The sequence below is a fragment of the Pseudomonas sp. FW507-12TSA genome (genome assembly GCF_058781435.1).
Genome location: NZ_JBYSWT010000005.1, coordinates 109707 through 165134 on the forward strand (window position 1 = coordinate 109707; position 55428 = coordinate 165134).

The window sequence follows — 55428 nt, forward strand, 5'->3', positions numbered from 1 at the left end:
ATTTAACGTTCGCTGCCCATGCAATGAAGTTGCATGGACAGCGAACCTACTACTGGCCTCTTCCATAACTTTCTCCAACATTTTCATTAACTTTAAGGCGATAGGGTGCCGACAAGTTCCTATATAAGGAATTCGTCTTTGAATAACGAAAGTTATTGGCGCCTGGAACTTAGGTGCGAGCCCCGAGATACAGGCCAAGGATCAAGGCGGCCTGGGTGAAGAGCCAGGCCGCGCCCCGACTCTGCGGGTCCTGGCTGTCGTCGAAGCTCCAGCGTTGTTGCAGTTGGCCGCTGGTGGGGCAGACACGCCAGTTGGCCCGCAAGTGCGTGGCGCAGGCAGCTGTGGTGCGAGAGAAAGGCGAGCGGGCCTGGGCCTTGGGCTCAGGGCGCAGCTTGACCCGCATGGTCGCGGCAAAGGCGCGAACACCGGGCATTACAGAGGAAGTGAAGGTCATAACAGTTGCCTCGCGACCGGACTGGCTCCGGAGGAGGCAAGTTACGTAGGAGCGTCAAGCTCTAGCGCAGCTCACCCGACCGTGGAGTCGAGTCCCGTCTTGTTCAGGGTTAAGTGCCTGGCGGTGCCCGAGGGCCGCGACCAGACAGCGTCTAGATACTGTGTCCATTGGCTTCTTTGGTGAGTTGGAAAAAAGGCCGGTTTGATCGGCCCGCGCAATTTACTCAGGGCGCTGCGGTGAGTCAAGTTCAAATTGCCCGATAATCAATGTTCGATGATGTTATTTTCAGCTTAGGTTCAGGCGCGGGATAAGTAACTTGTGAACTTGAAGATATGAAGTAGGTGGATAATAAAAAGTGCCCATGATCGAAAAGCATCATGGGCACTCAATAGTCACGAAGTTTCCAGGACCTCAATGGAGCAGGTGCTGGGAAATGTCCTTGTAGGTGGCGCTGTCAGTGGCGGCCATCAATTGCCGGCCATCCTTGAAGGTGCCGATGAAGGTCACCTCGTTTTCCGTGCCCGCGATCAGGTAGCCGGCCAGGGCCCCCACCGGACCCAACAACATGGCGCCGGCCAGGCCGTAGCCCAGGGCGTCGCGGTTGGCCACGGGACTTTCGCTGGCGATTTCCAGGGACTTGAACGCCGATGCCTTGACGTCGACCCCGGCACTGTTGAACACCGTCTTGAGCCTGAAGGTACCGTGCCGGTACTCACCGGTGCCTTGCAGGAAATCACCCGATAAAACCTCGATCTTTGCCATGTTGAATCATCCTTATCCAAGCATAACCAGACAGGCCATTGGGCTCGCCGTCATGGCGAGCGTCAACGGAGTTGCGATGAAGGGCACTACCACCAGTCAGCAGCCCTCGTGCATCCAGCCTCGGCCAGTGCTCCGCTGGCGATGCTGATCCAAGTCAGGGCTGTGAATGTTTGTAGCAGCCAGCCGACCAGTGCCCCGGGGCTTCCGACCAGCGGTGCGGCCAGCGCTGGCAGAAGGGGACGAGCGGTATGAAGAGCCAGTGGCCGGCCATTACCTTGCGGTGATTCGTGACGGTTGTATTACCCTGCGCCACTGATTGTCGTCCGCTCTCGGGTCCCTGGAGTCGCCATGCCTCGCTTCGCCGCCAACCTCAGCATGCTCTACCCGCAACACGCCTTTCTCGATCGCTTCGCCGCAGCTGCCGCCGATGGCTTTGCCGGCGTGGAATATCTGTTTCCCTATGAGCATCGCCCTGAGGAACTCAGGCAGCGCCTGGACGACCACGGCCTGCAGCAGGTGCTGTTCAACGCACCACCGGGGGACTGGGCGGCGGGGGAGCGCGGCACGGCCTCGCTGCCCGGACGCGAGCAGGAGTTTCGCGCAGGGTTCGCCCGGGCCCTGGAGTACGCCGCGGTGCTGGGTAATGCACGCATCCATGTGATGGCCGGATTGCTGGCCGACGAAGGCGAGCGGGCCCGGCACCATGGGGTCTACCTGGAGAACCTGGCCCATGCCTGCGCCCGGGCCGCCGAGGTGGGTATCACGGTACTGGTGGAGCCGATCAACACCCGGGACATGCCGGGGTTCTTCCTCACCCGCCAGGACCAGGCCCAGGCCATCTGCCGCGAAGTAGGGGCCGACAACCTCAAGGTGCAGTTCGACTGCTACCACTGCCAGATCGTCGAGGGTGACGTGGCCACCAAGCTGCGCCGCGACCTGGCGGGCATCGGCCATATCCAGGTCGCCGGGGTGCCGGAGCGCCATGAACCGGATCAGGGCGAATTGCATTACCCCTACCTGTTCCAGTGGCTGGATGAGCTGGGTTACGCCGGCTGGGTCGGTTGCGAGTACCGGCCCCGGGGCGACACCAGCGCCGGCCTGCAATGGCTGCGGGATTGGCAGGCGCGTTGATGCATTAGCCCGGGCTAGAGGCAGAAGGGGCAGTACAGGTTGTCCAGGAAGTCATCGCTGTGGATGTTCGCGTCCAGGACCTGCACCACCACCGGGCCGTGGCGCGGGCACTCCAGCACTTGCCCGGCGCCGCTGCGGGCGGGCTGTTCTGCGCTGAACTCGTTGCAGCCGCACCAGGGGCACTTTTGCAGGGGCTGTTCGTACTGCCCGAGGATCGCCAGTGTCCAGCCGCAGCCGGTGCAGCTCAGGCGGTGAAGGGCGCGGGCAGGGGTGAAGGTGGGCATCGATGGTTCCTCGGTAGGACGCTCCGGGCAGTGGCTTGAGCAAATGGGTCAATGGCTCCCGGGCCTGGCGGCTGTTGAACCGCAAAGAGCCGTGCCGCAAGAAGTGTTGGTGGGGCATGGGGCGATATTGATAGGGGCCGGTCATGCTCGGTTCAATCGGTCGATGTGCGTGGGCGGTCGATCTTCCAGCGCTGCTTGAGCCGTTGCAAGCTGCCATCGCGCTCCATCGCCTCCAGGGCCTGCTGCCAGCGGGCGACCTGGGCCGGGTCGACCTTGGGCGAGAAGGCGATATAGGCATCCTGGTGCATCAGCGGGATCTGGTAGCGCAGTTGTTCCAGCCTCATGCCTTGCTCGGCGGCGAAGGTGCCGACGCTCATGGTGTCGGCGACCACGTACTGCACGCGGCCGACCTGCAGCAGGCGCATCATGATTTCCGGGCTGTCCACGCCCCACAGGTTGGTCAGGCCCTGTTGCCGGAGGAAGCTGTAGACCAGCCACTTGCGCGGTACGGCGATCTGGCCCTGGGTCTGTTGCAGGTCGGTCACTGGCGTGGTGTCGTTGCTGCCGCTGTAGAGCGCAGTCTCGGTCTGCATCAAGGGCCCGACCCACTGGTAGCGGGTTTCGCGCTCGGCGGTGCGCAGGATGGTGAACACGGCGGTGTCGGCTTCCTCGCTGGCATCGCGCAGGGCCCGCAGCATCGGCCGTTGCTGGATCTGGACAGGGTCGCCACTGCGTTGCGCCAGGGCCTGCACCACATCGACGGCGAAACCTGCCATGTGCTCGCCCTGCTGGAAGTGCAGCGGTGGGTGGTTGTCGGTCAGCATGCGCAGCTCGCCAGCGTGGGCCGCAAGGCTCAATAGCGGCAACAGTGCCTGCAGCATCCATTTCATGCAGTGCCCTTGGAGTTTCAAAACGAAGAGCTTAGTACGACTGGTTGCCGCCTGTCGCGATAAACGCTGCCGGCCCTGGGCCTGGCTTCAGAGGGCGATGCCCGGGGCTTTTTTCGTCGGGATATCGCTGAAAACACGCCACTGCAGTTATTCTTGCGCCGCCTTTTCAGAATGGAATCGACCCATGTTCGCTCCCCTTGTTCGTCCCTTGCGAGCCTCTGGCTTGCTGTTCGCCGTCCTGGCCTGTTCCCAGGGCGTGCAAGCCAGCAGTTTCGATTGCGCCAAGGCCGCCAGCGCCAGTGAAAAGGCCATCTGCGCCGACGCTTACACCGCCAAGCTGGACAGCCGGCTGGGCAAGGCCTGGACGGCGACCCTGGGCGAGGCCAAGGACCCCAAGGCGCTGCGCCTGGGCCAGCGGGAATGGCTCAAGCAGCGCGACCAGTGTCAGGCCGACCTGGGCTGCCTGCGCAGCCAGTACCTGAGCCGCCTGATGGTACTGCGCTATGTGAATATTCCGTTCAATTGGCAGGGCACCTGGCAGCGGGTCTCGGTCAGCCCGTTCTACGGCGGTGAGCTGGTGATCCGCCGCGCCGGCGAAGACCGTCTGAGCTTCGACCTGTCGGCCATGGGTGGCGCCAATTCCGGTGCGCTTGCAGGCACGCTGCAGCTCAAGGACGGTGAAGCGCGCTACGGCGTCGAGGGCTGCACGTTGCGCTTCACCCCACGCAACGGCCTGTTGCAAGTGACCCAGGAGGGCGACCCCTATGCCTGCGGTGCCGGTTCGGGGGTGTATTACGACGGGCTCTACGTGGCCTCCCAGCAGATCCTGGAGAATCAGTACGATTTGCTGTCCACCGCGCTGGTGCGTACCGAGGAGGAGGACCAGCGAGCCCGGAAACTGCTGCAAAAGGACTACCAGACCCTGCTCGACAGCGGCTCGGTGTTCTCCCAGGACACCTCGGCCGAGCTCAAGGGCGCCGAGGTTACCGATATGTGGCTGCAGGGGCTGGCCAATACCAATGCGGCGATTTTCGTGCGCGGAGCTCAGGGACAACTGTGGGTCGCGCTGCTGGCGGTGGTGGGGCCCAAGGATGAGGTACGGGTGCGTTACTACACCACCGAGCCTGAGTGGAAGCACAGCCTGCCGGACGTGGTGCAGGCGTGGTACGAAGAGCGCACCAAGGGCAAGCGCCTGGCGCTGGACATGATGCCCTGACCCGGCGCCCTGGAATTTACGCGCGGGGATGCTGAAGCCTGCTCGCGCAGCTGCTAGAGTCTCGCCCCTGGCAGGCGGGACACCCGGTCCTGGCGGACAAATTCCAGCGGTTGGTGACGCGAAGCCCGCGAGAGCGTCTACGACTTGTGCAAGTGACACTGCCGCCGCCGTCATCGGCGCCTGGCACATTTGAAATTGGGAGAATCTGTATGGTCATCAAACCCCGCGTTCGCGGCTTTATCTGTGTGACGACCCACCCGGTCGGCTGTGAGGCCAACGTCAAGCAACAGATCGATTACGTCACCCAGCAGGGCGCCATCGACGCAGGGCCGAAGAACGTACTGGTCCTCGGCGCTTCCACCGGCTACGGCCTGGCTGCGCGGATCACTGCAGCCTTCGGCTGTGGCGCCAATACCCTGGGCGTGTTCTTCGAGCGCGGCAGCGTCGACGGCAAGCTGGGCACCGCCGGCTGGTACAACAGCGCGGCGTTCCACAAGTTCGCCGAAGAAAAGGGCCTGTACGCCAAGAGCATCAACGGCGACGCCTTCTCCGATGCGGTCAAGGCCGAAACCATCGAGACCATCAAGCGCGACCTGGGCAAGATCGACCTGGTGGTCTACAGCCTGGCCGCCCCGCGCCGCACCCACCCCAAGACCGGTGAAGTGCTGAGCTCGACCCTCAAGCCCTTGGGCAAGTCCGTGACCCTGCGCGGTGTCGACACCGACAAGGAAATCGTCAAGGAAACCACCCTGCAACCTGCGACCCAGGAAGAGATCGACGGCACCGTGGCGGTCATGGGTGGCGAAGACTGGCAGATGTGGATCGATGCCCTGCACGAGGCCGGCGTCCTGGCCGAAGGCGCCAAGACCACCGCCTTCACCTACCTGGGCGAGAAGCTGACCCACGACATCTACTGGAACGGCTCCATTGGCGAGGCCAAGAAGGACCTGGACCAGAAGGTCATCGGCATTCGCAAGGAACTCTCGGACCTGGGTGGCGATGCCCGGGTATCGGTGCTCAAGGCCGTGGTGACCCAGGCCAGCTCGGCGATCCCGATCATGCCGCTGTACCTGTCGCTGCTGTTCAAGGTGATGAAGGAGCAGGGCAGCCACGAAGGTTGCATCGAGCAGGTCTACGGCCTGTACAAGGACAGCCTGTACAACCCGAACCCGATCATCGACGAAGAAGGCCGCCTGCGCGCCGACTACAAGGAGCTGCAACCTGAGGTCCAGGACCGCGTGAAGCAGCTGTGGGACGAAGTCACCAGCGACAACCTGTACCAGCTGACCGACTTCGCCGGCTACAAGCAGGAGTTCCTGCGCCTGTTCGGTTTCGAGATCGACGGTGTCGACTACGAAGCCGATGTCGATCCGGACGTGAAGATCGACAAGCTGGTCCAGCTGTAACCGCACTGCCCGCGTGACCCAACGCCCCTCCATCGTGAGGGGCGTTGTCGTTCATGGCTCAGGCCAGCTTCACGTTCATGGTGATCTGCGCGGTGAACACCGCTTGCTCCTGGTCATCGAAGGCCGTCACCGCCACCACCTTGTCCCCGGCGCTGGACCAGTCCACCGCGCTGCCGTCGGCCACTGCCCGGATATCGCCCTTGGCCTTGGCCAGGTAGGCCACGGTCATGCCCTTGGGAATCCACCGCGCACCGGCGGGAATCGACACATCGGTCATGACCCCGGCCGCCAGTTCGGCGGCATTGCACAGGGCGATGGCGTGCACCGTACCCAGGTGGTTGGTGATTTCCCGGCGAAACGGCACCCGCACCTGGCAGTGGCCAGCCTGCAACTCATCGATCAAGGGCGTGATGCTGGAGAAGTAGGGCGCCATCTGGCAGGCCATCTGGGTGAATTTTTCCGCCCCGGCGGCGTTGAACATGCTGAGAACCTGGCTCATGGAAATGCCTCGCTGTGGTAGGGAAACAGGTTTACAGAATAATATTCTGTAAAAGAACAATATTCGGTAAAAAGAAAACCTGTCAAGCTATGGGCCTTGGCAGGCCGTTGAAAAACGTCGGCGAGGCAGTCAGCGCAAGGCAAAAACAGGCGAAAAAGCGCAATTTACGAGTGGTAAATGAGCACTTTGACCGGGCTGGCGCACCAGCTTGTTTTCAACGCAGCGAGGGCGACGCAGGTAGTTTTGAAACGGCCTGTTAGGCTCATGCCTGCCCCATCCATTGACCCTGCAAGGAGCCAGATCCTACATGCCGGATACCGATCTGCTGGAACGCTGCTACCCGGGCCGTCGCGCCGAACTCAAGCGCAACATCCTCCAGCAGGCCCTGGGCTGCTTCAACCGACTGGGCCTGGAGGCCACCACCATCGAGATGATTCGTGCCGAATGCGAGACCAGCGTCGGCGCCATCTATCACCATTTCACTAACAAGGAAGGCCTGGTCGCCGCGTTGTTCTTCACCGCCCTGGACGACCAGGCGCAATTGCGCGACAGCTACCTGGCCCAGGCGCAGACCCTGGAGCAGGGCGTCCAGGCCCTGGTGCACAGCTATGTGGATTGGGTCGACGCCCAGCCGGAGTGGGCGCGGTTCCAGTTCCATGCACGCTTTGCCGTGACCCGCGGGCCCTTCAGCCAGGAGTTGGCCGAGCGCAACCGCACGCGCAACCGCAGCTTGCTGGAGTGGCTCAAGGCCCGCTCAGCGTCGGACGCTTTGCCGACCATCCCGGCCGAACTGCTACCGTCCTTGATCATCGGCCAGGCCGAGAGCTATTGCCGGGCCTGGTTGTCCGGGCGGGTCCAGGGGCGTCCCCGTGAGTACCGCGAGCACTTGGCCGCTGCGGCCTGGCGCTCCATCGCCGGCCTGTAGCAGGCGCAAGTGCGCAAGATTGTTCAAGCCAGGACCGGCAGCGGCTGGCACAGTCCGGGTCCATCATTTGCGTGCGGGGTTCCATGTCCAGCGTTCTTCTACCGCGCGCCGCCTTCATCCGCGGCGCCATCGCCATCGTGCCCCTGTCCCTGGCCACCGCGCCCTGGGGCTTGCTGGCCGGCTCCATGGCCATCGAGGCCAATCTTTCGCCGTTGCAGGCCCAGGGCCTGTCGGGCATCGTGTTCGCCGGTGCCGCGCAGCTGGTGGCCATCGGCATGCTCAAGGGCGGGGCGGGGATCTTCTCGATCCTGCTGACCACCTTGCTGCTCACCTCCCAGCACCTGCTGTATGGCATGAGCATGCGGTCGGTGATCGCGCCGTTGCCGGGGCGCTGGCGCCTGGGCCTGGGCTTTCTGCTCACCGACGAGCTGTTCGCCCTCACCAGCGCCCACGACAAGCAGCAGTTCGACCGCTGGTATGCCCTGGGCGTGGGCCTGACCTTCTACGTGGCCTGGAACCTGTTCACCCTGCTGGGCATCGTGCTCGGCAAGAGCATTCCGGGGCTTGAACACCTGGGGCTGGACTTCTCCATCGCCGCCACCTTCATCGCCTTGATCACCCCCCTGGTGCGCAATGTGCCGACCGTGGTCTGCGTCGCGGTGTCGTTGTTCTGCTCGGTGCTGTTGAGCTACTGGCAGTGGGGTTCGGCCCTGGTGATCTCGGGCCTGGCGGGCATGACCGCGGGTTTTGTCTGCAACAAGCTGTATCGGGGGCGCGCATGATGGTCTGGGCAGTGATTTTCGGCATGGGCCTGCTGGTCTTCCTCAACCGCTACGTGTTCCTCGAACCGCGCCTGCCGCTGCGTTTGAGCAGCAATGCGCGGCAGTTCCTCGGTTTCGCGGTGCCGGGCATGCTCACCGCGATCTGCGGGCCGATCGTGTTCATGCCCGAGCACCAGTTGAACCTGCGGCTGGACAACCCCTACCTGCCGAGCTCCCTGGTGGCCATCGTGCTGGTGATCTACACCCGCAACACCTTGCTCAGCATGCTGTTGAGCATGGGCTTCTTTTTTCTCCTGCGCTGGTGGCTGTAGCGACCGATTGCGGTAGCCTGGGCACCTTTGGGCCCAGGCGGCCCGCCAACCGCAACGGAAGCACCGGATGAGCGAATTTCCCCATGACATCGACCTGGACCAGTTCTGGGGCCAGGATGATCCCGCCAAGCGCCTGCCACCTCCCAGCGACCAGCTGATCGCCGAACTGCAAGAGGAACTGGGCTACCGCTTCCCCGATTCCTATGTGGCCTTCATGCGCCTGCGCAATGGCGGGCGGCCCGAGCTCACCTGTTTCCCGGTGGAGCAGGGCACCTCCTGGGCCGAGGATCATTGTGCGATCGACTCGTTCCTGGCCATCTCCCGCGAGGGCGGCGACAGCCTGGGCGGACCCTCCGGCAGCCGTTTCATGATCGAGGACTGGGGCTATCCGGACCTGGGGATCTACATCTGCGACTGCCCGTCCGCCGGGCACGACATGGTGGCCCTGGACTACAGCGAGTGCGGGCCGCAGGGTGAGCCGCGGGTGGTGCACGTGGACCAGGAGGGCGACTACGAGGTGACCGTCCTGGCCCCGGACTTCGAGACCTTCGTCCGTGGCCTGGTGTCCTGGGAGGTCTACGACACCTCCGAGCAGGACTACCTGGATGACCTGGACAAGGTGGCCAACGCCGAGTTCTCGCCGATGCTGGCCGAGCTGCTGGAGCACTTCGTCCAGGTGCCGGACCTGGGCCCGCGCATCCGCCACATCGCCCTGGGCATCGTCCAGGACAAGCGCTACTTCGCCCTGCATGCCGACCCGTTGTCGCAACTGCTGTACGACTTGCAGTTCTGGCTGTACCAGGAACGCCACGGGGTCATCGGCAAGCAGCAGTACCTGCAGGACTACCGCGAGATGATCGCCTTCGCCAAGGGCTTCGGCAGCGGTGGCTACGCCCCTGACTTCATCAACGACTGGTGGCGGGCACGGATGGCCGGTGGCCAGTTGCTCCAGGTCGGTGGCGGTTTTGCCTTCAGCGCCGAATACCGCCAGCACCTGCTCGATCAATTGGCTGGCTTTCCCGCCACCCCACTGGTACTCCAGGAGCAGCCATGAGCGAGGCCTCGATCCGCATCACCGGCGAGCAGACCCTCTCCGACAATTGGTATGTGCTGAAGAAATACAGCTTCGAGCTGCGCCGCCGTGACGGCAGTTGGCAGGCCCAGACCCGCGAGGTCTATGACCGTGGCAACGGCGCCACCATCTTGCTGTACAACCTGGAGCGGCGCACGGTGCTGCTGACCCGGCAGTTCCGCATGCCGGCCTATGTCAACGATCACGACGGCTACTTGATCGAGACCGCCGCCGGGCTGCTGGACAACGCCAGCCCCGAGGTGCGCATCCGCCAGGAAGCCGAGGAGGAAACCGGCTACCGGGTCGGCGAGGTGCAGAAGGTCTTCGACGCCTTCATGAGCCCCGGCTCGGTGACCGAGCGCGTGCATTTCTTCATCGCCCGCTACCAGGCCGAGGACCGGATCGACGACGGCGGCGGCCTGGAACACGAAGGCGAGGATATCGAGGTCCTGGAACTGGATATCGACCAGGCCCTGGGCATGATCCACAGCGGGGAAATCGCCGACGGCAAGACCATCATGCTCCTGCAGTACTTGCAGTTGCATGTGCTCAAGCCCCGCAGCCTGATGGTGCTGGTGGCCGGCCCTTACCGTTCCGGCACCGGTGACGACCCGGCGCTGCTGGCGCGCAACGTCGAGGCCATGGAGCAGTGTGCGGCGCAGGTGCTGGCCGCTGGGCATTTTCCGCTGCTGGGGGAATGGGTGGCCCTGCCCATGACGCGCCTGGCCGGCTCCACGGCAGTGGGCGATGAGATCTACCAGGCGCGGTTCCATGCCTACGCCGAACGCCTGTTGCAGCGCTGCGACGCGGTATTGCGGATCGGCGGGCCATCGACCGGCTGCGACGCCATGCTCGAGCAGGCCCGACGCCAGGGCCTGGCCATCTACCACGGGGTCGAACAGTTGCCGGTGCTCGGCGTCGAGCGCAACTGAGCCACCCCGGCGGCCCCTCCATCGCGCCAGCGACGCCCGGGTTCGCCCGGGCGTGCCGCCGGGTTCTGCCCATTCGTGTAACGCCAGGTGCGCGGCGCCTGCCAGCCCCGCGGAAAAATACTGTCTATCGTCTATAGGCAAGCGGGAGCTTCGTCGAACGCCGCGCGGGAGCCGCAGGGACGCGCCGGTCGATCTGTCGTCATGGCACCTGGAGCACTATGGAAAACCACGGTCCTGTTCTGCCCCAAGGGTTCAGCCCCTCCAACCAGGCGTTGACCCGGGTCACCTTGCTCAGCTGCTGCGGGTTGTTGCTGGCGCTGTTCCTGTTCACCACGGCGCTCCTGGTGTTCATCGCCCTGGAGCAGAACCGCAGCGCCGAGCAGCACAACCGCCAGGATATCGACAGGGCCCTGCAAACCCTGGCCAGTAACACCCGCACCACCATCAAGGACTACGCGTTGTGGGGCGATGCCTACCGGAACCTGCACCTGACGGTGGATATCGACTGGGCCTTCACCCGGCAGAACTTCGGCTCCAGCCTGTATCGCGACCTGGGCTTCGACGGCGTCTTCGTGATCGGTCCTGCCGGCACCACCCGCTATGCCCTGGTGGCCGGCCAGCTGGCCGCGATGGACGCCGGCGACTGGCTGGGGACGCAACTCGCGCCGTTGGTGGCCCAGGCGCGCCAGACCCCGGCCGGGCATCCGGTCAGCCGCTATCTGTCCATCGGCGGCACGCCGGCCCTGGTGGCCGCCGATGTGCTGGGCACCGGCGGCGATCCCCAGGTTCGCGCCGACAACGGGCCGCAGTCGGTGCTGGTGTTCGTTGCCCGGCTCAACCCACCGCGCTTGTTGGCCATGGGCCATGGGCTGGAAATCGAGCAACTGCGGGTGGCCGGCGCCACGCTCCCTGGGAACCAGCCCCGGCTGGCCTTGCCCGACGCTGCGGGGTTCTTGCAGTGGCAGCCGGCCCGCCCCGGCCATCAGTTGCTGGTGGTGGTGATGCCGCTGTTGTTGCTGGTCGGGCTGCTGGTGGGATTGCTGGCGGTGTTCCTGCTGCGCCGGACCGCCCTGGCAGCCCAAGTCACGGACCGGCAGATGCACGAGCTGCAGGCCGGTCGCGCGGCCCTGGCGGCCAGCGAGGCGCGCTTTCGCGATGTGGCCGAGGCGGCCTCCGACTGGATCTGGGAAGTCGATGGGCAACTACGCCTGACCTACCTGTCCGAGCGTTTCCAGACGGTCACCGGGTTGTCCCGCGATGCGACCCTGGGCCAACCCCTGGATACCTTGCTCAGCAGCGAGCAGGGGTCGCTGTCGCAATGGCTGGCGGCACCCGGACAGTCCGCGCGGACGGTGCTGCAATGCACCTACCTGGACGGGGGGCGGCAGCCGCGGATCTGCCGCCTGTCGTTGCGCGCCTTGGCCGAAGGCGGGTTTCGCGGCACCGCCAGCGACATCACCGAGGAAGTCGCGGCCCGCCGGCGCATCGAATACCTGTCCCAGCACGACACCCTCACCGGGCTGGCCAACCGGGCGCGGATGCAAGAATTCCTCGAGGGCAAGCTGTTGGTGTCGCCATCCTTGCAGGAACCGCTGCTGATGCTCAGTGTCGACCTCGATCGCTTCAAGCCGGTGAACGACCTGCTGGGCCATGGCGCCGGCGACCAGGTGCTGCACGAGGTGTCCCGGCGCCTGAGCCGTTGCCTGCGCAGCGAGGACCTGGTGGCCCGGGTCGGTGGCGACGAGTTCGTGCTGGTGGTGCCGGGGCATGTGGCCCAGGTGGAGATCGAGGGCCTGTGCCGGCGGGTGATCGAGCATATCGAGGCGCCGTTCTACGTGGCCGGCCACGAGGTGTTCATCAGCGCCAGCATCGGCATCGCCCGAGCCCCGGCGGATGCGACCCAGGCCGATGAATTGCTGCGCCTGGCCGATATCGCCCTCTACGAGGCCAAGGCCGCCGGGCGCAGCACCTGGCGTTTCTATGCGGCGCAGATGAACGCGCGGATCATCGAGCGCCGGCGCCTGGAGCAGGACTTGCGCCAGGCCATCGACCAGGGCCAGTTGCAGCTGCAGTTCCTGCCGCGCTACCGCCTGGCGGACCATCGGCTGGTGGGCGCCGAGGCATCGGTGCGCTGGGCCCATCCCCGGCACGGGCTGCTGGGGCCGGAAGTGTTCGTACCCATCGCCGAAGACAGCGGGCTGATCCTGCCGCTGAGCAATTGGGTGCTGCAGGCGGCCTGCCAGGCGGCCCTGGACTGGCCGCAAGAGCTGCCGGTGGCGGTCAAGGTGTCGTCCGCGGACTTCCAGCGGGCCAGGCTGGTGGCGCGGGTCAAGGCGGCGCTGGAGCACAGCGGCCTGGCTGCGGGGCGCCTGGAACTGGAACTGAGCGACAAGCTCCTGCTGGACGACCGGCGCCAGGTGCTGGACATCATGCATGGGCTCAAGACCTTGGGCGTGGGCCTGTTGATGGATGATTTCGGCACCGGCTACTGGGCCTTGCAGCATCTGCAGAGCCTGCCCCTGGATGGCTTGAAGATCGACCGCAGCTTCGTCGCGGGCCTGGCCGGCAACGCTGCCGGGCGTTCGATCGTCCAGGCGATCGTCGACCTGGGCCACGCCTTGTCGTTGCGGGTGGTCGCCGAAGGCGTGCAGGACCAGCAACAGTTCCAGGCCCTGCGTGATATCGGCTGCGATGAAGCCCAGGGGCTCTACCTGGCCGGGCCGTTGACGGTGGACGCCCTGGCGCGCCAGCTCGCCGTGGAGCCGGACCAGTCGCAGTCGATGCATTGAGGCCAGTCAGCGGGGAACCTGGGTGCGATCAGGCCGGATCGGCGGCAGCGCCCTGGTGCACCGGCAGTTCCACGCGGAAGGTGCTGCCGCGGCCCAGCTGGCTTTGGACGGTGATCCGCCCCCCGTGTTTCTTGATGATGCCGTAGGACAGCGATAGCCCCAGGCCGGTGCCCTGGCCGATGGGCTTGGTGGTGAAGAAGGGATCGAAGATCTTCTGCAAATGTCGCTCGTCGATGCCGGACCCACTGTCGCTCACCTCCAGCCAGACCCACTGGCCCTCGACTCCGGTGCGCAGGGTGATGGTTCCGCGTTCCGGACCGATGGCCTGGGCGGCGTTGACCACCAGGTTCATCACCACCTGGTTGAGCTGCGAGGGCAGGCACTCGATGTCCGGCAACGGGTGGTATTGCTTGATCACATCGGCCTTGTATTTGATCTCGTTGGCGACGATGTTCAATGTCGAGTCTATGCCTTGTTGCAGGTTCGCCAGCTGCCACTGCTGGTCGGTGTCGACCCGGGAGAAGTTCTTCAGGTCCTTGACGATCTGCTCCACCCGGCCGATGCCTTCCTTGGACTCCTTGATCAGCAGCGGGATGTCCTGGCGAAGGAAATCCAGTTCGATGCTATCGCGCAGGCTGCCCAGGCGCTGGCGCAAGGCCGCGTCGACGATGGCTTCTTCGCTTTGCCGGTAGGCGTCGAGCATCTGGTCGATCTGTTCGAGGTATCCGGCCAGGCTGCCCAGGTTGGATGAAACGAAGCCGATGGGGTTGTTGATTTCGTGGGCGACTCCAGCGGCGAGCTGGCCCAGGGACGCCAGCTTCTCGGATTGCACCAGTTGGTTTTCCAGCTGCTTGCGTTCGTCGATCTCCTGGCGCAGGGCCGCTCCGGCCCGTTCCAGGTCTTCGGTGCGCTGCTGTACCAGATGTTCCAGATGATCCATTTGCAACTGTGCCCGGGCAGTCATTTCCCACTTGCGGGTGAGGGTGCTGGCCAGTTGCTGGACCTCGATATTGTCGAATGGCTTCTTCAGGATCAGTAGCCGATCGTAGCCTTGCAGGCGCTCCAGCAGTTCTTCCCAGGAGTAGTCGGAATAGGCGGTGCAGACCACCACTTGCAGGCGCTGGTCGCGCAGCCAGAGCTGCTCGATGGTCTGGGCCCCGTCCCAGCCCTGGGGCATGCGCATGTCGACGAAGGCCAGGGCATAGGGCCGCTGCTGTTCCATGGCTCGGCAAAGCTTGTCCAGCCCCTCCTGGCCACCATAGGCCGATTCCAGTTCGAAGGCCTGCTGGCGGCTCTTGCCCTGGCTGCCGAACAACTGGCTTTCGAGGTCGTCCAGGGCGTCGTTCGTAGCCGGCGCGGGAGCGAGGATCTTGCGAAAGTCTTCATGGATCGACGGGGTATCGTCGATGAGCAGGATACGGCGGTTGGTCAAGTCGTCCATCATCGGCCCTCGGCACTGATCAGGGGAATATCCAGGGTGAAGGTGGCGCCGGTCCCCGGTCCATCGCTGTGTACGCTCAGTTGCCCATTCATCTCTACCGCGGCCAGGGCGCAGCTGTGCAGGCCGAAGCCGTGGCCTTCCGTGCGGGTAGTGAAGCCGTGGACGAAGATCTTGGTCAGGTTCTGCGCGGTGATGCCTTCGCCTTCATCCTTGACCCGGATACGCAAAGTCCGCTCATCAACCACATGGGCGCTCAGGGTCAGTTTGCGCGAGTGCTCGTCCAGGCTGGACATGGCGTACTTCGCATTGCTGATCAGGTTGATCAGGATGAGCAACAGGCGATGCTTGTCGCCCATGATCGGCGGCACATCGGCATAGTCGCGGATCACCGTGACCTGGTGGCGAGTCAGGGCGCCGGAGTTCATCCGCAGGGCGTCATCCATCAGGTCGGCCACCCGCAGGGGCTCGACCAGGCGCGAGGCTCCGGCATAGGACTGCTGGGTGGCGACGATTTCCTTGATGTGGTCGACACTGCGGCCGAGTTGGGCCAGTTCCTCGCCCATGCTTTGCTGTTCGTCGGCAATGGCTACCACCAACTGGTTGAGATAGCCGGGAAGCATCTTGCCTTTTTCGTCTTCGCAGAGGAAATGCCCCAGGTCGTCGCTGTGCTGGTTGATCAGTTGCATGGCCTTGCCCAGGCCCAGGGCCTTGCTGCTACGCAGCTTGCGGCTGAGGATCTCGCTGGAGATATTCACGCTGTTGAGCACGTTGCCAACGTTATGCAGCACATTGGTAGCAATTTCCGCCATGCCGGCCTGGCGTGCGGTATCCAGCAGTTCGCTCTGGGTTTCCTTGAGCTCTCGGGTACGTTCCTCGACCCGCTGCTCCAGATGTTCGTTGGCGCTTTGCAAGTCGGTGTTGACCCTGCGGATCACGGCATAGCTGCGTATCAGGCGCAGCGCCAGGTACAGGATCAACAACACCAGAAGCACCGAAAACACCAGCAGGTATTGATGGGTCCGCTGGTCCTGTATATCCGCCTGCAACTGGTCGCTGTTGAGCAGCACGGTGATGTCATCCAGGCGCTCGGCTACCGGGATCGAGGTGATCCGATCCAGCAAGTCGTTGACGATCGGCTGTTCCCGCAGAATCACCGAGACGTGGTTGCTGAGGATTTCCACCGGATCGTGCATCGCCTCGGGCAGGCGTTCCTTGTTCACCGCCAGCTTGTTCAGGCCCACCAGGATGTCCGCCGCCTTGTCGTCGCTGGAGACCTGGGCGAACTCGAGGCTGCTGAGCAGCAAGTCGTAGGTGTCGATCGCGATGTTCTGCTGAGACATCCGTTGCTGGTCATCGAGGTCGGACAATTGACGCTGGATGTCATCCTCGGCACTGGGCAAGAAGGCCAGGGAGTTGCGCAATATCGAATTGTGCGACTTGAAGCGCTCCACCAGTGCGGCCTTTTCCCGGAAGGCCTGGAGAAACGCCTCTTGGCTGGTTCTCCAGGCTTGCGGGTTGCTGTGCGGCTGCCTGGAGACTTGATCGAACTGGATCCAGATCTGGTTGATCTGCTGCACCGGAGACACCAGTGGATCGTAATTGTGGGTGATGGCGATCCGCGCCTTGAGCACCTCGGTTTCCCATTGCGCGTTCAATTGCTTGATGTGCCCGACCAGGTCCCGGGACAAGGCGTAGTTGGTCGATGGGCCTGTCACCATCTTCAGGTAGAAGAAGCCGAGCGCCATGATCAGAGCCCCGGCCAGCAGGATCAGCAGTGTAGTGGGCAGGCGGCGAGACGGTTTCATAGGGGCTTGCCATCCCATTCGCCGGTCAGGGTCTTGAGAAACTTGACGATCAGGCTGGTATCCAGGGGGTTGGGCGGACGGCCAAGCTGGTACTTGAACATCACGTCCACCGCCTGCTCCAGGGTTTGGGCCGAGCCGTCGTGGAAATACGGCGCGGTGATCGCCACGTTGCGCAGGCTGGGAACCTTGAAGACATTGCGGTCCTGCTCGTCGCCGGTGATCAGGAAACGCCCCAGGTCTGCTTCGGTGGGGGAGCCGCGGGCGGCGAAGTAGTCGCCCATCACGCCGAACTTCTGGAACATGTTGCCGCCTATATTGACCCCCTGATGGCAAGCGATGCAGCCATAGTCCTTGAAGCGTTGGTAGCCATATTTCTCCTCCAGGCTGAGGATGTCGGTATTGCCCAGCAGGTACTGGTCGAAGCGTGAATTGCCGCTCAGCAAGGTCCTCTCGTAAGTGACCAGGGCGTTGCGCACATTGGCCGCGGTCAGCGCATCCGGGTAGAGCTTGGCGAAGGCCTGGCGATATTGCGGGTCCTGTTCCAGGGTCTGGAGCAGGCTTTCCCAGTTATTGCCCATCTCGATGGGGCTTTGCAGCACGCCGTCGACCTGCTCCTCGAGGGTTTCGGCGCGGCCATCCCAGAACTGGCGAAAATTCAAGGCGGCGTTGAACACGCTTGGAGCGTTGACCCGGGTGACCTGGCCTTTGATGCCTGGTGACCTGTGCTGTGCGTCGGCGCCACCCAAGTCCAGGCGATGGCAGCTGGCGCAGGAGCGGCTGTTATCCACGGACAGGCGCGGATCGTTGAACAACCGGCGTCCCAGTTCGACCCGCTGGGGATCCAGGGCAGGAGGCGGGGGCAGGGGCTTGAGAGGTTCATCCAGGGGCGCTGCCAGCGCAAGCTGGCTGCCCCAGGCCAGCAGCAGGCCCAGCACGACGTGGGCGAAGTACCGGCGGCTGGCCGGCAGGCATTCACTGGGCATGACCGTTCATCCATGGGCGCAATGCCCGGTTGTCGTGCAGGCGGGCAACGTCTTCGGCCGGCAGGGCCCTGCTGAAATAGTAGCCTTGGCCTTCCTCGCAGCCTTGTTGCTGTAGGTAGGTCAGCTGCTGCGCGGTTTCCACCCCCTCGGCGATGACGCTCAGGGTCGCGTCGCGGGGGCCGTGGCTCAAGCCCTGGACGAAGGATTGATCGATCTTGAGCACATCCACTGGAAACTTGCGCAGGTAGCCCAGGCTTGAATAACCGGTGCCGAAATCATCGACGGCCAGGCCTATGCCCATGGTCTTGAATCCATTTCAAAGCCCCCCGCGGACCTGTTGTCCGATGGGCCGAACAGCAGGGCCTCGGTTGCGTCCAGGGGGCCTTGCGCAGTGCTGCACAGGATCTTGGCGAAGTCGTCGTGGATCGACCAGGTATCGTCGACGATGAGTATCCGGCGATTGATCCGTGTACATGGCGTCTTCATGCGGCGACGCTCGCCAGTCCACATCCACATCCGCTGCCAAACGGGCTCATCCTTCTCCCCTCATCCTGGGCCTGTGCGCCGGACATCCAAAACGCGGCGTATGGAGCATAGTTAGCTCGCCGTCATTTCGCCTGTGGCCGGCATGGCCGTTGGGGAAAAATCATCTAGCCTTGAGTCGAATGCGGGCCACAGAGGGCGGCCCGTCCAAGGGTTCGCATCCACTCCTTCGTTCGAGGCAAGCCATGGAAGAACAACCAGCCCTGACTCCGGCCGAGCGGCCAAGGGTGCTCTTGGTCGACGATGAAGAACCGATTCTCAACAGCCTGCGTCGCTTGTTGCGCGGCCAGCCTTACGAGGTACTGCTGGCCAACAGTGGCGCCCAGGCTCTGGACATTCTGGCGCAGCAGCCGGTGGACCTGGTGATGAGCGATGCGCGCATGCCAGGCATGGACGGCGCCACGCTCCTGGCGAAGGTTCGCGAGGGCTACCCGGCCGCCCGGCGCATCCTGCTGACTGGGTATGCCGACTTGGACACCATCGTCAAGGCCGTCAACGACGGACAAATCCATCAATACCTGAACAAACCCTGGAATGATCAGGAGCTGTTGCTGGTGTTGCGCCAGAACCTCCAGTACCAGCAGGCCGAGCGGGAGCTCAAGCGCTTGCAGCAGCGGGTGCTGGAGCAGAACCGCGAGCTGAAGGCCAGCAACGCTACCCTGGAACAACGGGTGGCCGCGCGGACCGCGGAGTTGCAACAGACTGCGGACATGCTGGACCTGGCCTACGAAGAGCTCAAGCACAGCTATGTGACCGCAACCGAGGTGTTTTCCTTGTTGGCCAATCTGCGCCTCCCGGCGGACAAGCAGACCAACCGCAAGATCATCGAATTGGTCAGGGCCTGCTGCAAGGATCGTGGCCTGGACGAAGCCTCGAGCCGCGACCTGACCATGGCCGCCGCTCTCTACAACATCGCCAAGCTGGGCTGGAGCGATGCCATGCTGACCGCACCGGCGGACCTGCTACGGCATTCCGAGCAGGAGCGCTACCGGGCCTATCCTGGACAGAGCGAATCACTGTTGATGGCCCTGGAACCGATGCAGGATGCCGCCCGGCTGATCCTGCATCACCAGGAGCGCTGGGACGGCAGCGGTTTTCCCCAGCATCTCAAGGGCGAGGCCATTCCCTTGGGGGCGCGACTGCTGAAGCTGGCCGTGGATTTCATCGAACTGCAGTCCGGCCTGGTCCTGGAGCGCCACTTGAACAGCGACGAAGCCTTGTTGTTCATCCGCAAATATTCCGGCCGCCTGTATGACCCGAACCTGGTGGAGGATTTCGTCCGAGTGTGCGCGGCCTATCTCGACGACGTGACGGTCGATGACCCGACGGTCAAGGTTCTGGGAACCCGTGAGTTGAAGGGCGGCATGATCCTGCGACGCAACCTGAATGCCGACAATGGCATGTTGCTGCTCAATGCCGGCAAGGTGCTGAGCGAACCTCTGGTACAAAAACTGATCGCCTTCGAGGCCATGGAGGGCGCGCGGTACAGCGTTTTCGTCGGGGAGCCGGATCCACCGGCGAACGCGAAGAACCTCTCTCCCTAGCCGCGGATCTTGCGCTTAACGCTGGGTTACGGTCCTGCTTTCGTCCGGGATCGCTGGTATCTTGGCGCGCCGGTGCTGGCCGGCTATCCGGGGGCGCCTTGGCGTTCCTGTCATGTTCCTGCAATGCCTGCATGCCAATAAGGATCCGCTATGTTTGATCTGCGCCGCCTCGAGACCGAGGCCGGAACGCGTCCGTTTTCCAAGGAGAGGTCACGATGAGAAAGCTTTTCACCCTGCTGGCAGCCCTGGTGCTGACCCTGGGGATGGTAGGGATCAGCGACGCGCGTTCGTCCAAGCAACAACGCGACTCGGTGGCCGGGAGCTTCGACTATTACTTGTTGAGCCTGTCCTGGTCGCCGACCTTCTGCCTGATGCATCCGGACAACGAGCAGTGCTCGGGCAAGGGCTACGGCTTCGTCCTGCACGGCTTGTGGCCGCAATACAGCCGGGGCGGCTGGCCGCAGTCGTGCCCACCCTTGACCCAGCTCAACCGCGAGGAAATCGCCAAGGGCCTGACCCTGTTCCCCACCGAGAAGCTGCTCAAGCATGAGTGGAGCAAGCACGGTACCTGCAGTGGCCTGGGCGCCATGGGTTACCTGGACAAGGCCGACCAGGCCCTGGGCAAGGTGAAGATTCCAGAAACCCTGCAACCCTCCACCAGCGTGCGTTACTACGAGGCGGCGCAAATCGCCCAGCAGTTGCGCCAGAGCAACCCGGGGATCACCGAAAATGGCGTGGCAGTCCTGTGCAGCGGGCCGGAGCTGTCCGAAGTGCGGGTGTGCCTGGGCAAGGACCTGGAGTTCGCCGACTGCGGCAAGGGCGTGAAGACCCAGTGCCGCTCCGGGCAGATCCGCATTCCTCCGGTGCGCTGAACGAGCTGCCGGCTCCTGCCGCGAGGGCTGGAGCCGGTTTGCGGGCTACAGGGCGGCCAGCAGGCGCTGCAGGCGCTCGGCGGTTGCTGCGCTGCAATCCTCCATCGGGGCCCGCAACTGCGCTTCGAGCAATCCCTGATGGGCCAGCAAGGCCTTGACCGGCGCCGGATTGGGCTCGCTGAACAAGCCCTGGATCAACGGCGCCAGGCGCATGAAGGTGGCGCGGGCGGCGTCCAGCTGCTGATCCGCAACCTGGCGCTGCAGCTGCACGAACAACTCGGGGCGGATATGCGCCGAGGCGGCGATCGCGCCGCTGGCGCCCAGGCAGAGCGCGTTGAACAGTTGCAGGTCCTCGCCGCACAGCACCTGCGCGTCGCCGCTGGCCAGCACTGCCAGGGTCTTTTCCAGATTGCCACCACAGTCCTTGACCGCCGCGACCTGCGGGTGGCGGACGATCGCCAGCAAAGTCTGCTGGTTCAGGGTCACGCCGGTGCGATACGGGATGTCGTAGATGATCAGCGGCACGCTGGACGCATCGGCGACGCAGCCGAAGAAGCTTTCAAGGGCAGCCTGGGACGGGCGGATGTAGTAGGGCGCCGGCACCAGCAGGCCGGCCACCGGACGTTCCAGGATGCGCTGTTGCAGGTCCAGCAGGGCCGGCAGGTTGTTGCCAGCCAGCCCCATGAGCACTTTCCCGGGGGGCGCCAGCTCCACCAGTGCGTCGAGCACCGCCAGTTGCTCGTCCTTGTCCAGGGCGGCGGCTTCACCGGTGGTGCCGCAGGCTACCAGCCCGGCCACGCCGCTCTCCAGCAGGTGGGCGGCGAGGCGGCGCAGGGCGGCGAAATCGATGGCGCCGTGGCGAAAGGGAGTGACGATGGGGACCCAGATACCGTGAAACGATGACATGCATATTCTCCTGGTGCTTGACCGTCGGGTCGTCGTCAGAAGAGTAGAAGGGCGGTCGGCAAGGGGGTGTTCCGTAGCGAGGTCCTGTCAGCTCATCTGACGGGACACAGCGCCCCGGTCACATGAGTGGCTGTTTCTTCGATTTGCGGCTGCAGGCCATCCACGCCGGGGCCTGGGCAACTTGGCCAATGGCGCGCGGAACGTGGAAGGTGGCGTGGGGCATGGTGGTGGCCGGCTCGCAAACAAGGCGCCCAGTTTCAGGAACCGTCCGGCGTTTTGTCAATCCTCCCCGGGTGCGGCGCAGGGTCCCGGGGCCAGGCTTGTGCTACACCATCACGAAGCTTTCTCTGAAAGGTTTTCAGTTGCCAGGCTACGTATTGATCCATGTCAAGAATCTTGCAGATTGTTGCCGGATCGTTCCTGTCCACACCGCACATTCGATAGCGCTCGCCAAGGCGCTATCTACACTCGACTCCACCGGCGCCGACTGCCGGGGAAGTCTTGCCGGGGGCAGGAGTAGTCTTCGAGTCATCGCAGGATGCGCAGTTGCGGTTCGATCATGACGGGCAATCAACAGACTTCCTGCGAGGTTTTTTCAAGGTGAAGAACAATCTCCCAGTGACCCAGCGCGAGCGGGTGTTCCCCGCCGAGCAGCGGCTCATCTCCGCCACCGACTCCCACGGCAAGCTGACCTACTGCAACGACGAGTTCGTCGAGGTCAGCGGTTTCACCCGCGAACAACTGATCGGCAGCCCGCACAATATCGTGCGCCATCCGGACATGCCGCCGGCGGTATTCGCCCATATGTGGTCCTACCTCAAGGACGGCAAGAGCTGGATGGGCATCGTCAAGAATCGCTGCCAGAACGGCGACCACTACTGGGTCAATGCCTATGTCACGCCGATTTTCAGCGCAGGTGTGATCACCGGCTACGAGTCGGTGCGGGTCAAGCCCGAGCGCGAGCAGGTCGAACGGGCCGCGGCCCTCTACCAGCGCATGCGCGGCGCCGACATGGCCATGCCCTGGAGCCAGCGGCTGCTGGTGGCTGGCGAGATCCTGCTACCGCCGCTGCTCGCCCTGGCAGCCATTGCCCTGGCCAGCTGGCTGGGTGGACCCTGGGCCGGATTGGCTTGCGCCGTGGCCGGGCTGTTCGCCGTGCAGGCCCACGGCGCCTATCGCACCCGGCGGCTGCTGGCGCGCATCAGCGCGGTGTCCCTGGGCAGCTTCGATAGCGAACTGATCGCCCGCACCTATACCGATGAGCGTGGGCCGGTGGCGCGCCTGCAGATGATCCTGATCAGCGAGGCGGCGAAGATCCGTACCGCCCTGAGCCGTCTAGGGGACTATGCCAACCAGGCCGCGGAGCTGGCTTCCACCAGCCAGAACCTGTCGCGCCAGGCGGAGTCGGCCCTGGGCAAGCAGCGTGACGAGGCGGATATGGCGGCCACGGCGATGAACCAGATGGCGGCGTCCATCGCCCAGGTCTCGGTGCATGTGCAGGACACCGCCTCGGCGGCCGACCGGGTCAACGAGCTGACCCATGTCGGTTCCGAGGAAGCCCGGCGGACCCGGGTCATGATCGAGAAGCTGGCCGCTACCGTGGACACGGTCAGCCAGTCGGTCCAGGGCCTGGCCGACGAGACCCAGTCGATCCAGCTGGCGGCGAACATGATCCATTCCATCGCCGAGCAGACCAACCTCTTGGCGCTCAATGCCGCCATCGAGGCTGCCCGCGCCGGGGAGCAGGGTCGTGGCTTCGCCGTGGTGGCCGATGAGGTAAGGGCCCTGGCATCCAAGACCCGGGAGTCGACCCAGAGCATCCAGCAGATCATCGCCACCTTGCAGGAGGTGGCCAGCCAGGCGGTGGATGTGGCGCGCCAGGGCAGTGTCGAGGCGCGCTCCGGGGTGGCCCAGGTGATCAGCACCGAACAGGCCCTGGATGGCATCAATACGGCGATGGAGCGTATCCAGCAGATGAGCCAGCAGATGGCCGCCGCTTCCGAGCAGCAGGCCCATGTGGCCGAGGAGATTTCCGGGCAGATCACCAATATCGCCCGGGTCTCGGACCAGAACGCCGATATCGCCGTGCACTCCTGCAGCATCGGCGGCGACCTCGAGTCCACGGCCCATGAGCTCAATGCCCTGGTCACGCGTTTCAATAGCTGAACGACGATTGCAGGGTTGTTTTCTTCAATACGTGATGTTGCTCGCTTCGTAACCTGTGGGCGGTCGATTCGACCCGGACAAGAGAGGCGAGAGATGAGCGTAGTGTTTTCCATGGCGGCCTTTGCCCTGGCCGCGTCCATTACCCCCGGGCCGGTGAATATCCTGGCCCTGGGCAGCGGGGCCCGTTTCGGCTTCAAGGCCAGCCTGAGCCACGTCGCTGGCGCGACCCTGGGCTTTACCTTGCTGCTGGTACTGACGGGCCTGGGGTTGAACGAACTGTTGCGCCAGTGGCCGGCGCTGACCCAGGGCATCCGCCTGTTTGGCGTGGCGTTCCTGCTGTACATGGCCTGGAAGCTGGTCCGGGATGACGGTCGAGTGGCTACCGACGGCCAGGTCCGCGCACCTTCGGCCTGGTACGGTGCCCTGATGCAGTGGCTCAATCCCAAGGCCTGGCTGGCCTGCGTGGCCGGCATCGGGGCGTTTGCCGCCGACGGCGATACGCGGCTGGTCTGGCTGTTCGCCGCGGTGTATCTGGTTATCTGCTACCTGTCGATTGCCTGCTGGGCCTATGCCGGTAGTTTCCTGCGCCACTACCTGGACAATCCTGCGGGCATGCGCCTGTTCAATCGCAGCATGGCTGCGTTGCTGGCGGTCAGCGCGGCGTACCTGTTTACCTGAGGCCTTGCTGGTACTGCCCGGGCGTCGCGGCCAAGTGCTGCTTGAACGCCCGCTGGAAGTGTGCCTGGTCGGCAAAGCCGGCCTCCAGGGCCACCTCGGCGATCGATGCACCGCTGCGCAGGCGAGCCTGGGCGAACTGCACCCGCTGGTTGACCAGGTAGGCATGGGGCGGCATGCCGAACCGCTGGCCAAAGGCGCGGGTCAGGTAGGAGGCCGAGAGTTGGGCGGCCTGGCAGATATCTTCCAGGACCAGGGGCTCGGTGCAGTGCTGGCGGATGTAGCGGGCGGCGCGCTCGAGCTTTTCGTTGCTGTCCCGGGAGAGGCTGTCGGCCGGGTTCAGGCGCTGGTGCAGGTCACTGAAGAACGCCACGGCACAGTTGTGCTTGTGCAGGGTATCGCCGTGTTCGTCCACCAGGACCTGATATAGCGTCTGGAGCTCGGCAAACAATTGCGGATCGTCGCTGTGGGTGGCACTGAAAGGACGAAAACCCGAAGCCGCATCGAAGCCCAGCTCACGCTGCAAGGCGGTCAGCCAGGGGGTGTCGACGTAGAGCATGCGATAAGACCAGGGCTGGTCGTCGATGGGGTTGCAGGCATGCACCACGCCGGGGTTCATCAACACCACGGTGCCGGTTCCGACCCGCCACTGTTCGCCTTCGCTGAGGTAGGTGCTCTGGCCCGCGGTGATGCAACCGATGGAGAACTGCTCATGGGCATGGCGGTTGTAGCAGACCTTGTGTCCATCGGCGATGGACCGGGCCTCGATGAAGGGCAGGGCCGGGTCGCGCCAGAAACGCGGGGCGATGTCAGGGTGCAGGGCGCTCTTCATCAGGGCCGTCCATTGTCCAGGGTGTCGGCGATTGTAGAGGGGATGGCTCAGGATTTGCCATCGAAGGCGCGTTGCAGGCGCTGGATATCCAGCTTCTTCATGCCCAGCAGGGCTTGCATCACTCGTTGTGAGCGGCTCGGGTCGGGGTCGCACATCATCTGTGCCAGGACCTGCGGCACGATCTGCCAGGACAGGCCGAAGCGGTCCTTGAGCCAGCCGCATTGCTGGGCCTGTGGCGGGCCGCCAAAACCCAGGGCGTTCCAGTAGTGGTCCAGCTCGGCCTGGGTCCGGCAATGCACCTGCAGCGATATGGCTTCGTTGAAGGTGAAGGCCGGGCCGCCGTTGAGCGCGGTGAAGGCCTGGCCGTCGAGTTCGAACACCACGCTCATCACCGAGCCTTCGGGCCGGCCATGGAACTCGAAGCCGGCCTTGCCGTAGTGGCTGACGTGAGTGATGCGCGAGCGCTCGAAGATCGAGCAGTAGAACTGCGCGGCCTCCTGGGCCTGGTGGTCGAACCACAGGCAGGGCGTGATGGTCTGGATACGCTGCATGGCTCCGGCCCTCCAGCGCGAACACCTGCTACAAGCTTAGCCAATCCGGTGACTGACGGCAGTGATGCCTGGCGCCAATGAGAGCTTGCTGGCAGGGGGTTCTTCGGTGGTATCTTCGCGATCAGCTGCTGGTCGCGACAAAGTGCTGCAATGCCGGCTCGGAGCTAGGCAGGAAGCGCCTGCTGGTATCACCAGGTAATGATTGCAAAGGGGGAAGAAGCTGATGCGCGGACCGCGATTCAAGCTGTTTTTCACCCATCGCCTGGCGCTCCTGGCGGGTGCCGAATCCCTGCGTTCGATCCGCGAAGGCCTGCTCTGGCTATTGCCCTGCCTGCTGCTCTCGGCCTTGCTGCTGATCCTTGCGCAATGTGCCCAGGTCCTGGAGGCACCCAGGGAACTGGTGCAACTGCTGGCCGGCCTGCACGAGCGCATCAATTCGATCATTCCTCTGTTGGTGGCAGCGTCCATCGGCTACATGCTGGCGCTCCAGTACCGCCTGCCGCAGCTGCCGGTGGCTTTCCTGTGCCTGTCCTACGTGGTGATCGCCATCTACATGCTGCACGACTACCCGCTGGCGGCGGCGAGCTTCGTGCTGTTCATCGCCATCGCCTCGCCGCTGGTCAACGTGCCCATCATGGCCAGGCTGCACCGCCAGCGCTGGACCAGGCTGCTGGACGAGGACCTGGTGGGGCACAACCTCAAGGGCACCATCAACATGGTGTTGCCGGGGATCTTCACCTCGTTGTTGCTGGTGGCGGTCTTGCAGTCGCTGCTGCAGATCCAGGACTTCGCCTACATCCAGCAGCCGCTGGACCTCAAGGACCTGGGCAATCCCTACCTCAACGGCGTGGCGCTGACCCTGGGCAATTCGCTGTTGTGGTTCTTCGGCATCCACGGCACCCACGCCCTGCAACCCTTCATGGAGGTGATGGACCAGGCGGTAGCGCTCAATGCCGCGGACCAGGCCGCCGGCCAACCGCTGCGTTACGCCCTCAACAGCGGCCTGCTGGGGTGTTTCGCCTTCATTGGCGGTTCCGGCGGCTCCCTCGCGCTGGTGCTGGCTATCCTCGGGTTCTCCAGCATCCGCTCCCTGCGCCTGCTGGCCTTGGCGAGCCTGGCGCTGTCGCTGTTCAACGTCAACGAGCTGCTGTTGTTCGGCCTGCCGATCATCCTCAACCCGAGGCTGCTGGTGCCTTTCATGCTGGTACCCATGGTCAACGTCAGCCTGGCACTGCTGGTGGTGCAGCTGGGCTGGGTGAGCCCGGCGCTGGTGGAAGTGCCCTTCACCTCGCCGGTGCTGCTCAACGCTTACCTCAGCACCCAGGGCGACTGGGGCGCGGTGCTCCTGCAACTGGCGCTGCTGGGTGTCGGCACCCTGATCTACATCCCCTATATCCGCAGTCTTGACCATCAGGGCGAGGCTGGCGAGCAGGTCTACCTGAAGACTTTCGACACCACGTTCCGTGGCCTCGAGGAACGCAGCCGGCTGTTCGAACTGGACCCGATGGTCGCGTCCTACAAGGAAACCGCCCGGCAGTCCCTGCAACTGGCGCGGATCCAGCAATTGAGCGAGTACGACTTCCACCTGGAGTACCAGCCCCAGGTGTCCAAGGACACGGGCCGCTGCACCGGTTGCGAGGCGCTGATGCGCGCGCGTGACGGCGATGGCCAGGTGCGCCTGCCCTGGGAGTTGCTGCAGTGGCTGGGCCAGGCCGGGCTGATGCCCGAGGTGGATTTCTGGGTCGCCTCCCAGGCGGTGCGCCAGCACTTGCTCTGGCGCCGCAATGGCTTGGAGTTGCCGATCACCATCAATGTCTCCAGCGCCACCCTGGCCTCGGCGGAGCATGGCGAGCGCTTGCTGGACATTCTGGGCCGGGCCCGCGGCCAGGTGTCGGTGGAGATCACCGAGGATGCCCTGGTGGGCGACGCGCTGCGTACCTTGCGCTGGATCGAGCAATTGCACGCCCTGGGGGCGAAGGTCTACATCGATGATTTCGGTACCGGTTTCTCGGCCCTGAGCTACCTGCACCAGTTCCCGGTGGACGGCATCAAGATCGATCGCAGCTTCGTCCTGGCCCAGCGTGAGCCCCAGGGCGCCCAGGTCCTCAACGGCTTGCTGCGCTTTTGCGAGACCCTGGGGCTCAAGGTGGTGGTGGAGGGGGTGGAGACCCAGGAGCAGCTGGAGTTCCTGCAGTCGAGCTCGGAGCTGATTATCCAGGGCTGGTACTACAGCAAGGCGCTGCCGGGCGCGCAGGTTCCCGGGTTCGCCAGCCAGAGGGCCCAGGCCTCCCAGGCGCCCGGCGATGACTGATGCCCCGGGCCGTCGTGCCCTGGCCCCCGGGGGCAGGCGCAGGTCCGTTTTGCCCTGGCTCCGGGCATTTTGAACTACCCTTGACGTCTTAGCCGCGAATGGAGTCAGCGATGTTGTACCCAAGCAAACCCAACAATGAGGCCCTGCGGATCCAGACCTTGCGGGCGCTCAATGTCCTGGACACCCCGCCGGAGGAGCGTTTCGATCGCCTGACCCGGCTGGCCAAGCGCTTGTTCAACGTGCCCATCGCGTTGGTCAGCCTGGTGGACGGCGATCGCCAGTGGTTCAAGTCCTGCGTGGGCCTGGATACCAGCGAAACGCCACGGGATATCTCGTTCTGCGGACATGCGATCCTTGGCGACCAGATCCTCACGGTGTGCGATGCCGAGCAGGACGTGCGCTTCCATGACAACCCGCTGGTGGTGGGCGATCCCGGAATCCGCTTCTACGCCGGCTGCCCGCTGACGGTGGCCAACGGCAGCAAGCTGGGCACCTTGTGCCTGATCGACGTCAAGCCCCGGGATCTGGACGACGAGGAGCGGGCACTGCTGCGGGACCTGGCGCGCATGGCCGAGCAGGAGCTGGCGGCGGTGCAGATGGCCAGCATGGATGAGCTGACCCTGCTGTCCAACCGTCGTGGTTTCGAGGCCCTGGCCCGGCATGCGCTGGGCGTCTGCAAGCGCCTGGACAAGCCGGCGACCCTGCTGTTCTTCGATCTCAACGATTTCAAGCAGATCAACGACACCTATGGCCATGCCGAGGGCGATGGCGCGCTGAAGACCTTCGCCGACGTGCTGCGCATCGCCTTTCGCGAGAGCGATGTGGTCGGTCGCCTGGGTGGCGATGAGTTCGTGGTCCTGCTGACCGCCGCCGATCATGTGGAAACGTCGAACATCATGGCCCGGTTGCGCGAAATCCTCGATGAACGCAACGCCACGTTGAAGCGTGGCTACGACATTCGCTTCAGCGTCGGCCAGATCGAATACAACGCCGAGCGCCATCCGGACGTGGGGGCGCTGCTGGCCGATGCCGACAAGGCCATGTACCTGCAAAAGCAGGCCAGCAAGCGCCAGCGTCAAGACTGATCGGCAGACAGTGGCTCAGGCCCCGGAGCCTGGTTCGGCCGCGTCAGGCAGCGTCTTGGGATGTTGCCCTGATAGTAGGTACTGACCAGGAATTTCCCGGGCTTGTTGACCTTGAGATTGAGGAATTCATCACCGCAGGCGGGAAATCGCTCGACGAACTCGCCCTGCGTCGGGTCGTAGATGAACACCCGGTGGATCGTGTAGGTACCCATCCCATCATCGACATGCCAGATGGCGAAGTCGCCGGTCCCATCGAAGTTGAAATCGTCGAGCTCGATGTGCAGCGGCTTTTCGGCCTGCACCCGCAGTTCTCTGGATTGGGTGTGACCGTTGCGTTGTATTTCCAGGCTGACCTGCTGGCCATGCAGGGCAAGCGTGACGGTGGTGTGCTTGTCCGGCTGGAAAGTCGTCGGTTGAGCCTGGACGCTCATTGCGAAAAGACCACCCAGGGCCGCCATGGCCCATTGTTTGTTATGCATGGATTCAGCATGTCCGGTGATGAAGGTTGGGGCCTGGCCGGCGGCCCCGGTTGCGGCTCATCCGGCGTTTGCCGGTGCCAGGAACGCGGCTTCCAGCAATTGGCGGGTGTAAGGGTGTTGTGGGGCGTCGAAGATCGTCCTGGCGTCGCCTTGTTCCACCACCTGGCCGTGCTTGATCACCATCAGTTGGTGGCTCAGGGCCTTGACCACCGCCAGGTCATGGCTGATGAACAGGTAGGTCAGGTTGTACTTGCCTTGCAGCCTGCGCAGCAGCTCCACCACCTGGCGCTGGACGGTGCGATCCAGGGCCGAGGTCGGTTCGTCCAGGAGGATCAGCCGGGGCTTGAGCACCAGGGCCCGGGCGATGGCGATGCGCTGGCGTTGGCCGCCGGAAAACTCATGGGGGTAGCGGTGGCGGGTCTGCGGGTCCAGGCCCACTTCCTCGAGCGCCGCGATGATCGCCTGTTCTTGTTCCTGCTCGGTGCCGATCCTGTGGATGCGCAAGCCCTCGCCAACGATCTGGCTCACGCTCATGCGCGGGCTGAGGCTGCCGAAGGGGTCCTGGAACACCACCTGCATTTCTCGCCGTAGCGGTCGTACCTGCTGCTGGGACAGACGGTCCAATTGCTGGCCTTCGAAGCGGATCAGGCCCTGGCTGGCAATTAGCCGCAGAATCGCCAGGCCCAGGGTCGACTTGCCCGAGCCGCTCTCGCCGACGATGCCCAGGGTCTGGCCCTGGGGCAGGCTGAAATGGATGCCGTCCACCGCCTTGACGTGGTCCACGGTGCGGCGCAGCAGGCCCTTCTTGATCGGGAACCAGACCTTGAGGTCATTCACTTCCAGTAGTGGCGCGCCGACCTGGCTGGCGACTGGCAGGCCACTGGGCTCGGCGGCCAGCAGTTCCCGGGTATAGGGATGCTGCGGGGCCCGGAACAGCTCTTCGCAAGGCGCCTGCTCGACGATCCGGCCCTTTTGCATGACGCAGACCCGATGGGCGATGCGTCGTACCAGGTTGAGGTCGTGACTGATCAGCAGCAGGGCCATGCCCAGGCGCGCCTGCAGTTCCTTGAGCAACTGCAGGATCTTCAACTGCACGGTGACATCCAGGGCAGTGGTGGGTTCGTCGGCGATCAGCAGTTCCGGCTCGCAGGCCAGCGCCATGGCGATCATCACCCGTTGGCGCTGGCCGCCGGACAGCTCGTGGGGCAGGGCCTTGAGGCGCTTGCGCGGCTCGGGGATGCCCACCAGCTCCAGCAGTTCCAGGGTGCGCTGGGTGGCGACCTTGCCGGTCAGGCCCTTGTGGATCGCCAGCACCTCGTTGATCTGCTTCTCGATGTTGTGCAGCGGGTTCAGCGAGGTCATGGGCTCCTGGAAGATCATGGCGATGCGGTTGCCACGAATATGCCGGATGCTCTTTTCCTTAAGGGTCAGCAGGTCGTGCCCGGAATAGTTGATGCTGCCCGACGGGTGCTGGGCCAGCGGGTAGGGCAGCAGGCGCAGGATGGAGTGGGCGGTGACCGACTTGCCCGACCCGCTTTCGCCCACCAGGGCCAGGGTCTCGCCGCGCTTGATGTCGAAGCTGATGCCTTCGACCACTCGCTGGCGCTGTTCGCCGGCGATGAATTCGACGGCCAGCTCGCGCACTTCGATCAGGTTGTCCTGGGTCATGTCATTTCCTCGGGTCGAAGGCATCGCGGGCGGATTCGCCGATGAACACCAGCAGGCTCAGCATCAGGGCCAGCACGGCGAAGGCACTCATGCCCAGCCAGGGCGCCTGCAGGTTGGACTTGCCCTGGGCCACCAGCTCGCCCAGGGAGGGCGCGCCGGGAGGCAGGCCGAAGCCGAGGAAGTCCAGGGCGGTGAGGGTGCCGATGGCGCCGGTGAGGATGAACGGCATGAAGGTCATGGTCGAGACCATGGCGTTGGGCAGGATATGGCGGAACATGATGGCGCCGTTCTGCATCCCCAGGGCCCGGGCCGCACGCACGTATTCCAGGTTGCGCCCGCGCAGGAACTCGGCCCGCACCACGTCCACCAGACTCATCCAGGAAAACAGCAGCATGATGCCCAGCAGCCACCAGAAGTTGGGTTGCACGAAGCTGGCGAGGATGATCAGCAGGTAGAGCACCGGTAGCCCGGACCACATTTCCAGGAAACGCTGCCCGGCCAGGTCCACCCAGCCACCGTAGAAGCCCTGGAGGGCGCCGGCGGTGACGCCGATGATCGAACTGAGGATGGTCAGGGTCAGGGCGAACAGCACCGACACCCGGAAGCCGTAGATGATCCGCGCCAGGACGTCGCGGCCCTGGTCGTCGGTGCCCAGCAGGTTGTCGCTGGAGGGCGGCGCCGGGGCTGGCACCCGCAGGTCGTAGTTGATGCTCTGGTAGCTGAAGGGGATCGGTGCCCAGAGCACCCAGGCATCCTTCTGGGCCAGCAGTTCGCGGATGTACGGGCTCTTGTAGTTGGCCTCCAGGGGGAATTCGCCACCGAAGGTGGTTTCCGGGTAGCGCTTGAGCGCCGGGAAATACCAGCCGTCGTCGTAGTGCACCACCAGGGGTTTGTCGTTGGCGATCAACTCGGCGCCCAGGCTCAGGACGAACAGCACCAGGAACAGCCACAGCGACCACCAGCCGCGCTTGTTGGCCTTGAAGCGCTCCAAGCGCCGGCGATTGAGGGGGGACAGGTTCATCTCAATGCTCCCGGCTGTCGAAGTCGATGCGTGGGTCGACCAGGGTGTAGGTCAGGTCGCCGATCAGTTTCACCACCAGGCCCAGCAGGGTGAAGATGAACAGCGTGCCGAACACCACCGGGTAGTCGCGGTTGATCGCGGCCTCGAAGCTCATCAGGCCCAGGCCGTCCAGGGAGAAGATCACTTCCACCAGCAAGGACCCGGTGAAGAAGATGCCGATGAAAGCCGACGGGAAGCCGGCGATCACCAGCAGCATGGCGTTGCGGAACACATGGCCGTAGAGCACCCGGCGCTGGGTCAGGCCCTTGGCCTTGGCGGTGATCACGTACTGCTTGTTGATCTCGTCGAGGAAGCTGTTCTTGGTCAGCAGGGTCATGGTGGCGAAGTGGCCGATCACCAGGGCCGTGACCGGCAGCGCCAGGTGCCAGAAGTAGTCGAGCACCTTGCGCCCCAGGCTCAGTTGCTCGAAGTCGCTGGAGGTCAGGCCGCGCAGGGGAAACCAGTTGAGGTAGCTGCCACCGGCGAACACCACGATCAGCAGGATGGCGAACAGGAATGCCGGGATCGCGTAGCCGATGATGATCGCCGAGCTGGTCCAGACGTCGAAGTGGCTACCGTGGCGGGTGGCCTTGGCAATCCCCAGGGGGATCGACACCAGGTACATGATCAGGGTGCTCCACAACCCGAGGGAGATCGAGACCGGCATCTTTTCCTTGATCAGGTCCACCACCTTGGCATCGCGGAAAAAACTGTCGCCGAAGTCCAGGGTGGCGTAGTTCTTGATCATGATCCACAGGCGTTCCGGCGCCGACTTGTCGAAGCCGTACATGTGCTCGATTTCCTTGATCAGCGCCGGGTCCAGGCCCTGGGCGCCACGGTAGCTGGACCCGGCCACCGAGACCTCGGCGCCACCGCCGGCGATGGGGCTGGTGGCGCCGTCGAAGCCTTCGAGCTTGGCGATCATCTGCTCCACCGGCCCGCCCGGGGCGGCCTGGATGATCACGAAGTTGATCAGGAGGATGCCCAGCAGGGTCGGGATGATCAGCAACAGGCGGCGAATGATGTAGGCCAGCATCTCATTGCACCGTTTCGGCCGCGGCCGCCTGGTTGTCCGGCGCCGCTTCCACGGCGGGCTGGGCATCGGGCTTGATCCACCAGGTGTAGATGCCGATGTCGTATTTGGGCGCGACCTGCGGGTGGCCGATGTGGTCCCAGTAGGCCACGCGCCAGGTCTTGATGTGCCAGTTGGGGATCACGTAGTAGCCCCATTGCAGGACCCGGTCCAGGGCCTTGGCATGGGCCACCAGGCTGGCTCGGGAGTCGGCGTTGATCAGGCTCTCCACCAGCCGGTCGATGGCCGGATCCTTGAGGCCGATGTAGTTGCGGCTGCCGGGCTTGTCGGCGCTGCTGGACATCCAGAATTCACGCTGCTCGTTACCCGGGGAGTTGGACTGCGGGAAGCTGCCGACGATCATGTCGAAGTCCCGCGAGCGGACCCGGGTGATGTACTGGGACACGTCCACCCGGCGGATCACCAGGTCGATGCCCAGGTCGGCGAGGTTGCGCTTGAACGGCAGCAGCACGCGCTCGAACTCGGTCTGGGCCAGCAGGAACTCGAGCACCACCGGCTTGCCCTGGGCGTCCACCATCTTGTCGTCGACGATATGCCAGCCGGCCTCCTGCAGCAGTTGGTAGGCCTGGCGCTGTTGGGCGCGGATCATGCCGCTGCCGTCGCACAGGGCCGGGGCGAAGGCCTGGGTGAACACCTGCTCGGGAATCTGCCCGCGTAGCGGCTCGAGGATCGCCAGCTCGTCCGGGCCCGGCAGGCCGGTGGCGGCCATCTCCGAGTTCTCGAAGTAGCTGCGGGTACGGGTATAGGCGCCGTTGAACAGCTGCTTGTTGCTCCATTCGAAGTCCAGCAGCAGGCTCAGGGCATGGCGCACCCGCACGTCCTGGAACAGCGGGCGCCGGGTGTTGAAGACGAAGCCCTGCATGCCGGTAGGATTGCCGTTGGGGATCTGCTCCTTGATCAACCGTCCCTGGGCCACGGCCGGGACGTTGTAGGCGTTGGCCCAGTTCTTCGCGCTTATTTCCAGCCAGTAGTCGAACTGGCCGGCCTTGAGGGCTTCCAGGGCCACGGTGTTGTCGCGGTAGTAGTCGCTGGTGATGGTGTCGAAGTTGTAGAAGCCGCGATTGACCGGCAGGTCGCGGGCCCAGTAGTCCTTGACCCGCTCATAGCGGATCGAGCGCCCGGCCTTGACCTCGGTCACCCGGTAGGGGCCGCTGCCCAGGGGTACTTCGAGGTTGCTCTTGGCGAAGTCGCGGTGCTCCCACCAGTGCTTGGGCAGGATCGTCAGCTGGCCGAGGATCAGCGGCAGCTCGCGGTTGTTGCTGTGCTTGAACTTGAACAGGACCCGCAACGGGTCTTCGGCGATCACCTGCTCGACATCGGCGTAGTAGCCGCGATACAGCGGCGAGCCGGCGTTGGTCAGGGTCTGGAAGCTGAACACCACATCCTCGGCGCGCAGCGGGTGGCCATCGTTGAAGCGTGCCTCGGGCCGCAGGTAGAAACGTACCCAGCTGTTGTCCGGCGCTTTCTCGATTCGCCCGGCCACCAGGCCGTACTCGGTGAAGGGTTCGTCCAGGCTCTGGGCCATCAGGGTGTCGTACACCAGGCCGATATTGCTCTCCGGCACGCCCTTGCTGATGAACGGGTTGAGGCTGTCGAAGCTGCCGAAGCCGGCCATGCGGAAGGTCCCGCCCTTGGGGGCGTCGGGCTTGACGAAGTCGAAGTGCTGGAAGCCCGCCGGGTATTTCGGCGCTTCGCCGTAGAGGGTCACGGCATGTTGTGGCGTGGCCTGGGCGCAGCAGGCGATGACGCCGAGCAACAAGCCGCTAGTGCGCAGGAGCAGGGCACGCAGGGGCATCATTGGGTGGTCTCCAAGGACTTCAGCCACCAGGCGCCGAGACCCAGGGTATAGGGCGGCGTGGTGACGAAGGCGAACCGGTTACGGTAGGCCAGGCGGTGATAGTTGAGGTACCAGTTGGGAATCATGTAGTGCTGCCACAGTAGCACCCGGTCCAGGGCACGGCCGGCGGCCAGTTGCTCGTCGCGGCTCTGGGCCGCCAGGAGCTGCTCCAGCAGGTGATCGACGATGGGGTTGTCGATGCCCGCATAGTTCTTGCTGCCCTTGACCGCTACCTGGCTTGAGTGGAAGTACTGCCATTGCTCCAGGCCCGGGCTCAGGGTCTGGTTGAGGGTCATGAGGATCATGTCGTAGTCGAACTGGTCCAGGCGCTGCTTGTATTGCGCGCGGTCGACGGTGCGCAGGCGCGCGTCGATACCGATGCTGGCCAGGTTCTCCACGTAGGGCTGGAGGATGCGCTCCAGATTGGGGTTGACCAGCATCAGCTCGAACCGCAGCGGTTGTCCGGCGCTGTTCTGCAGGCGCTGGCCGTTGAGCTTCCAGCCAGCCTCGCCCAGCAGCCCCAGGGCTCGGCGCAGGGTGTGGCGCGGGATGCCGCGGCCGTCGGTGCTCGGCAAGCTGAAGGGCTGGGTGAAGAGGCTGGCTGGCAACTGCTCGCGATAGGGCGAAAGCAGCAGCCATTCGCGGCCCTGGGGCACGCCCGTGGCGCAGAACGCGCTGTTGGGGTAGTAGCTCAGGGCGCGCTGGTAGGCGCCGCTGAACAGCGTGCGGTTGGTCCACTGGAAGTCGAACATCATGCCCAGGGCCTCACGTACCCGCACATCGGCGAAAGTCGCGCGCCGGGTGTTCATGAACAGGCCCTGGGTCTGGGTGGGGATCTGGTGCGCCACCTGGGCCTTGATCACCTCGCCACGGCGCACCGCCGGGAAGTCGTAGCCGCTGGCCCAGTTCTTGGCCTGGTGCTCGATGTAGATATCGAATTCATCGGCCTTGAAGGCCTCGAACGCCACGTCGCTGTCGCGGTAGAACTCCACCTCGACCCGGTCGAAGTTGGCGAACCCGCGGTTGACCGGCAAGTCCTTGCCCCAATAGTCCTTGACCCTCTCGAACACCAACTGGCGGCCCGGCTGCACCTGGGTAATGCGATAGGGGCCGCTGCCCAGGGGTGGGGTGAAGGTGGTGGCCTTGAAGTCGCGGTCCTTCCAGTAATGCTGGGGCAATACCGGCATTTCCCCCAGGCGCAGGATCAGCAGCGGGTTGCCGGCGCGCTTGAACACGAAGCGAATGCGCTGCGGGCCGAGGATGTCGACCCGCTGCACTTCCTGCAGATTGGTGCGGTACTGCGGATGGCCTTCCTTGAGCAGCAGGCGGTAGGAGAACGCCACGTCCCGGGCGGTGATCGGCATGCCGTCGTGGAAGCGGGCCTCGGGACGCAGGTTGAACACCACCCAGCTGCGATCCTCGCTGTACTCCACCGAACGGGCGATCAGGCCGTAGCTGGAAGTGGGTTCGTCGCCGGAGGGCGCATAGAGGCCAGTGCCCACCATCAGCGGCTCGTTGAGCTCGTTGACCCCGTACTGCAGGAAGTTCGGCGTGGCCACCGGGCTGGTGCCCTTGAAGGTGTAGGGGTTGAGGGTGTCGAAGGTGCCGAAGGCCATGACCCGCAAGGTGCCGCCCTTGGGCGCGGCGGGGTTGACCCAGTCGAAGTGGGTGAAGCGGGCCGGGTACTTGAGCGTGCCGAACTGCGCATAGCCATGACTCTCGATGAGTGTCGCGCTTGCGGGAAAGCTCAAGGCCAGGCTGATGAGGAGCGGGAGCAGGAGACGCATCGAGTCAGAGATCCGATCCAGGCGGCTTGGGCTATGTGTCCAGTACAGTAACAGCTTGTATCGGCAGGAAAAAGCTCGTTCTGGCGGCGCGCGCGGATGGCGGCAGGAGGGGCTGGGGCGGGGGCGGGTCGGTATTGCCGGATGCCCTGGGAAGCTCAGGCGCAGGGCTTGCCGGTGGTGACACCGGCAGGCCCCGTCGGCACTCAGTGCGGCAGGTAGACGGTGAGCGTCTGGCCCGGCTTGAGGGCCTGGCCGGCCCGTGGATTCCAGCGCTTGAGGTGCTGCATCTCGACGTTGAAACGCTTGGCCACCATGTACAGCGAATCGCCTTGCTTGACCTTGTACTGGGTCGACTTGCGTTTCTGGGTAGCGGCCACGGTGGTCTTCTTGCCGACGGCCTGGCGCGCGTCCTGCAGGACCAGGGTCTGGCCGACCTTGAGGTTCTTGCCGCTGAGCTTGTTCCAGCGCTGCAGGTCCTGGACCCCGATCTTGTTGGCCTTGGCGATCAGCGCCAGGTTGTCGCCGCGCTTGACCTTGTAGACCCGCTTGCGCAGCGAGTCGCGGCCTTCGTCGCTGGCGAACGCAGCCTTGAGCGAGCGCTTGCTGATCAGTTCCTCAGGTTTCATGGTCGACAGGCTGGTGGTCAGCAACTGCGCCTTGGAGGTGGGTACCAGCAAGTGCTGCGGACCGTCGATGGTGGTGCGCTGCTTGAACGCCGGGTTGAGCTGGAACAGCTCGTCCTCGTCGATGTTGGCCACCGCCGCGACCTTGGACAGGTCCATGCGCTGGTTGATCTCCACCACCTGGAAGTAGGGTTCGTTGGCGATGGGGTTGAGGTTGATGCCGTAGGCTTCGGGGGCCAGCACCACCTGGGACAGGGCCAGCAGCTTGGGCACGTAGGCCTGGGTTTCCGATGGCAGCGGCAGGTTCCAGTAGTCGGTGGGCAGGCCGAGCTTCTCGTTGCGCTCGATGGCCCGGCTGACGGTGCCTTCGCCGGCGTTGTAGGCCGCCAGGGCCAGCAGCCAGTCGCCGTTGAACATGTCATGCAGGCGGGTCAGGTAGTCCATGGCCGCGGTGGTCGAGGCGGTGATGTCGCGGCGGCCATCGTAGAAACGGGTCTGGCGCAGGTTGAAGGAGCGACCGGTGGCCGGGACGAATTGCCACAGACCCACGGCATCGGCCCGGGAATAGGCCAGCGGGTTGTAGGCGCTTTCGATCACTGGCAGCAGGGCCAGCTCCAGCGGCATGTTGCGCTCTTCAAGACGCTCGACGATGTAGTGGATATAAAGGCTGCCGCGCTCGCTGGCGTTCTGCAGGAAGGACGGATTGCTGGCGAACCACAGGCGCTGTTGCTCGATGCGCGGGTTGACGCCCAGATTCTCTTGCAACTGGAAGCCCTGGCGCATGCGTTCCCAGACGTCCTGGGGGACTTGCGGGCTGGGCTGGGTGCCCAGCCAGATGGGTTTCTGCTTGATGCGGGCGTTGAGATTCGGAGTGTGTGTGGCTCCAGTCTGCGGGACGTGACCGGTGCTTTGGCAGCCCGCAAGAGTCGCTGACACAGCTACCGCGATGGCCTGGGCCAAGCGCGTCAATGCGTCTGAACTGATGGCGTAACGAATAAATGACGACATTGGCTGGAAGTTAGTTCCGGGCAAAAATGTCGGGCGATTCTAGAAAGCACCCGAAGAGCGGTCAACCATTCAGAATTTCTATGCCAATGCCGGGGTTCTTAGAATTTATCTTTCCAGGCCCGCAAAGCCGCAAAAACCGCACTCTGCGACGGGGTATCCCGGCCGTTCCGTTCGTCCGCTTTTTGTTTAACGGATGTTTCACCGGTACGCAGGAAAGGGTTGGTCGACTTCTCCAGGGCCAGGGTCGATGGCAGGGTCATGAGGCCTTGCTCGCGCTGGCGCGCGACTTTTTCCAGGCGCTGGGCGATCTCTGGGTTGGTCGGCTCCACGGCCTGGGCGAAGCGCAGGTTGCCCAAGGTGTATTCGTGGGTGCAGTAGACCAGGGTGTCGTCCGGCAGCGCCGCGAGGCGGCCCAGGGACTGGTGCATCTGTTCGGCGGTGCCCTCGAACAGGCGACCGCAACCGGCGGCGAACAGCGTGTCGCCACAGAACAGCAGGCCCCGGTGGTAGTAGGCGATATGCCCCAGGGTATGGCCGGGTACCGCCAGGACCAGGAAGTCCCAGCCGAGGATGTTGAGCTGGTCTTCATCGTCCAGGGCCACGTCGCGGGCGGGGATCTTCTCCCGGGCCGGGCCGTAGACCGTGGCGCCGCTATGCTGTTTCAAGCGCTCGACGCCGCCGACGTGGTCGTGGTGGTGGTGGGTCACCAGGATGTCGCTCAGGCGCCAGTCCGGGTGTTGTTCCAGCCAGGCCAGTACCGGTGCCGCATCTCCCGGGTCGACGACGGCGCAGCGTTGGCTGCGATGATCTTGTAACAACCAGATGTAGTTGTCGGTGAAGGCGGGCAGGGCACTGATCTGTATCATCTTCGGATTCGCCAAGGGGAAAACAATGGCGCATCTTAGAACTTCCTGGCGTGTTGGAGAATGCAATGACCGATAAAGCCTTCGCTCAGGCAGATCCCGACTGGCTGGCCCTGATCAGCACGGCCCGGGACTGGCTGTCCGGGCCGCTGGGGCAATTGCTGCTGGATGAAGAGCGGCGCATGCTCGAAGAAGAACTGGGGCGGTTCTTCGGCGGTTACCTGGTGCACTACGGCCCTTCGGCGCAGACCCCGCCGGCGGCGCCCCAGGTCCAGCGCAACGTTCGCCTGGGAGCTCCGTTGCCGGGGGTGGAGATCGTCTGCGAGGAGCAGGCCTGGCCCCTGAGCGAACATGCTGCCGATGTAGTGGTGCTGCAGCATGGCCTGGATTTTTCGCTGTCGCCCCATGGCCTGCTGCGCGAGGCGGCCAGCAGCGTGCGTCCGGGTGGCCACCTGCTGATCGTCGGGATCAATCCCTGGAGTACCTGGGGCCTGCGCCGGGTGTTCGCCCACGACGGCTTGCGCCAGGCCCGTTGCATCGCGCCCTCGCGCGTCGGCGACTGGCTCAACCTGCTGGGCTTCGCGCTGGAGAAACGGCGCTTCGGGTGCTATCGTCCGCCGCTTGCTTCGCCGGCATGGCAGGCGCGGCTGGCCGGTTGGGAGCGCCGGGCCGGCAAATGGCAGCTATCGGGTGGTGGTTTCTACCTGCTGGTGGCGCGCAAGATCGCCGTGGGCCTGCGCCCGGTACGCCAGGTCCGGCGCGAGCCGGTGGGCAAGCTGGTGCCACTGCCCATGGCCAAGGTCAACCGGCGCAATAGCGAGCCCTGAACAACTGCTGCAACTCTCTCTTTATATAGATCGGCCGGGCTTGCCCGGTCTTGGCCCTGTCGGCTGTGGCTGGCGGGGCAATGGCAATTTCTGATGGAAGGCGTGGATGAGCGATAGCGTAGAAATCTTTACCGACGGTGCCTGCAAGGGCAATCCCGGCCCGGGTGGCTGGGGCGCGCTGCTGGTGTGCAAGGGCGTCGAGAAGGAGCTCTGGGGTGGCGAGGCCAATACCACCAACAACCGCATGGAGCTGCTGGCGGCGATTCGCGGCCTGCAGGAACTCAAGCGTCAGTGCGACGTACAGCTGATCACCGACTCGCAGTACGTGATGAAGGGCATCACCGAGTGGATGGTCAACTGGAAGAAGCGGGGCTGGAAGACCGCTGCCAAGGAGCCGGTGAAGAACGCCGACCTGTGGCAACAGCTGGACGAGCAGGTCAACCGGCATCAGGTCACCTGGAAATGGGTACGCGGCCATACCGGGCACCATGGCAACGAGCGTGCCGACCAACTGGCCAACCGCGGCGTGGACGAGGTCCGTGGCAACAAGGCCTGATGGCTGTCGTCCTGCCGTTCGCTGCATTCATGTGCGCTGGGCCGGCCTTGCCGCGCCTGTGCGCCGTCCCCGGGCGGGGCGTGCTAAAATCCCGCCCTTTGCCAGATTGAGAACTGACCACTGATGGCCAACAGATCTATTGTCCTCGATACCGAAACCACCGGTATGCCGGTGACCGACGGCCACCGGATCATTGAAATCGGTGGCGTCGAGTTGATTGGCCGACGCCTGACCGGGCGTCACTTCCACGTCTACCTGCAACCTGATCGCGAGAGCGACGAGGGCGCCATCGGCGTCCACGGCATCACCAACGAATTCCTGGTGGGCAAGCCGCGTTTCGCCGAAGTGGCCGATGAGTTCTTCGAATTCATCAAGGGCGCGCAGCTGATCATCCACAACGCGGCGTTCGACGTTGGCTTCATCAACAACGAATTCGCCTTGCTGGGCCAGCATGAGCGGGCCGACATCACCCAACATTGCAGCATCCTCGATACCTTGCTGATGGCCCGCGAGCGGCACCCGGGCCAGCGCAACAGCCTCGACGCCTTGTGCAAGCGCTATGGCGTCGACAACTCCGGCCGTGAGCTGCACGGCGCCTTGCTCGACTCGGAGATCCTCGCCGACGTCTATCTGACCATGACCGGCGGCCAGACCAGCTTGTCCCTGGCCGGCAATGGCGCCGATGGTGGTACGGGCGAGGGCGGCGCCCGGGCTTCGGCGATCCGCCGCCTGGCAGCTGACCGTCCGCGTGGACGGATCATCATGGCCAGTGAGGCCGAGCTGGCCGAGCACCAGGCCCGCCTGGAAGCCATCGCCAAATCCGCTGGTGGCCCGGCGCTCTGGACCCAACTGCTCGAAACCCAGCATTGATCCTGTAGGCGTTGTCGCAGCCTCTTGGGCGCGGCAGCGGCTCCAGCCGGTTGTTGTTCCAGTGCGACGTTTTGTTACAAGGTGTCCCCACCCGGGGTGACACGCCAGCCGTGCAGCTTCTACCCTGAGTCCATTGGCGGGGCCAACCCGTCGCCTCAGGACTTCCCGCCCCATGTATAAAGACCTGCAGTTTCCGATCCTGATCGTGCACCGTGATATCAAGGCCGATACGGTCGCGGGGGATCGGGTGCGGGGCATCGCCCGGGAGCTGGAAAAGGATGGCTTCAGCATCTTTTCCGCGGTGGACTATGCCGAGGGCCGGTTGGTGGCCTCCACCCATCACGGCCTGGCCTGCATGTTGATCGCCGCCGAGGGGGCGGGGGAGAACACCCACCTGCTGCAGAACATGGTGGAGTTGATTCGCCTGGCCCGGGTCCGGGCGCCGCTGCTGCCGATCTTCGCCCTGGGCGAGCAGGTGACCCTGGAAAACGCTCCCGCCGATGCCATGAGCGAACTCAACCAGCTGCGCGGCATCCTCTACCTGTTCGAGGACACCGTGCCGTTCCTGGCCCGGCAAGTGGCCCGTGCTGCACGGGGTTACCTGGATGGCCTGTTGCCGCCCTTCTTCAAGGCCCTGGTGCAACACACCGCCGACTCCAACTATTCCTGGCACACCCCGGGCCACGGTGGTGGCGTGGCCTATCGCAAGAGTGCGGTGGGGCAGGCGTTCCACCAGTTCTTCGGTGAGAACACCCTGCGTTCGGACCTCTCGGTATCGGTGCCGGAGCTGGGCTCGCTGCTCGACCATACCGGGCCCCTGGCGGAAGCCGAGGCCCGTGCGGCGCGCAATTTCGGCGCCGACCACACCTTCTTCGTGATCAATGGCACCTCCACGGCCAACAAGATCGTCTGGCATTCCATGGTCGGTCGCGATGACCTTGTGCTGGTGGACCGCAACTGCCACAAGTCGGTGCTGCACTCGATCATCATGACCGGGGCGATCCCGCTGTACCTGTGCCCGGAACGCAACGAACTGGGGATCATCGGCCCGATCCCGCTGAGCGAGTTCAGCGTCGAGTCGATCCGGGCCAAGATCGACGCCAGTGCGCTGACCCGCGGCCGGGCACCCAAGGTCAAGCTGGCGGTGATCACCAACTCGACCTACGACGGCCTGTGCTACAACGCCGAGTTGATCAAGCAGAGCCTGGGCAACAGCGTCGAGGTGCTGCACTTCGACGAGGCCTGGTACGCCTATGCGGCGTTCCACGAATTTTTCGCCGGTCGCTACGGCATGGGCACCTCGCGTTCGGCCGACAGTCCACTGGTGTTCACCACCCACTCGACCCACAAGCTGCTGGCCGCCTTCAGCCAGGCGTCGATGATCCATGTGCAGGACGGCGGGGCCCGGCAACTGGATCGTGATCGTTTCAACGAAGCCTTCATGATGCACATCTCCACGTCGCCGCAGTACAGCATCATGGCTTCGCTGGACGTGGCCTCGGCGATGATGGAGGGGCCGGCCGGCCGCTCGTTGCTGCAAGAAATGTTTGACGAGGCCCTGAGCTTCCGCCGCGCCCTGGCCAACCTGCGGCAGAACATCGCCGCCGATGACTGGTGGTTCTCGGTCTGGCAACCGGAGCGGGTCGAGGGCATCGACCAGGTACGCACCGTCGACTGGCTGTTGGAGCCCGAGGGCGAGTGGCACGGCTTTGCCGGTGTCACCGACGACTACGTGCTGCTCGACCCGATCAAGGTGACCCTGGTCATGCCCGGCCTGACCGCGGGTGGCGCCTTGAGCGAGCGCGGGATTCCGGCGGCGGTGGTCAGCAAGTTCCTCTGGGAGCGTGGGCTGGTGGTGGAGAAGACCGGCCTGTATTCGTTCCTGGTGCTGTTCTCCATGGGTATCACCAAGGGCAAGTGGAGCACCTTGCTCACCGAGTTGCTGGAGTTCAAGCGCAGCTACGACGCCAATGCCAGCCTGGCCGGCTGCCTGCCCAGCGTCGCCAGCCAGGACCCGCAGCGCTACCAGGGCATGGGCCTGCAAGACTTGTGCGACCAGTTGCATGCCTGCTATCGCAGCAACGCCACCGCCAAGCATTTGCGGCGCATGTACACGGTGCTGCCGGAGGTGGCGATGAAACCCGCCGATGCCTATGACCACCTGGTGCGCGGCGATGTCGAGGCGGTGTCCATCGATCAGTTGCAGGACCGCATCGCCGCAGTGATGTTGGTGCCTTATCCGCCGGGCATCCCATTGATCATGCCCGGCGAACGTTTTACCGAGTCCACCCGTTCGATCATCGACTACCTGGCGTTCGCCCGGGATTTCGACAGTCGCTTCCCCGGGTTCGTCGCCGATGTGCACGGCCTGCAACATGAGGACCTGGGCAATGGCCGGCAGTACACCGTCGATTGCGTCCGGGAGTGAGGAGAGCAGTACCCATGCAGCCAGCATCCTGCCCGCATCCGGGGCTCGCGGTCCGTGTCGCCGATGCCGGGTTCGCGGCCTATGTCAACGACAGCGATTTCAGTTTTCAGGTCGAGGCCTACGCCGAGGCCGAACGCGACGTGGCAGTGGCCAGTTGGCCATTGCGCCAGGTGGTGCCTTATCGCAAGTGCTACGGCATCGACCCGGAGGAGTTCAGCAGCTACCGCGATGCTCCGGGCAGCGAGGTGTTCATGGCTTACCTGGATGGGCATCCGGTGGGGCATGTGGTGGTCAGCACCAACTGGAACGGTTATGGCCATATCGATGAACTGGCGGTGCATGCCCCGGCGCGGCGCCATGGGGTGGCCAGGGCCCTGCTGGAGGTGGCGCAGTTCTGGAGCCGCAAGAAGGGCCTGCCGGGGGTAATGCTGGAAACCCAGAACAACAACCTTGGCGCCTGCCGGTTGTACGAGCGTTGCGGCTACGTGGTGGGCGGCGTGGATCATTTGCGTTATCGCGGCATCGATCCGCAGACCGCTGAAACGGCGATCTTCTGGTACCTGCTGTTCGCCGAAGAGCCAGCCTAGCCTGCCAGCAACGCCGTGGCCTGTTCGGCCAGCAATTCCAGCAGGGCATTGAGCAGGGGCGAGCTGTCGCTGCCCTGGCGGCGCAAGGCGTAGAGGGTGACGCCCATGGGCGGCGACAAGGGGCTGATGTCGAGCCCCGAGCCCCGGGCCCCGGCGGCGGTGAACGGGTCGACGATGGCCAGGCCTTCGCCGGCTTCCACCAGGCTGCGCATCATCTGGTAGGTCTGGACCCGGGTCTGGATCACCGGGCTGGGCCGCAGGTTCTGCAACTTGCCGGCCAGGACCGCGCTCAGCGGGTCGTGCCCCTCCAGGCCAACCATGGCCTGGCCGGCCAGGTCCTGCAGGGACACGTATTTCTGCTTGGCCTGCAACCAGCCATGGGGCGCCAGCAGGAACAGCTTGCCCTGGGCCAGGGCCTGGCTGTGGATGTCCGGATGTTCGGGGTCATGCAGGCTCAGGCCCAGGTCGCAATCGCGCAACAGCAGGCTGTCGATGATCTCGCGGGTGCTCTGGCACAGGAGTCTGCATGGCGTATCCGCGAAGCGCCGGCGCAGGGCGGCGATGCATTGGGGCAACAGCTGCTGGACCAAGGGGGCGGTGCCGACGATGCGCAAAGGCGGCGCCTGGTGGAACCTCAGGCTGTCGGCCAGGCGTTGCACGGGTTGGAAGGCGTCATAGACCCGGGTGATTGCGCCCTGCAGCTCCCGCGCTTCGCGGGTGGCCTGCAGGCGTCCGCGTACACTGGCGAACAACATGAAGCCCAGCTGGCTTTCCGCATCGCGCAGCAGGGCCTCGACTTCGGCCACCGATAATTCCAGCAATTGGGCGGCACTGCCCAGGTGGGCGGTTTGCAGGAGCGCCTGAATCACTTCGATATGACGTAAACGCATGCTTGAAATCCATATCCAGCCGGTTAGGGATGCAAGCGTCGAATCCTACTCCAAGTCCGCGCCCGGAATCTGTAGCGGTTGTCGCAGGGGCAGGCGGGGGCGAACGCCCGGCGCGGGAGGAGGGGGCGCAGGTCAGGAAGTCACGGGAGAGTCGGGTTCGCGTACCAGGGTCACGTCCAGTTGCACCAGCAGGAAGTTGTTGTCGTCGAGCTTGCGCACCCGATCGCCGATGGCCAGGCGGTAGGTGGTCACGGGTTCCGCGCTGGCCTCGCCATCTTGTGCTGGCATGGATTCCTGGAATTCATGGACGGAATACACCCGCCCCTCGGCATCTCTTGCATGGAATTGTCCGACAAGTACTTCTGCCATCTTTTTAGAGCCTCTGGAGATAGAACACGCAAATTTCGGTGCTGTAGACCCGGGGGACCGGGCGGAAGTTTTACCCAGGGGAAAAAATATTAAAGAGCGCCTGGCGTCGGGGTAGCAGAGTACGCCTTGGCTCATCTATAACTAGCACTTCCCCCCAAGCCAACGGTTGGAAACTCCAATGAGCAATGTCTACAAGGTTGCAGTACTGGTCGGCAGTTTGAGAAAGCAGTCCCTGAACCGCAAGGTTGCCTTGACCCTGGCTGAGCTGGCCCCGGCCAATCTCCAGCTGAACATTGTCGAGATCGGCGACTTGCCGTTCTACAACGAGGATATCGAGGCGACTCCCCCGGCCAGCTACGTTGCGTTTCGCCAACGGATCGTCGAGGCCGATGCGGTGCTGTTCGTGACTCCCGAGTACAACCGTTCAGTGCCGGCGGTGCTGAAGAATGCCATCGACGTCGGCTCGCGCCCCTATGGCAAGAACAACTGGAGCGGCAAGCCGGGGGCGGTGATCAGTGTGTCCCCGGGGGCCATTGGCGGTTTTGGCGCCAACCATCATTTACGCCAGTCCCTGGTCTTCTTGAATGTGCCGTGCATGCAGCAGCCCGAGGCCTACATGGGCGGCGCCGGTTCCGCATTCGATGAGTCCGGCAAGCTGGCGGAGGCCACCCGGCCATTCCTCCAGGGTTTCATCAACGCCTTCGGCCAGTGGGTCGAGCAACAGAAGCGCACCTGAGTTCCCCCCAATGCGGCGGTCCCGGTTTTGGAAAAGGCCGGGCCGTCCCCCCTCAAGCCCCGCCCTTGGGGCTTGCCCGCGAGCCACGGATGCCTGCCAAGACATGCTGATTGCCGTAGCGATCTTCCTGCTGACCATCATCCTGGTGATCTGGCAGCCCCGAGGGCTGGGCGTGGGCTGGAGTGCAATGGGCGGCGCGCTGCTGGCGTTGCTCTGCGGGACGGTGCAGCTCGCCGATATCCCGGTGGTATGGCAGATCATCTGGAATGCCACCGGCACTTTCGTCGCCTTGATCATCATCAGCCTGTTGCTGGACGAGGCTGGTTTCTTCGCCTGGGCCGCGTTGCACGTGGCGCGGTGGGGGCAGGGCAAGGGCCGCCGGCTGTTCGCCTGGATGGTGCTGCTCGGGGCGCTGGTCTCGGCGCTGTTCGCCAACGATGGCGCGGCGCTGATCCTGACGCCCATCGTCATCTCCATGCTCCTGGCCTTGCACTTTTCCAGGGCGGCCACCCTGGCCTTCGTCATGGGGGCCGGGTTCATCGCCGATACCGCGAGCCTGCCGCTGGTGGTGTCGAACCTGGTGAACATCGTTTCTGCCGACTTCTTCGGTATCGGTTTCAACCGCTACGCCGCAGTGATGCTGCCGGTGAACCTGGTAAGCGTCGTCGCCACCCTGGCGGTGTTGCTGAGGTTCTTTGGCCGGGACATTCCCCAGGCCTATGACCCACGGCAACTGGCCGACCCGGCGAGCGCCATTCACGATCGCGGCACCTTTTTCGCCGGCTGGTGGGTGCTGTTGATCCTGCTGCTGGGCTGCTTCGCCCTGGAACCCCTGGGCATTCCCATCAGCGCCATTTCGGCGGGCTGCGCTTGCCTGTTGTTGATGGTGGCTGCCCGGGGCCAGAGGATTTCCACGCGCAAGGTACTCAAGGAGGCCCCGTGGCAGATCGTGCTGTTCTCCCTGGGCATGTACCTGGTGGTGTACGGCTTGCGTAACGCCGGGCTCACCACGCACCTGGCCGGCTGGCTGGACGCTTTCGCCGCCGGCGGGGTCTGGGGCGCGGCGCTGGGCACCGGGCTGCTGGCGGCGGGCTTGTCGTCGGTGATGAACAATCTGCCGGCAGTGCTGGTCGGCGCCTTGTCCATCGATGCCAGCCAGGCCACGGGCGTGGTCAGGGAGGCGATGATCTACGCCAACGTGATCGGCAGCGACCTGGGGCCCAAGATCACTCCCATAGGCAGCCTGGCGACCTTGCTCTGGCTGCATGTGCTGGACCGCAAGGGCATTCATGTCAGCTGGGGTTACTACCTGCGGGTCGGGATAGTGCTGACCCTGCCGGTGCTGCTGGTGACCCTGGCGGCGCTGGCCCTGCGCCTGTTGCTCTGAGTCCGGCTAGGGCTGGGATGCCGCGGGCAGGTTGGGCCACGGGTCGGCCACCAGGAACAGGCGCTCGGCCTCGACCCAGTCGCCTTCGGCGCTCTCTTGCAGGCGCACCAGCAGTTGTGCCGGGGCCATGGGGTCGAGCTCGGCCAACCATTGCTGCAACTGGGCGGCGCTCCAGGTGTGTTCGCCGGGGTAGCGCGCCGGAGCCAGCCAGGCATGCCGGGGCAGGGGCTGCCAGCGCCCCGGCGGGCTGCTGTCGATGAACGCCGGCCAGTCGCGCTGATGCAGCCAGCGCCCGCGCAGGTGCTGCGGATGGGCGCCCAGGGGCGGGTCGGCATGGCCCGGCCAGGGATACAGCAGGTAGCCGCCGAGCCACAGGTGGGCGCTGGGTTGGCCGACCTTCAGCGCCGCCAGGGTGGCGTGGCTTTCTTCCCGGGCCGAAAGCGGCAGCTGGTGCGCGGCCAGGTGGGCCAGCTTGCGGTCCAGGCGGTCGTGGCAGCCCGGGCCCAGCCATTGCGCGCTATCGCCGCCGGGCCCTTGCTGTGGACCGAGGTAGAGCTTGATCGCCAGTTCCAGGTGGTGCACCCCGTCGCGGTCGCGCAGGAGCATGTCCAGCTCGCCCAGGGTATGGCCGTCGCGACGGATCGGCAGGTTGGCCGCCAATAGCTCCACTCCCGGGGCGTGCTGCACGGCGAACTGCCAGAGCCGCTCGTAGTACAGGCCCAGGCGCCGGGTCGGGCTGCGGCTGAGCCACTGGCGCAGTGCGCTGCTGTCCTGGTCCTGCACTTGCAGCCAGTGGGCCAGCCGTTGCGGCTCCAGGGTCCAGTCGCTGCCGGCCAGGGGGTGGCGTTGGGGCCAGGGTGTGGCGCTGAGCATTGGCGGGGCGAGGATCACCCAGGCGAGATCGCGCACTTCGGGCTGGCGTAGCTGGCGGGGGAGGTTGAGCAAATCGGCGAACGGGAGCATGTTGCGAGCATAGACGCAAACCGCGGCGGCTCGCGATAAATACCTGCCGCCCGGGCGCCGGGCGAGCCTGTATGGCTGAAAGGATTTTGTCTGGCGCCGGGTTTCGCCCATAATCCTCCGTTTCGCCCGAACCCCCGCAGGAGCCCCATGGAGCAATTTCGCAATATCGGCATTATCGGTCGCCTGGGCAGCTCCCAGGTGCTGGACACAGTGCGCCGACTGAAAAAGTTTCTGCTCGAACGCCACCTGCACGTGATCCTCGAGGACACCATCGCTGAAGTGCTGCCAGGCCACGGCCTGCAGACCTCTTCGCGCAAGCTGCTGGGCGAGGTCTGCGACATGGTCATCGTGGTCGGTGGCGACGGCAGCCTGCTGGGCGCCGCCCGGGCCCTGGCGCGGCACAATATCCCGGTGCTGGGGATCAACCGCGGCAGCCTGGGCTTTCTCACCGATATCCGTCCCGACGAGCTGGAGATCAAGGTCGCCGAGGTGCTGGATGGCCACTACCTGGTGGAGAACCGTTTCCTGCTGCAGGCCGAGGTGCGCCGGCATGCCGAGGCCATTGGCCAGGGCGATGCCTTGAACGACGTGGTGCTGCACCCGGGCAAGTCGACCCGGATGATCGAGTTCGAGATCTACATCGACGGCCAGTTCGTCTGCAGCCAGAAGGCCGACGGCCTGATCGTCGCCACTCCCACCGGCTCCACGGCCTACGCACTGTCTGCCGGCGGCCCGATCATGCATCCCAAGCTCGATGCCATTGTGATCGTGCCGATGTACCCCCATACCTTGTCCGGACGGCCGATCGTGGTCGATGGCAACAGTGAGCTGAAAATCGTCGTGTCCAAAGATATGCAGATCTATCCGCAGGTTTCCTGCGACGGGCAGAACCACTTCACCTGTGCTCCGGGCGACACCATCACGGTGAGCAAGAAGGCCCAGAAGCTGCGCCTGATCCATCCGCTGGACCACAACTACTACGAGGTCTGCCGGACCAAGCTCGGCTGGGGCAGCCGCCTGGGTGGTGGAGGCGACTGATGCTCGATCCCGCGCGTAGCTACGACCTGGTCGGTGACGTGCACGGTTGTGCCCTGACCCTCGAACACCTGCTGGACCGGCTCGGTTACCACAAGCAGGGCGGCGTCTGGCGGCACCCGTCACGCATGGCCGTGTTCCTTGGCGACATCATCGATCGCGGCCCGCGGATTCGCGAGGCCTTGCACATCGTCCACGACATGGTCGAGGCCGGCCAGGCGCTGTGCATCATGGGCAACCACGAGTTCAATGCCCTGGGCTGGAGCACCCCGGCGGCCGAGGGCAGCGGCAAGCAGTTCGTGCGTGAGCACACCCCGCGCCATGCCCGGCTGATCCACGAGACCCTGGCCCAGTTCGAACAGCATCCCGGCGACTGGCACGACTTCCTTGAGTGGTTCTACCGGATGCCGTTGTTCGTCGACGCCGGACGCTTCCGGGTGGTACACGCCTGCTGGGATTCGCCGCTGATCGCCCAGCTACGCCAGCGCTACCCGGACGGCTGCATCGATCGCGACTTCCTGCAGGCCTCGGCGCTGCCTGACAGCTTCGCCAGCAATGCCTTCGACCGCCTGTTGCGGGGCACCGACATGCGCCTGCCCCATGGCTTGACCATGACCAGCGGCGACGGCCTGACCCGTTCGTTCTTCCGTACCAAGTTCTGGGAGGACGATCCGCAGACCTATGGCGATATCGTCTTCCAGCCCGATGCCTTGCCCGAGCCGGTGGCTCGCACGCCGTTGTCCCGGGACGAGAAGAACAGCCTGCTGCGCTACGGGATCGAGGAGCCGCTGCTGTTCGTCGGCCACTACTGGCGCAGCGGTACGCCGGCGCCGATCCGGCCCAACCTGGCTTGCCTGGACTACAGCGCGGTGCTCTACGGCAAGCTCGCCGCCTACCGCCTGGACCAGGAAACGCGCCTGGATCCGAACAAGTTCGTCTGGGTCGACGTCGAGCGGCCGGAGGTGTCGCGATGAGCGCGGTAGCTATCTTGCGCCTGCCCCTGACCACCGACCTCAGGGGGTTCATCAAGTTGTTGCAACGCATGCAGGTACCCCACCGGGTCAGCGAAGAAGCGGGGCAGCAGGTGCTGTGGGTTCCGGAATCCATCCGCGAGGACGTGCTGGGCTTGTACCAGCGCTTCCCGGAGGGCGACCCCGAGCAACAACTGGATATTCCACAAGTTGCGACGCCGGTGCGGGTTCCTCTGCTGCGTCACCTGGCCCGCTGTCCCACGACCTCGGTGGTCCTGCTGCTGACCCTGGCGGTTTTTTGCGTCATCTGGATGGGGAGCAATCTGCAGGTCCTGGGCTGGTTCACCTTCGTCGAGTTCCATATGGTCGGCGAAAACATCGAGTTCGGCTCTCTGGCCGACAGCCTGGCGGCAGGGCAATGGTGGCGGCTGGTGACGCCGATGCTGATCCACTTCGGCATCCTGCATATCGCCATGAACGGCATGTGGTACTGGGAGCTGGGGCAGCGTATCGAGCTGCGCCAGGGCGCTATCAACCTGCTGGGCTTGACCTTGTTGTTCAGCCTGGTTTCCAACTGCGCGCAATACTTCTTCAGCGGTCCCAGGCTGTTTGGCGGTCTGTCCGGGGTGCTGTACGGCCTGCTCGGGCATTGCTGGATCTACCAGCGGCTGTCACCCAACCCTTTCTATGATCTGCCCCGGGGCGTGCTGGTGATGATGCTGGTGTGGTTGTTGCTATGCCTTAGCGGTGTGGTGTCGGCGCTCGGCTTCGGCTCTATCGCCAACGCCGCCCATGTCGGCGGGTTGCTCGTCGGTTGCCTCACCGGTTTGTTGGGCGGCTTGTACAGCCGCCGTAAACTGGCCCTCTAATTCCTGGAGTCTTGTATGTCGTCCTTTGTCGAAATGATCGAAAACATCACCCCCGATATCTATCGCAGCCTGAAGCTGGCGGTGGAGATCGGCAAATGGTCCGATGGCCGCAAGCTCACCCCCGAGCAGCGCGAGCTGTCGCTGCAGGCCATGATCGCCTGGGAAATGCACAACCTGCCCGAGGAAGAACGTACCGGCTACATGGGCCCGCAGGAGTGCTCGTCCAAGGCCGAGGCCGTGCCGAACATCCTGTTCAAGTCGGATGCCATCCATTGATCGAGATCGGCCGCGGCTCCATCAGTAAAATGTCGACCCGCCTGGACGGGCCGAACGTGCAATACGCCTTCCGCCTGGGCGACAGCGAAGTGCCGGTCAATCCCTTGATCGGCAGCAAGCTGCGCCTGGAATACCTGGGGGCGATCCACTGCACCCATTGCGGGCGCAAGACCAAGACCAGCTTCAGCCAGGGCTACTGCTATCCGTGCATGACCAAGCTGGCCCAGTGCGATGTCTGCATCATGAGTCCGGAGCGTTGCCACTACGACGCCGGCACTTGCCGCGAGCCGTCCTGGGGCGAGCAGTTCTGCATGACCGACCACGTGGTCTACCTGGCCAACTCCTCGGGGATCAAGGTCGGTATCACCCGGGCCACCCAGTTGCCCACCCGCTGGCTCGACCAGGGCGCCAGCCAGGCGCTGCCGATCATGCGCGTGGCGACTCGCCAGCAGTCCGGTTTCGTCGAGGATCTGTTCCGCACCCAGGTGGCCGACAAGACCAACTGGCGGGCCTTGCTCAAGGGCGACGCCCAGGTCGTGGACCTGGTCCAGGTGCGCGAGCAACTGTTCGCATCCTGCGCCGAGGGTTTGCTGGCCTTGCAGGAGCGTTTCGGTTTGCAGGCGATCCAGCCGGTGCGTGACATCGAGCCCCTGGAAATCCGCTATCCGGTCGAGCAGTACCCGGCCAAGATCGTCAGCTTCAACCTGGACAAGAATCCGATCGCCGAAGGCACCCTGCTGGGGATCAAGGGCCAGTACCTGATCTTCGACACCGGCGTGATCAACATTCGCAAATACACGGCCTACCAGCTGGCCGTGCATCAGTAGAAGGAATTCGCCATGCGCACCGAACAGCCGAAGATGATCTACCTGAAGGACTATCAGGCCCCCGAGTACCTGATCGACGAGACCCACCTGACCTTCGAGTTATTCGAGGATCACAGCCTGGTCCACGCGCAACTGGTGATGCGCCGCAACCCGGCCCGTGGCGCCGGGCTGCCGCCGCTGGTGCTCGATGGCCAGCAACTGGAGCTGTTGTCGGTGAGCCTGGCCGACCAGCCCCTGGGCGCGGGCGACTATCAACTGGACGACAACCACCTGACCCTGCACCCGGCCAGTGCCAGCTTCACCGTGGACACCAGCGTCAGGATCAACCCGCAAACCAATACCGCCCTGGAAGGCCTGTACAAGTCCAGCGGCATGTTCTGCACCCAGTGCGAAGCCGAGGGCTTTCGCAAGATCACCTATTACCTGGACCGCCCGGATGTGATGAGCAAGTTCACCACCACCGTGGTGGCCGAGCAGCACCGCTATCCGGTGCTGCTGTCCAACGGCAACCCGATCGCCAGCGGCCCGGGCGAAGATGGCCGGCACTGGGCGACCTGGGAAGACCCGTTCATGAAGCCGGCCTACCTGTTCGCCCTGGTGGCGGGGGACCTGTGGTGCGTCGAGGACAGCTTCTGCACCATGAGCGGTCGCGACGTAGCGCTGCGCATCTACGTCGAGCCTGAGAACATCGACAAATGCCAGCACGCCATGAACAGCCTGAAGAAGTCCATGCGCTGGGACGAGCAGACCTATGGCCGGGAATATGACCTGGACATCTTCATGATCGTCGCAGTCAACGACTTCAACATGGGCGCCATGGAAAACAAGGGCCTGAATATCTTCAACTCCAGCGCGGTGCTGGCCCGCGCCGAGACCGCCACCGACGCCGCTCACCAGCGGGTCGAGGCCATCGTTGCCCACGAGTACTTCCACAACTGGTCGGGCAACCGGGTGACCTGTCGCGACTGGTTCCAGCTGTCGCTCAAGGAAGGTTTCACGGTGTTCCGCGATGCCGGGTTCTCCTCGGACATGAACTCGCGCACGGTCAAGCGCATCCAGGACGTGGCCTACCTGCGCACCCACCAGTTCGCCGAAGACGCCGGGCCCATGGCCCACGCCGTGCGCCCGGAGAGCTTCATCGAGATCTCCAACTTCTACACCCTGACCGTGTACGAGAAGGGCTCGGAAGTAGTGGGCATGATCCACACGCTGCTGGGCGCCGAGGGCTTTCGCAAGGGCAGCGACCTGTACTTCGAACGCCATGATGGCCAGGCCGTGACCTGCGACGACTTCGTCAAGGCCATGGAAGATGCCAATGGCGTCGACCTGACCCAGTTCAAGCGCTGGTACAGCCAGGCCGGCACTCCGCGCCTCGCGGTCAGCGAGGCCTACGACGCCGCAGCCAAGACCTACAGCCTGACCTTCCGCCAGAGCTGCCCGCAAACGCCGGACAAGGTGGAAAAATTGCCGTTCGTGATCCCGGTGGAACTGGGCCTGCTGGACAGCCAGGGCGCCGCCATCGCCCTGCGCCTGGCCGGTGAGGCCAGCGCCCAGGGCAACTCCCGGGTGATCTCGGTGACCGAGGCCGAGCAGACCTTCACGTTCGTCGACGTCGCCGAGCGTCCCTTGCCGTCGTTGCTGCGCGGTTTCTCGGCGCCGGTCAAGCTGAGCTTCCCCTACGATCGTGACCAGCTGATGTTCCTCATGCAGCATGACAGCGATGGTTTCAACCGTTGGGAGGCCGGCCAGCAACTGGCGGTGCAGGTACTGCAGGAGCTGATCGGCCAGCACCAACAGGGCCAGGCCCTGGTGATGGACCAACGCCTGGTGACGGCCCTGGGCAGCGTGCTGGCCGACGAAAGCCTGGACCCGGCCATGGTCGCCGAGATGCTGTCGTTGCCGGGCGAGGCCTACCTCACCGAAATCAGCGAAGTAGCGGACGTCGAGGCCATCCATGGGGCCCGCGAATTCGCTCGCAAGCAGTTGGCCGAGCAGCTGTTCGCTGCCTTGCTCAAGCGCTACCAGGCCAATCGCGAGCTGTCCCGCGCCACCGCCTATGTGGCCGAGTCCGAGCACTTTGCCCGCCGCGCGCTGCAGAACATCGCCTTGTCCTACCTGATGCTGGTCGGCGAGCCTGAGGTCCTGGCGGCCGCCATCGAGCAATTCGACAGCGCCGACAACATGACCGAGCGCCTGACCGCCCTGGCGGTGCTGGTCAATTCGCCGTTCGAGGCCGAGAAGGCCCAGGCCCT

Annotated in this window: 51 protein-coding genes and 2 pseudogenes (1 of these 53 cut by a window edge); 29 read left to right on the forward strand and 24 right to left on the reverse strand. The window is 64.4% G+C overall.

What is annotated here, in order from left to right:
• Positions 1-169 precede the first annotated feature (169 nt).
• Both AC3WK8_RS06840 and AC3WK8_RS06845 read right to left on the reverse strand, forming a co-directional pair.
• Entirely contained in the window at positions 170-454 is a 285-nt protein-coding gene (locus AC3WK8_RS06840; protein WP_031321607.1) for a hypothetical protein, read from the reverse strand.
• A 411-nt stretch (positions 455-865) separates the two neighbouring features.
• Positions 866-1216 (reverse strand): hypothetical protein, encoded by a 351-nt coding sequence (locus AC3WK8_RS06845; RefSeq protein WP_022644067.1) that lies wholly within the window; start codon positions 1214-1216, stop codon positions 866-868.
• A 348-nt stretch (positions 1217-1564) separates the two neighbouring features.
• On the opposite strand from AC3WK8_RS06845, the gene otnI reads away from it, so the two are divergent.
• A complete protein-coding gene (otnI, locus tag AC3WK8_RS06850) occupies positions 1565-2347 on the forward strand; it encodes a 2-oxo-tetronate isomerase (RefSeq protein ID WP_103324268.1) in 783 nt (260 codons plus the stop codon).
• Between the two features lie 14 nt (positions 2348-2361).
• Here otnI and AC3WK8_RS06855 read toward each other — a convergent pair whose 3' ends face one another.
• Both AC3WK8_RS06855 and AC3WK8_RS06860 read right to left on the reverse strand, forming a co-directional pair.
• A complete protein-coding gene (locus AC3WK8_RS06855) occupies positions 2362-2631 on the reverse strand; it encodes a hypothetical protein (RefSeq protein ID WP_103324267.1) in 270 nt (89 codons plus the stop codon).
• 152 nt (positions 2632-2783) lie between these two features.
• The gene (locus tag AC3WK8_RS06860) at positions 2784-3521 is read right to left on the reverse strand and encodes a substrate-binding periplasmic protein (RefSeq protein ID WP_177409130.1); all 738 of its coding nucleotides are present in this window, start codon (positions 3519-3521) and stop codon (positions 2784-2786) included.
• Positions 3522-3705: 184 nt separating this feature from the next.
• Between AC3WK8_RS06860 and AC3WK8_RS06865 the strand changes: the two genes are divergently transcribed.
• Positions 3706-4737 (forward strand): lysozyme inhibitor LprI family protein, encoded by a 1032-nt coding sequence (locus tag AC3WK8_RS06865; protein WP_085598692.1) that lies wholly within the window; start codon positions 3706-3708, stop codon positions 4735-4737.
• A gap of 209 nt (positions 4738-4946) precedes the next feature.
• Positions 4947-6143: an enoyl-ACP reductase FabV gene (gene fabV, locus AC3WK8_RS06870; protein ID WP_022644073.1), complete on the forward strand. Its 1197-nt coding sequence runs from the start codon at positions 4947-4949 to the stop codon at positions 6141-6143.
• Between the two features lie 58 nt (positions 6144-6201).
• Here fabV and AC3WK8_RS06875 read toward each other — a convergent pair whose 3' ends face one another.
• Entirely contained in the window at positions 6202-6642 is a 441-nt protein-coding gene (locus AC3WK8_RS06875; RefSeq protein WP_022644074.1) for a hotdog fold domain-containing protein, read from the reverse strand.
• 307 nt (positions 6643-6949) lie between these two features.
• Between AC3WK8_RS06875 and AC3WK8_RS06880 the strand changes: the two genes are divergently transcribed.
• The 6 genes from AC3WK8_RS06880 to AC3WK8_RS06905 all read left to right on the forward strand — a co-directional run bounded on the left by AC3WK8_RS06880 (position 6950) and on the right by AC3WK8_RS06905 (position 13453).
• Positions 6950-7567 carry a TetR/AcrR family transcriptional regulator gene (locus tag AC3WK8_RS06880; RefSeq protein ID WP_103324266.1) on the forward strand — a complete coding sequence of 206 codons (618 nt, stop codon included), beginning with the start codon at positions 6950-6952 and terminating at the stop codon, positions 7565-7567.
• Positions 7568-7650: 83 nt separating this feature from the next.
• The gene (locus tag AC3WK8_RS06885; RefSeq protein ID WP_022644076.1) at positions 7651-8349 is read left to right on the forward strand and encodes an AzlC family ABC transporter permease; all 699 of its coding nucleotides are present in this window, start codon (positions 7651-7653) and stop codon (positions 8347-8349) included.
• Positions 8349-8660, forward strand: coding sequence for an AzlD domain-containing protein (locus tag AC3WK8_RS06890; protein WP_177409136.1), 312 nt, complete (start codon positions 8349-8351; stop codon positions 8658-8660). Before AC3WK8_RS06885 ends, AC3WK8_RS06890 begins: the two co-directional genes overlap by 1 nt.
• 67 nt (positions 8661-8727) lie before the next feature.
• Positions 8728-9714, forward strand: a complete 987-nt coding sequence (locus AC3WK8_RS06895) for an SMI1/KNR4 family protein (protein ID WP_103324265.1) — start codon at positions 8728-8730, stop codon at positions 9712-9714.
• Positions 9711-10664 (forward strand): GDP-mannose pyrophosphatase NudK, encoded by a 954-nt coding sequence (nudK, locus tag AC3WK8_RS06900; protein ID WP_085598684.1) that lies wholly within the window; start codon positions 9711-9713, stop codon positions 10662-10664. The genes AC3WK8_RS06895 and nudK overlap by 4 nt, the downstream gene beginning before the upstream one ends.
• A gap of 218 nt (positions 10665-10882) precedes the next feature.
• Positions 10883-13453, forward strand: a complete 2571-nt coding sequence (locus AC3WK8_RS06905; RefSeq protein WP_103324264.1) for a bifunctional diguanylate cyclase/phosphodiesterase — start codon at positions 10883-10885, stop codon at positions 13451-13453.
• A gap of 28 nt (positions 13454-13481) precedes the next feature.
• Here the strand turns inward: AC3WK8_RS06905 and AC3WK8_RS06910 are convergent, their stop codons facing one another.
• The 5 genes and pseudogenes from AC3WK8_RS06910 to AC3WK8_RS06930 form a co-directional block, all read right to left on the reverse strand.
• Positions 13482-14894: an ATP-binding protein gene (locus tag AC3WK8_RS06910; RefSeq protein ID WP_085598680.1), complete on the reverse strand. Its 1413-nt coding sequence runs from the start codon at positions 14892-14894 to the stop codon at positions 13482-13484.
• Positions 14894-16699 (reverse strand): DAHL domain-containing protein, encoded by a 1806-nt coding sequence (locus AC3WK8_RS06915; protein ID WP_103324263.1) that lies wholly within the window; start codon positions 16697-16699, stop codon positions 14894-14896. Before AC3WK8_RS06915 ends, AC3WK8_RS06910 begins: the two co-directional genes overlap by 1 nt.
• Positions 16696-17682 (reverse strand): cytochrome-c peroxidase, encoded by a 987-nt coding sequence (locus tag AC3WK8_RS06920; protein ID WP_103324262.1) that lies wholly within the window; start codon positions 17680-17682, stop codon positions 16696-16698. The genes AC3WK8_RS06915 and AC3WK8_RS06920 overlap by 4 nt, the downstream gene beginning before the upstream one ends.
• A pseudogene (locus AC3WK8_RS06925) lies at positions 17672-17989 on the reverse strand (EAL domain-containing protein); the annotation flags it as partial. The gene AC3WK8_RS06920 and the pseudogene AC3WK8_RS06925, both read right to left, overlap by 11 nt.
• Complete coding sequence (locus AC3WK8_RS06930) at positions 17974-18168, reverse strand: hypothetical protein (protein WP_146043239.1); 195 nt, start codon at positions 18166-18168, stop codon at positions 17974-17976. The pseudogene AC3WK8_RS06925 and the gene AC3WK8_RS06930, both read right to left, overlap by 16 nt.
• 242 nt (positions 18169-18410) lie before the next feature.
• Between AC3WK8_RS06930 and nosR the strand changes: the two genes are divergently transcribed.
• Both nosR and AC3WK8_RS06940 read left to right on the forward strand, forming a co-directional pair.
• A complete protein-coding gene (nosR, locus tag AC3WK8_RS06935; RefSeq protein WP_103324260.1) occupies positions 18411-19769 on the forward strand; it encodes a response regulator c-di-GMP phosphodiesterase, NosR family in 1359 nt (452 codons plus the stop codon).
• A 215-nt stretch (positions 19770-19984) separates the two neighbouring features.
• On the forward strand, positions 19985-20641 hold the full coding sequence (locus tag AC3WK8_RS06940) for a ribonuclease T2 family protein (RefSeq protein ID WP_053130464.1): 657 nt from the start codon (positions 19985-19987) through the stop codon (positions 20639-20641).
• A 45-nt stretch (positions 20642-20686) separates the two neighbouring features.
• On the opposite strand, the gene dapA is transcribed toward AC3WK8_RS06940, so the two are convergent.
• Complete coding sequence (gene dapA / locus AC3WK8_RS06945) at positions 20687-21547, reverse strand: 4-hydroxy-tetrahydrodipicolinate synthase (RefSeq protein ID WP_085598668.1); 861 nt, start codon at positions 21545-21547, stop codon at positions 20687-20689.
• Between the two features lie 636 nt (positions 21548-22183).
• Here dapA and AC3WK8_RS06950 point away from each other — a divergent pair.
• The 3 genes and pseudogenes from AC3WK8_RS06950 to AC3WK8_RS06960 form a co-directional block, all read left to right on the forward strand.
• Positions 22184-22468: pseudogene (locus AC3WK8_RS06950) on the forward strand (PAS domain-containing protein); the annotation flags it as partial.
• 96 nt (positions 22469-22564) lie between these two features.
• Positions 22565-23713, forward strand: coding sequence for a methyl-accepting chemotaxis protein (locus tag AC3WK8_RS06955; RefSeq protein ID WP_455676146.1), 1149 nt, complete (start codon positions 22565-22567; stop codon positions 23711-23713).
• Between the two features lie 93 nt (positions 23714-23806).
• Positions 23807-24391 carry a LysE family translocator gene (locus tag AC3WK8_RS06960; RefSeq protein ID WP_085598666.1) on the forward strand — a complete coding sequence of 195 codons (585 nt, stop codon included), beginning with the start codon at positions 23807-23809 and terminating at the stop codon, positions 24389-24391.
• On the opposite strand, the gene AC3WK8_RS06965 is transcribed toward AC3WK8_RS06960, so the two are convergent.
• Together AC3WK8_RS06965 and AC3WK8_RS06970 are read right to left on the reverse strand one after the other, a co-directional pair.
• Entirely contained in the window at positions 24384-25220 is an 837-nt protein-coding gene (locus AC3WK8_RS06965; RefSeq protein WP_085598664.1) for an AraC family transcriptional regulator, read from the reverse strand. The genes AC3WK8_RS06960 and AC3WK8_RS06965 overlap by 8 nt on opposite strands.
• Positions 25221-25267: 47 nt before the next feature.
• Positions 25268-25771 (reverse strand): VOC family protein, encoded by a 504-nt coding sequence (locus AC3WK8_RS06970; RefSeq protein WP_103324259.1) that lies wholly within the window; start codon positions 25769-25771, stop codon positions 25268-25270.
• 223 nt (positions 25772-25994) lie between these two features.
• On the opposite strand from AC3WK8_RS06970, the gene AC3WK8_RS06975 reads away from it, so the two are divergent.
• Entirely contained in the window at positions 25995-28082 is a 2088-nt protein-coding gene (locus AC3WK8_RS06975; protein WP_103324258.1) for an EAL domain-containing protein, read from the forward strand.
• Positions 28083-28192: 110 nt separating this feature from the next.
• Positions 28193-29167, forward strand: a complete 975-nt coding sequence (locus AC3WK8_RS06980) for a sensor domain-containing diguanylate cyclase (protein WP_085598658.1) — start codon at positions 28193-28195, stop codon at positions 29165-29167.
• Here AC3WK8_RS06980 and AC3WK8_RS06985 read toward each other — a convergent pair.
• From AC3WK8_RS06985 to gloB, 8 genes are all read right to left on the reverse strand, one after another.
• Positions 29158-29646, reverse strand: a complete 489-nt coding sequence (locus AC3WK8_RS06985) for an XAC2610-related protein (protein WP_146043238.1) — start codon at positions 29644-29646, stop codon at positions 29158-29160. The genes AC3WK8_RS06980 and AC3WK8_RS06985 overlap by 10 nt on opposite strands.
• A gap of 57 nt (positions 29647-29703) precedes the next feature.
• Positions 29704-31314: an ABC transporter ATP-binding protein gene (locus AC3WK8_RS06990; RefSeq protein WP_103324256.1), complete on the reverse strand. Its 1611-nt coding sequence runs from the start codon at positions 31312-31314 to the stop codon at positions 29704-29706.
• 1 nt (position 31315) lies between these two features.
• A complete protein-coding gene (locus AC3WK8_RS06995; RefSeq protein ID WP_085598652.1) occupies positions 31316-32335 on the reverse strand; it encodes an ABC transporter permease in 1020 nt (339 codons plus the stop codon).
• Between the two features lies 1 nt (position 32336).
• Entirely contained in the window at positions 32337-33410 is a 1074-nt protein-coding gene (locus tag AC3WK8_RS07000) for a microcin C ABC transporter permease YejB (protein ID WP_492574066.1), read from the reverse strand.
• A gap of 1 nt (position 33411) precedes the next feature.
• Entirely contained in the window at positions 33412-35265 is a 1854-nt protein-coding gene (locus AC3WK8_RS07005) for an extracellular solute-binding protein (RefSeq protein WP_103324255.1), read from the reverse strand.
• Positions 35262-37091 (reverse strand): extracellular solute-binding protein, encoded by a 1830-nt coding sequence (locus tag AC3WK8_RS07010; protein WP_103324254.1) that lies wholly within the window; start codon positions 37089-37091, stop codon positions 35262-35264. The genes AC3WK8_RS07005 and AC3WK8_RS07010 overlap by 4 nt, the downstream gene beginning before the upstream one ends.
• 203 nt (positions 37092-37294) lie before the next feature.
• Positions 37295-38722: a transglycosylase SLT domain-containing protein gene (locus tag AC3WK8_RS07015; RefSeq protein WP_103324253.1), complete on the reverse strand. Its 1428-nt coding sequence runs from the start codon at positions 38720-38722 to the stop codon at positions 37295-37297.
• A gap of 98 nt (positions 38723-38820) precedes the next feature.
• On the reverse strand, positions 38821-39588 hold the full coding sequence (gene gloB / locus AC3WK8_RS07020; RefSeq protein ID WP_053131383.1) for a hydroxyacylglutathione hydrolase: 768 nt from the start codon (positions 39586-39588) through the stop codon (positions 38821-38823).
• A 65-nt stretch (positions 39589-39653) separates the two neighbouring features.
• Here gloB and AC3WK8_RS07025 point away from each other — a divergent pair, with 65 nt between their 5' ends.
• The 5 genes from AC3WK8_RS07025 (at position 39654) to AC3WK8_RS07045 (ending at position 44853) form a co-directional block, all read left to right on the forward strand.
• Positions 39654-40412, forward strand: coding sequence for a class I SAM-dependent methyltransferase (locus AC3WK8_RS07025; protein ID WP_103324252.1), 759 nt, complete (start codon positions 39654-39656; stop codon positions 40410-40412).
• A gap of 106 nt (positions 40413-40518) precedes the next feature.
• On the forward strand, positions 40519-40968 hold the full coding sequence (gene rnhA, locus AC3WK8_RS07030; RefSeq protein WP_022639041.1) for a ribonuclease HI: 450 nt from the start codon (positions 40519-40521) through the stop codon (positions 40966-40968).
• A 123-nt stretch (positions 40969-41091) separates the two neighbouring features.
• Positions 41092-41838 (forward strand): DNA polymerase III subunit epsilon, encoded by a 747-nt coding sequence (dnaQ, locus tag AC3WK8_RS07035; protein ID WP_085597467.1) that lies wholly within the window; start codon positions 41092-41094, stop codon positions 41836-41838.
• Positions 41839-42010: 172 nt separating this feature from the next.
• The gene (locus tag AC3WK8_RS07040; protein ID WP_085597468.1) at positions 42011-44266 is read left to right on the forward strand and encodes an Orn/Lys/Arg family decarboxylase; all 2256 of its coding nucleotides are present in this window, start codon (positions 42011-42013) and stop codon (positions 44264-44266) included.
• A 14-nt stretch (positions 44267-44280) separates the two neighbouring features.
• Positions 44281-44853 carry a GNAT family N-acetyltransferase gene (locus tag AC3WK8_RS07045; protein WP_103324251.1) on the forward strand — a complete coding sequence of 191 codons (573 nt, stop codon included), beginning with the start codon at positions 44281-44283 and terminating at the stop codon, positions 44851-44853.
• On the opposite strand, the gene AC3WK8_RS07050 is transcribed toward AC3WK8_RS07045, so the two are convergent.
• Positions 44850-45743 carry a LysR family transcriptional regulator gene (locus tag AC3WK8_RS07050; protein WP_103324250.1) on the reverse strand — a complete coding sequence of 298 codons (894 nt, stop codon included), beginning with the start codon at positions 45741-45743 and terminating at the stop codon, positions 44850-44852. The genes AC3WK8_RS07045 and AC3WK8_RS07050 overlap by 4 nt on opposite strands.
• Before the next feature lie 132 nt (positions 45744-45875).
• Complete coding sequence (locus tag AC3WK8_RS07055) at positions 45876-46112, reverse strand: hypothetical protein (RefSeq protein WP_085597471.1); 237 nt, start codon at positions 46110-46112, stop codon at positions 45876-45878.
• Between the two features lie 178 nt (positions 46113-46290).
• On the opposite strand from AC3WK8_RS07055, the gene AC3WK8_RS07060 reads away from it, so the two are divergent.
• Complete coding sequence (locus AC3WK8_RS07060) at positions 46291-46848, forward strand: NADPH-dependent FMN reductase (RefSeq protein ID WP_053130426.1); 558 nt, start codon at positions 46291-46293, stop codon at positions 46846-46848.
• A 103-nt stretch (positions 46849-46951) separates the two neighbouring features.
• On the forward strand, positions 46952-48235 hold the full coding sequence (locus AC3WK8_RS07065; RefSeq protein WP_103324249.1) for an arsenic transporter: 1284 nt from the start codon (positions 46952-46954) through the stop codon (positions 48233-48235).
• A gap of 6 nt (positions 48236-48241) precedes the next feature.
• Here the strand turns inward: AC3WK8_RS07065 and AC3WK8_RS07070 are convergent, their stop codons facing one another.
• Positions 48242-49198 (reverse strand): DUF1853 family protein, encoded by a 957-nt coding sequence (locus AC3WK8_RS07070; protein ID WP_103324248.1) that lies wholly within the window; start codon positions 49196-49198, stop codon positions 48242-48244.
• A gap of 147 nt (positions 49199-49345) precedes the next feature.
• On the opposite strand from AC3WK8_RS07070, the gene AC3WK8_RS07075 reads away from it, so the two are divergent.
• The 6 genes in view from AC3WK8_RS07075 to pepN are tightly spaced (at most 15 nt apart) and all read left to right on the forward strand, a layout consistent with a single transcriptional unit that may run on beyond the window.
• Positions 49346-50236, forward strand: a complete 891-nt coding sequence (locus AC3WK8_RS07075) for an NAD(+) kinase (protein WP_085597474.1) — start codon at positions 49346-49348, stop codon at positions 50234-50236.
• A complete protein-coding gene (locus AC3WK8_RS07080) occupies positions 50233-51207 on the forward strand; it encodes a metallophosphoesterase (RefSeq protein WP_178087998.1) in 975 nt (324 codons plus the stop codon). The genes AC3WK8_RS07075 and AC3WK8_RS07080 overlap by 4 nt, the downstream gene beginning before the upstream one ends.
• Positions 51204-52073: a rhomboid family intramembrane serine protease gene (locus AC3WK8_RS07085; RefSeq protein WP_103324246.1), complete on the forward strand. Its 870-nt coding sequence runs from the start codon at positions 51204-51206 to the stop codon at positions 52071-52073. Before AC3WK8_RS07080 ends, AC3WK8_RS07085 begins: the two co-directional genes overlap by 4 nt.
• 15 nt (positions 52074-52088) lie before the next feature.
• A complete protein-coding gene (locus tag AC3WK8_RS07090) occupies positions 52089-52349 on the forward strand; it encodes a YeaC family protein (RefSeq protein WP_085597477.1) in 261 nt (86 codons plus the stop codon).
• A complete protein-coding gene (locus AC3WK8_RS07095) occupies positions 52346-53176 on the forward strand; it encodes a DUF2797 domain-containing protein (RefSeq protein ID WP_085597478.1) in 831 nt (276 codons plus the stop codon). The genes AC3WK8_RS07090 and AC3WK8_RS07095 overlap by 4 nt, the downstream gene beginning before the upstream one ends.
• 12 nt (positions 53177-53188) lie before the next feature.
• Positions 53189-55428, forward strand: the 5' portion of a protein-coding gene (gene pepN, locus AC3WK8_RS07100) for an aminopeptidase N (RefSeq protein ID WP_103324245.1). Its footprint extends 418 nt past the window's final position; 2240 of the gene's 2658 nt are visible here — the first part of the coding sequence; it begins with the start codon at positions 53189-53191; its stop codon lies beyond the right edge, outside the window.

Excerpts from the sequence above, each read along its gene's own strand:
- AC3WK8_RS06840 (WP_031321607.1), bottom strand. The coding sequence starts at position 454 with ATGACCTTCACTTCCTCTGTAATGCCCGGTGTTCGCGCCTTTGCCGCG.
- AC3WK8_RS06845 (WP_022644067.1), bottom strand. The coding sequence starts at position 1,216 with ATGGCAAAGATCGAGGTTTTATCGGGTGATTTCCTGCAAGGCACCGGT.
- otnI (WP_103324268.1), top strand. The coding sequence starts at position 1,565 with ATGCCTCGCTTCGCCGCCAACCTCAGCATGCTCTACCCGCAACACGCC.
- AC3WK8_RS06855 (WP_103324267.1), bottom strand. The coding sequence starts at position 2,631 with ATGCCCACCTTCACCCCTGCCCGCGCCCTTCACCGCCTGAGCTGCACC.
- AC3WK8_RS06860 (WP_177409130.1), bottom strand. The coding sequence starts at position 3,521 with ATGAAATGGATGCTGCAGGCACTGTTGCCGCTATTGAGCCTTGCGGCC.
- AC3WK8_RS06865 (WP_085598692.1), top strand. The coding sequence starts at position 3,706 with ATGTTCGCTCCCCTTGTTCGTCCCTTGCGAGCCTCTGGCTTGCTGTTC.
- fabV (WP_022644073.1), top strand. The coding sequence starts at position 4,947 with ATGGTCATCAAACCCCGCGTTCGCGGCTTTATCTGTGTGACGACCCAC.
- AC3WK8_RS06875 (WP_022644074.1), bottom strand. The coding sequence starts at position 6,642 with ATGAGCCAGGTTCTCAGCATGTTCAACGCCGCCGGGGCGGAAAAATTC.
- AC3WK8_RS06880 (WP_103324266.1), top strand. The coding sequence starts at position 6,950 with ATGCCGGATACCGATCTGCTGGAACGCTGCTACCCGGGCCGTCGCGCC.
- AC3WK8_RS06885 (WP_022644076.1), top strand. The coding sequence starts at position 7,651 with ATGTCCAGCGTTCTTCTACCGCGCGCCGCCTTCATCCGCGGCGCCATC.
- AC3WK8_RS06890 (WP_177409136.1), top strand. The coding sequence starts at position 8,349 with ATGGTCTGGGCAGTGATTTTCGGCATGGGCCTGCTGGTCTTCCTCAAC.
- AC3WK8_RS06895 (WP_103324265.1), top strand. The coding sequence starts at position 8,728 with ATGAGCGAATTTCCCCATGACATCGACCTGGACCAGTTCTGGGGCCAG.
- nudK (WP_085598684.1), top strand. The coding sequence starts at position 9,711 with ATGAGCGAGGCCTCGATCCGCATCACCGGCGAGCAGACCCTCTCCGAC.
- AC3WK8_RS06905 (WP_103324264.1), top strand. The coding sequence starts at position 10,883 with ATGGAAAACCACGGTCCTGTTCTGCCCCAAGGGTTCAGCCCCTCCAAC.
- AC3WK8_RS06910 (WP_085598680.1), bottom strand. The coding sequence starts at position 14,894 with ATGGACGACTTGACCAACCGCCGTATCCTGCTCATCGACGATACCCCG.
- AC3WK8_RS06915 (WP_103324263.1), bottom strand. The coding sequence starts at position 16,699 with ATGAAACCGTCTCGCCGCCTGCCCACTACACTGCTGATCCTGCTGGCC.
- AC3WK8_RS06920 (WP_103324262.1), bottom strand. The coding sequence starts at position 17,682 with ATGCCCAGTGAATGCCTGCCGGCCAGCCGCCGGTACTTCGCCCACGTC.
- AC3WK8_RS06930 (WP_146043239.1), bottom strand. The coding sequence starts at position 18,168 with ATGAAGACGCCATGTACACGGATCAATCGCCGGATACTCATCGTCGAC.
- nosR (WP_103324260.1), top strand. The coding sequence starts at position 18,411 with ATGGAAGAACAACCAGCCCTGACTCCGGCCGAGCGGCCAAGGGTGCTC.
- AC3WK8_RS06940 (WP_053130464.1), top strand. The coding sequence starts at position 19,985 with ATGAGAAAGCTTTTCACCCTGCTGGCAGCCCTGGTGCTGACCCTGGGG.
- dapA (WP_085598668.1), bottom strand. The coding sequence starts at position 21,547 with ATGTCATCGTTTCACGGTATCTGGGTCCCCATCGTCACTCCCTTTCGC.
- AC3WK8_RS06955 (WP_455676146.1), top strand. The coding sequence starts at position 22,565 with ATGCCCTGGAGCCAGCGGCTGCTGGTGGCTGGCGAGATCCTGCTACCG.
- AC3WK8_RS06960 (WP_085598666.1), top strand. The coding sequence starts at position 23,807 with ATGAGCGTAGTGTTTTCCATGGCGGCCTTTGCCCTGGCCGCGTCCATT.
- AC3WK8_RS06965 (WP_085598664.1), bottom strand. The coding sequence starts at position 25,220 with ATGAAGAGCGCCCTGCACCCTGACATCGCCCCGCGTTTCTGGCGCGAC.
- AC3WK8_RS06970 (WP_103324259.1), bottom strand. The coding sequence starts at position 25,771 with ATGCAGCGTATCCAGACCATCACGCCCTGCCTGTGGTTCGACCACCAG.
- AC3WK8_RS06975 (WP_103324258.1), top strand. The coding sequence starts at position 25,995 with ATGCGCGGACCGCGATTCAAGCTGTTTTTCACCCATCGCCTGGCGCTC.
- AC3WK8_RS06980 (WP_085598658.1), top strand. The coding sequence starts at position 28,193 with ATGTTGTACCCAAGCAAACCCAACAATGAGGCCCTGCGGATCCAGACC.
- AC3WK8_RS06985 (WP_146043238.1), bottom strand. The coding sequence starts at position 29,646 with ATGCATAACAAACAATGGGCCATGGCGGCCCTGGGTGGTCTTTTCGCA.
- AC3WK8_RS06990 (WP_103324256.1), bottom strand. The coding sequence starts at position 31,314 with ATGACCCAGGACAACCTGATCGAAGTGCGCGAGCTGGCCGTCGAATTC.
- AC3WK8_RS06995 (WP_085598652.1), bottom strand. The coding sequence starts at position 32,335 with ATGAACCTGTCCCCCCTCAATCGCCGGCGCTTGGAGCGCTTCAAGGCC.
- AC3WK8_RS07000 (WP_492574066.1), bottom strand. The coding sequence starts at position 33,410 with ATGCTGGCCTACATCATTCGCCGCCTGTTGCTGATCATCCCGACCCTG.
- AC3WK8_RS07005 (WP_103324255.1), bottom strand. The coding sequence starts at position 35,265 with ATGATGCCCCTGCGTGCCCTGCTCCTGCGCACTAGCGGCTTGTTGCTC.
- AC3WK8_RS07010 (WP_103324254.1), bottom strand. The coding sequence starts at position 37,091 with ATGCGTCTCCTGCTCCCGCTCCTCATCAGCCTGGCCTTGAGCTTTCCC.
- AC3WK8_RS07015 (WP_103324253.1), bottom strand. The coding sequence starts at position 38,722 with ATGTCGTCATTTATTCGTTACGCCATCAGTTCAGACGCATTGACGCGC.
- gloB (WP_053131383.1), bottom strand. The coding sequence starts at position 39,588 with ATGATACAGATCAGTGCCCTGCCCGCCTTCACCGACAACTACATCTGG.
- AC3WK8_RS07025 (WP_103324252.1), top strand. The coding sequence starts at position 39,654 with ATGACCGATAAAGCCTTCGCTCAGGCAGATCCCGACTGGCTGGCCCTG.
- rnhA (WP_022639041.1), top strand. The coding sequence starts at position 40,519 with ATGAGCGATAGCGTAGAAATCTTTACCGACGGTGCCTGCAAGGGCAAT.
- dnaQ (WP_085597467.1), top strand. The coding sequence starts at position 41,092 with ATGGCCAACAGATCTATTGTCCTCGATACCGAAACCACCGGTATGCCG.
- AC3WK8_RS07040 (WP_085597468.1), top strand. The coding sequence starts at position 42,011 with ATGTATAAAGACCTGCAGTTTCCGATCCTGATCGTGCACCGTGATATC.
- AC3WK8_RS07045 (WP_103324251.1), top strand. The coding sequence starts at position 44,281 with ATGCAGCCAGCATCCTGCCCGCATCCGGGGCTCGCGGTCCGTGTCGCC.
- AC3WK8_RS07050 (WP_103324250.1), bottom strand. The coding sequence starts at position 45,743 with ATGCGTTTACGTCATATCGAAGTGATTCAGGCGCTCCTGCAAACCGCC.
- AC3WK8_RS07055 (WP_085597471.1), bottom strand. The coding sequence starts at position 46,112 with ATGGCAGAAGTACTTGTCGGACAATTCCATGCAAGAGATGCCGAGGGG.
- AC3WK8_RS07060 (WP_053130426.1), top strand. The coding sequence starts at position 46,291 with ATGAGCAATGTCTACAAGGTTGCAGTACTGGTCGGCAGTTTGAGAAAG.
- AC3WK8_RS07065 (WP_103324249.1), top strand. The coding sequence starts at position 46,952 with ATGCTGATTGCCGTAGCGATCTTCCTGCTGACCATCATCCTGGTGATC.
- AC3WK8_RS07070 (WP_103324248.1), bottom strand. The coding sequence starts at position 49,198 with ATGCTCCCGTTCGCCGATTTGCTCAACCTCCCCCGCCAGCTACGCCAG.
- AC3WK8_RS07075 (WP_085597474.1), top strand. The coding sequence starts at position 49,346 with ATGGAGCAATTTCGCAATATCGGCATTATCGGTCGCCTGGGCAGCTCC.
- AC3WK8_RS07085 (WP_103324246.1), top strand. The coding sequence starts at position 51,204 with ATGAGCGCGGTAGCTATCTTGCGCCTGCCCCTGACCACCGACCTCAGG.
- AC3WK8_RS07090 (WP_085597477.1), top strand. The coding sequence starts at position 52,089 with ATGTCGTCCTTTGTCGAAATGATCGAAAACATCACCCCCGATATCTAT.